Origin of the sequence: Streptomyces sp. NBC_00510, from assembly GCA_036013505.1 — a bacterium.
In the GTDB taxonomy this organism is placed as follows: domain Bacteria; phylum Actinomycetota; class Actinomycetes; order Streptomycetales; family Streptomycetaceae; genus Actinacidiphila.
Genome location: CP107851.1, coordinates 8,036,020 through 8,093,690, shown reverse-complemented (window position 1 = coordinate 8,093,690; position 57,671 = coordinate 8,036,020). Strand labels below are relative to the sequence as shown.

General features: G+C 73.8%; 49 protein-coding genes and 1 pseudogene (2 of these 50 only partly in view). 21 read left to right on the top strand and 29 right to left on the bottom strand.

The genetic code is table 11. The features are described from left to right. From OG937_36580 to OG937_36565, 4 genes are all read right to left on the bottom strand, one after another. Positions 1-446, bottom strand: the 5' portion of a protein-coding gene (locus OG937_36580) for an HAD family phosphatase (GenBank protein ID WUD76823.1). The gene continues 241 nt to the left of window position 1, outside the view; only the first 446 of its 687 coding nucleotides appear in the window; its start codon is at positions 444-446; the stop codon falls past the left edge of the window. A gap of 4 nt (positions 447-450) precedes the next feature. Then, positions 451-1,101 (bottom strand): 3,4-dihydroxy-2-butanone-4-phosphate synthase, encoded by a 651-nt coding sequence (gene ribB, locus OG937_36575; protein WUD76822.1) that lies wholly within the window; start codon positions 1,099-1,101, stop codon positions 451-453. Between the two features lie 98 nt (positions 1,102-1,199). Then, positions 1,200-2,543, bottom strand: a complete 1,344-nt coding sequence (locus OG937_36570; protein WUD76821.1) for a DUF1906 domain-containing protein — start codon at positions 2,541-2,543, stop codon at positions 1,200-1,202. 172 nt (positions 2,544-2,715) lie between these two features. Further along, entirely contained in the window at positions 2,716-3,162 is a 447-nt protein-coding gene (locus tag OG937_36565; GenBank protein ID WUD76820.1) for a hypothetical protein, read from the bottom strand. Positions 3,163-3,290: 128 nt separating this feature from the next. Here OG937_36565 and OG937_36560 point away from each other — a divergent pair, with 128 nt between their 5' ends. Continuing rightward, positions 3,291-4,448 (top strand): ROK family transcriptional regulator, encoded by a 1,158-nt coding sequence (locus OG937_36560; GenBank protein WUD76819.1) that lies wholly within the window; start codon positions 3,291-3,293, stop codon positions 4,446-4,448. A gap of 211 nt (positions 4,449-4,659) precedes the next feature. Next, complete coding sequence (locus tag OG937_36555) at positions 4,660-6,282, top strand: alpha/beta hydrolase (GenBank protein ID WUD76818.1); 1,623 nt, start codon at positions 4,660-4,662, stop codon at positions 6,280-6,282. A 37-nt stretch (positions 6,283-6,319) separates the two neighbouring features. On the opposite strand, the gene OG937_36550 is transcribed toward OG937_36555, so the two are convergent. Continuing rightward, a complete protein-coding gene (locus OG937_36550; protein ID WUD76817.1) occupies positions 6,320-7,084 on the bottom strand; it encodes a GntR family transcriptional regulator in 765 nt (254 codons plus the stop codon). Between the two features lie 260 nt (positions 7,085-7,344). On the opposite strand from OG937_36550, the gene OG937_36545 reads away from it, so the two are divergent. Further along, positions 7,345-8,091 (top strand): SDR family oxidoreductase, encoded by a 747-nt coding sequence (locus tag OG937_36545; GenBank protein ID WUD76816.1) that lies wholly within the window; start codon positions 7,345-7,347, stop codon positions 8,089-8,091. Between the two features lie 16 nt (positions 8,092-8,107). Here OG937_36545 and OG937_36540 read toward each other — a convergent pair whose 3' ends face one another. Next, positions 8,108-9,949, bottom strand: a complete 1,842-nt coding sequence (locus tag OG937_36540) for a hypothetical protein (protein ID WUD76815.1) — start codon at positions 9,947-9,949, stop codon at positions 8,108-8,110. 187 nt (positions 9,950-10,136) lie between these two features. Beyond that, positions 10,137-11,054 (bottom strand): RNA polymerase sigma factor SigJ, encoded by a 918-nt coding sequence (gene sigJ, locus OG937_36535; GenBank protein ID WUD76814.1) that lies wholly within the window; start codon positions 11,052-11,054, stop codon positions 10,137-10,139. A 212-nt stretch (positions 11,055-11,266) separates the two neighbouring features. On the opposite strand from sigJ, the gene OG937_36530 reads away from it, so the two are divergent. Beyond that, on the top strand, positions 11,267-12,718 hold the full coding sequence (locus OG937_36530) for an NCS2 family permease (GenBank protein ID WUD76813.1): 1,452 nt from the start codon (positions 11,267-11,269) through the stop codon (positions 12,716-12,718). A 186-nt stretch (positions 12,719-12,904) separates the two neighbouring features. On the opposite strand, the pseudogene OG937_36525 reads toward OG937_36530, so the two are convergent. Continuing rightward, positions 12,905-13,206, bottom strand: a pseudogene (locus OG937_36525) (EamA family transporter). 196 nt (positions 13,207-13,402) lie between these two features. Here OG937_36525 and OG937_36520 point away from each other — a divergent pair. Together OG937_36520 and OG937_36515 are read left to right on the top strand one after the other, a co-directional pair. Continuing rightward, positions 13,403-14,641: an MFS transporter gene (locus tag OG937_36520; protein WUD76812.1), complete on the top strand. Its 1,239-nt coding sequence runs from the start codon at positions 13,403-13,405 to the stop codon at positions 14,639-14,641. 50 nt (positions 14,642-14,691) lie between these two features. Then, a complete protein-coding gene (locus OG937_36515) occupies positions 14,692-15,453 on the top strand; it encodes an N-acetyltransferase (protein WUD76811.1) in 762 nt (253 codons plus the stop codon). On the opposite strand, the gene OG937_36510 is transcribed toward OG937_36515, so the two are convergent. From OG937_36510 to OG937_36500, 3 genes are all read right to left on the bottom strand, one after another. After that, positions 15,450-17,291: a glycoside hydrolase family 15 protein gene (locus OG937_36510; protein WUD76810.1), complete on the bottom strand. Its 1,842-nt coding sequence runs from the start codon at positions 17,289-17,291 to the stop codon at positions 15,450-15,452. The two genes, OG937_36515 and OG937_36510, sit on opposite strands and share 4 nt — an antisense overlap. A gap of 99 nt (positions 17,292-17,390) precedes the next feature. Further along, on the bottom strand, positions 17,391-20,378 hold the full coding sequence (locus OG937_36505; protein ID WUD76809.1) for a tetratricopeptide repeat protein: 2,988 nt from the start codon (positions 20,376-20,378) through the stop codon (positions 17,391-17,393). After that, the gene (locus tag OG937_36500) at positions 20,375-22,213 is read right to left on the bottom strand and encodes an HSP90 family protein (GenBank protein ID WUD79003.1); all 1,839 of its coding nucleotides are present in this window, start codon (positions 22,211-22,213) and stop codon (positions 20,375-20,377) included. The genes OG937_36505 and OG937_36500 overlap by 4 nt, the downstream gene beginning before the upstream one ends. A gap of 282 nt (positions 22,214-22,495) precedes the next feature. On the opposite strand from OG937_36500, the gene OG937_36495 reads away from it, so the two are divergent. Continuing rightward, positions 22,496-24,079, top strand: a complete 1,584-nt coding sequence (locus OG937_36495; GenBank protein ID WUD76808.1) for an alkaline phosphatase D family protein — start codon at positions 22,496-22,498, stop codon at positions 24,077-24,079. 71 nt (positions 24,080-24,150) lie between these two features. Here the strand turns inward: OG937_36495 and OG937_36490 are convergent, their stop codons facing one another. After that, the gene (locus OG937_36490) at positions 24,151-24,723 is read right to left on the bottom strand and encodes an alpha/beta hydrolase (protein ID WUD76807.1); all 573 of its coding nucleotides are present in this window, start codon (positions 24,721-24,723) and stop codon (positions 24,151-24,153) included. Between OG937_36490 and OG937_36485 the strand changes: the two genes are divergently transcribed. From OG937_36485 to OG937_36475, 3 genes are all read left to right on the top strand, one after another. Further along, entirely contained in the window at positions 24,616-25,209 is a 594-nt protein-coding gene (locus OG937_36485) for a dihydrofolate reductase family protein (GenBank protein ID WUD76806.1), read from the top strand. The genes OG937_36490 and OG937_36485 overlap by 108 nt on opposite strands. A gap of 207 nt (positions 25,210-25,416) precedes the next feature. Beyond that, positions 25,417-25,974, top strand: a complete 558-nt coding sequence (locus tag OG937_36480; GenBank protein ID WUD79002.1) for a DUF1990 domain-containing protein — start codon at positions 25,417-25,419, stop codon at positions 25,972-25,974. Positions 25,975-26,050: 76 nt separating this feature from the next. Next, positions 26,051-27,430, top strand: coding sequence for a GNAT family N-acetyltransferase (locus tag OG937_36475; protein WUD76805.1), 1,380 nt, complete (start codon positions 26,051-26,053; stop codon positions 27,428-27,430). Here OG937_36475 and OG937_36470 read toward each other — a convergent pair. Next, a complete protein-coding gene (locus OG937_36470; protein WUD76804.1) occupies positions 27,384-28,586 on the bottom strand; it encodes a PLP-dependent transferase in 1,203 nt (400 codons plus the stop codon). The genes OG937_36475 and OG937_36470 overlap by 47 nt on opposite strands. A gap of 59 nt (positions 28,587-28,645) precedes the next feature. Between OG937_36470 and OG937_36465 the strand changes: the two genes are divergently transcribed. Next, complete coding sequence (locus OG937_36465; protein ID WUD76803.1) at positions 28,646-29,128, top strand: Lrp/AsnC family transcriptional regulator; 483 nt, start codon at positions 28,646-28,648, stop codon at positions 29,126-29,128. Positions 29,129-29,176: 48 nt separating this feature from the next. Continuing rightward, positions 29,177-30,853: a DUF885 domain-containing protein gene (locus OG937_36460; GenBank protein ID WUD76802.1), complete on the top strand. Its 1,677-nt coding sequence runs from the start codon at positions 29,177-29,179 to the stop codon at positions 30,851-30,853. A gap of 58 nt (positions 30,854-30,911) precedes the next feature. Here the strand turns inward: OG937_36460 and OG937_36455 are convergent, their stop codons facing one another. Then, complete coding sequence (locus tag OG937_36455) at positions 30,912-31,508, bottom strand: hypothetical protein (GenBank protein WUD76801.1); 597 nt, start codon at positions 31,506-31,508, stop codon at positions 30,912-30,914. 177 nt (positions 31,509-31,685) lie between these two features. Between OG937_36455 and OG937_36450 the strand changes: the two genes are divergently transcribed. Both OG937_36450 and OG937_36445 read left to right on the top strand, forming a co-directional pair. Further along, complete coding sequence (locus OG937_36450) at positions 31,686-32,219, top strand: GNAT family N-acetyltransferase (protein WUD76800.1); 534 nt, start codon at positions 31,686-31,688, stop codon at positions 32,217-32,219. 51 nt (positions 32,220-32,270) lie between these two features. After that, positions 32,271-33,077 carry an ATP-grasp domain-containing protein gene (locus tag OG937_36445; GenBank protein ID WUD76799.1) on the top strand — a complete coding sequence of 269 codons (807 nt, stop codon included), beginning with the start codon at positions 32,271-32,273 and terminating at the stop codon, positions 33,075-33,077. Between the two features lie 18 nt (positions 33,078-33,095). On the opposite strand, the gene OG937_36440 is transcribed toward OG937_36445, so the two are convergent. After that, the gene (locus OG937_36440) at positions 33,096-33,608 is read right to left on the bottom strand and encodes a rhodanese-like domain-containing protein (protein ID WUD76798.1); all 513 of its coding nucleotides are present in this window, start codon (positions 33,606-33,608) and stop codon (positions 33,096-33,098) included. 94 nt (positions 33,609-33,702) lie between these two features. Between OG937_36440 and OG937_36435 the strand changes: the two genes are divergently transcribed. Then, positions 33,703-34,152, top strand: coding sequence for an Lrp/AsnC family transcriptional regulator (locus tag OG937_36435; GenBank protein WUD76797.1), 450 nt, complete (start codon positions 33,703-33,705; stop codon positions 34,150-34,152). Here the strand turns inward: OG937_36435 and OG937_36430 are convergent. Genes OG937_36430 through OG937_36420 form a run of 3 tightly spaced genes read right to left on the bottom strand, consistent with a single transcriptional unit; the run spans position 34,117 to position 38,533 of the window. Continuing rightward, on the bottom strand, positions 34,117-37,119 hold the full coding sequence (locus OG937_36430; GenBank protein WUD76796.1) for an SMC family ATPase: 3,003 nt from the start codon (positions 37,117-37,119) through the stop codon (positions 34,117-34,119). The genes OG937_36435 and OG937_36430 overlap by 36 nt on opposite strands. After that, positions 37,119-37,373 carry a hypothetical protein gene (locus OG937_36425; GenBank protein WUD76795.1) on the bottom strand — a complete coding sequence of 85 codons (255 nt, stop codon included), beginning with the start codon at positions 37,371-37,373 and terminating at the stop codon, positions 37,119-37,121. Before OG937_36425 ends, OG937_36430 begins: the two co-directional genes overlap by 1 nt. Beyond that, positions 37,373-38,533 (bottom strand): exonuclease SbcCD subunit D, encoded by a 1,161-nt coding sequence (locus OG937_36420; GenBank protein WUD76794.1) that lies wholly within the window; start codon positions 38,531-38,533, stop codon positions 37,373-37,375. Before OG937_36420 ends, OG937_36425 begins: the two co-directional genes overlap by 1 nt. 192 nt (positions 38,534-38,725) lie before the next feature. Between OG937_36420 and OG937_36415 the strand changes: the two genes are divergently transcribed. Further along, positions 38,726-40,336, top strand: a complete 1,611-nt coding sequence (locus tag OG937_36415; protein ID WUD76793.1) for a serine/threonine protein kinase — start codon at positions 38,726-38,728, stop codon at positions 40,334-40,336. 22 nt (positions 40,337-40,358) lie between these two features. Here OG937_36415 and OG937_36410 read toward each other — a convergent pair whose 3' ends face one another. Then, positions 40,359-40,988: a YigZ family protein gene (locus OG937_36410; protein WUD76792.1), complete on the bottom strand. Its 630-nt coding sequence runs from the start codon at positions 40,986-40,988 to the stop codon at positions 40,359-40,361. Between the two features lie 73 nt (positions 40,989-41,061). On the opposite strand from OG937_36410, the gene OG937_36405 reads away from it, so the two are divergent. After that, positions 41,062-41,469 carry a CoA-binding protein gene (locus OG937_36405; protein ID WUD76791.1) on the top strand — a complete coding sequence of 136 codons (408 nt, stop codon included), beginning with the start codon at positions 41,062-41,064 and terminating at the stop codon, positions 41,467-41,469. Positions 41,470-41,539: 70 nt separating this feature from the next. Continuing rightward, the gene (locus OG937_36400; GenBank protein WUD76790.1) at positions 41,540-42,070 is read left to right on the top strand and encodes a GNAT family N-acetyltransferase; all 531 of its coding nucleotides are present in this window, start codon (positions 41,540-41,542) and stop codon (positions 42,068-42,070) included. Here OG937_36400 and OG937_36395 read toward each other — a convergent pair. The 3 genes from OG937_36395 to OG937_36385 are packed head-to-tail and all read right to left on the bottom strand — an operon-like array spanning position 42,045 to position 44,031. After that, positions 42,045-42,863: a GNAT family N-acetyltransferase gene (locus OG937_36395; GenBank protein ID WUD76789.1), complete on the bottom strand. Its 819-nt coding sequence runs from the start codon at positions 42,861-42,863 to the stop codon at positions 42,045-42,047. The genes OG937_36400 and OG937_36395 overlap by 26 nt on opposite strands. After that, positions 42,860-43,417, bottom strand: coding sequence for a YbaK/EbsC family protein (locus OG937_36390; protein WUD76788.1), 558 nt, complete (start codon positions 43,415-43,417; stop codon positions 42,860-42,862). Before OG937_36390 ends, OG937_36395 begins: the two co-directional genes overlap by 4 nt. Positions 43,418-43,458: 41 nt before the next feature. Further along, positions 43,459-44,031, bottom strand: a complete 573-nt coding sequence (locus tag OG937_36385; GenBank protein WUD76787.1) for an XRE family transcriptional regulator — start codon at positions 44,029-44,031, stop codon at positions 43,459-43,461. Between the two features lie 95 nt (positions 44,032-44,126). On the opposite strand from OG937_36385, the gene OG937_36380 reads away from it, so the two are divergent. Together OG937_36380 and OG937_36375 are read left to right on the top strand one after the other, a co-directional pair. Next, complete coding sequence (locus OG937_36380) at positions 44,127-44,990, top strand: DMT family transporter (GenBank protein ID WUD76786.1); 864 nt, start codon at positions 44,127-44,129, stop codon at positions 44,988-44,990. 67 nt (positions 44,991-45,057) lie between these two features. Next, on the top strand, positions 45,058-45,630 hold the full coding sequence (locus OG937_36375) for an XRE family transcriptional regulator (protein WUD76785.1): 573 nt from the start codon (positions 45,058-45,060) through the stop codon (positions 45,628-45,630). A gap of 28 nt (positions 45,631-45,658) precedes the next feature. Here OG937_36375 and OG937_36370 read toward each other — a convergent pair whose 3' ends face one another. The 3 genes from OG937_36370 to OG937_36360 all read right to left on the bottom strand — a co-directional run bounded on the left by OG937_36370 (position 45,659) and on the right by OG937_36360 (position 48,552). Continuing rightward, positions 45,659-46,732 carry an NAD(P)/FAD-dependent oxidoreductase gene (locus tag OG937_36370; GenBank protein WUD76784.1) on the bottom strand — a complete coding sequence of 358 codons (1,074 nt, stop codon included), beginning with the start codon at positions 46,730-46,732 and terminating at the stop codon, positions 45,659-45,661. Between the two features lie 82 nt (positions 46,733-46,814). Continuing rightward, on the bottom strand, positions 46,815-47,591 hold the full coding sequence (locus OG937_36365) for an acyltransferase (protein WUD76783.1): 777 nt from the start codon (positions 47,589-47,591) through the stop codon (positions 46,815-46,817). 40 nt (positions 47,592-47,631) lie between these two features. Further along, positions 47,632-48,552, bottom strand: coding sequence for a pseudouridine-5'-phosphate glycosidase (locus tag OG937_36360; protein WUD76782.1), 921 nt, complete (start codon positions 48,550-48,552; stop codon positions 47,632-47,634). Positions 48,553-48,608: 56 nt separating this feature from the next. Here OG937_36360 and OG937_36355 point away from each other — a divergent pair, with 56 nt between their 5' ends. Next, the gene (locus OG937_36355; protein WUD76781.1) at positions 48,609-49,142 is read left to right on the top strand and encodes a gamma carbonic anhydrase family protein; all 534 of its coding nucleotides are present in this window, start codon (positions 48,609-48,611) and stop codon (positions 49,140-49,142) included. Between the two features lie 19 nt (positions 49,143-49,161). Here the strand turns inward: OG937_36355 and OG937_36350 are convergent, their stop codons facing one another. The 4 genes from OG937_36350 to OG937_36335 form a co-directional block, all read right to left on the bottom strand. Next, complete coding sequence (locus OG937_36350) at positions 49,162-49,815, bottom strand: DedA family protein (protein ID WUD76780.1); 654 nt, start codon at positions 49,813-49,815, stop codon at positions 49,162-49,164. A gap of 167 nt (positions 49,816-49,982) precedes the next feature. Further along, entirely contained in the window at positions 49,983-50,186 is a 204-nt protein-coding gene (locus OG937_36345) for a hypothetical protein (GenBank protein WUD76779.1), read from the bottom strand. Positions 50,187-50,396: 210 nt separating this feature from the next. Continuing rightward, positions 50,397-50,837, bottom strand: a complete 441-nt coding sequence (locus OG937_36340; GenBank protein ID WUD76778.1) for an SMI1/KNR4 family protein — start codon at positions 50,835-50,837, stop codon at positions 50,397-50,399. A 129-nt stretch (positions 50,838-50,966) separates the two neighbouring features. Further along, positions 50,967-57,671, bottom strand: partial view of a polymorphic toxin-type HINT domain-containing protein gene (locus OG937_36335; GenBank protein ID WUD76777.1) — the 3' portion only. It continues 1,653 nt past the right edge of the window; the window shows 6,705 of its 8,358 coding nt (coding positions 1,654-8,358); the start codon falls outside the window, past its right edge; the stop codon is at positions 50,967-50,969.

Below are 57,671 nucleotides of genomic sequence, written 5' to 3'. Positions count from 1 at the left end.
GCCGCGCGCAGGTAGGGGTCGGGCGCGGGTTTGCCCCGGGCCACGTCCTCCCCGCACACGACGGCGCTGAGCCGTCCCGTCAGGCCCAGCCCGTCGAGGACCGCCAGGACGAAGCGGCGCGGGCTGGCCGTGGCCAGGCCCACAGGGCCGTGCCGTCCGGCTTCGAGGACCAGGTCCACGGCGCCGGGCAGCGCCCGGACCCGGCCCGCGGCCACCTCGCCGGTCGCCGCGGTGGTGCAGGCCCGGACCACCTCGGCGGGGCTCGCCGTGCCACCGCACAGTCCGGCGACGTACGCCGCCCAGCCGCCGTTGCCGTGCAGGGCGGCGGTGTCCTGCGCCCGCCAGCGGTGACCGTGGCGGGCGGCGAAGGCGGCGCAGACACGGACCCATGCGTCCGCGCTGTCGACCAGCGTGTCGTCCAGGTCGAAGATCGTCGCACGGCTCATCCGGTCACACCGTCGCGGGGTCCGCGAGGCGCGGCCCGTTCGACAACTGCTCGATCGAGATGAGCGCCAGGCCGTGCCGGTCGGCGAAGGCCCGGAGCCGGTCGAAGCGGGCGACCGAACCGTCGTCCTCGCAGACCTCGCTGATCACTCCGACCGGCGGCAACCCGGCCAGGCGCAGCAGGTCGACGGTGGCCTCGGTGTGCCCGCGCCGCTCGGCGATCCCCCCGGGGCGGGCGCGCAGGGGGAAGACGTGCCCGGGGCGGTGCAGCTCGTCGGGCCGGGTCGTCCGGCCGGCCAGCGTCCGTACCGTCCGTGCCCGGTCCGCGGCGGAGATCCCGGAGCCGACGCCGACCGCGTCCACGGAGACGGTGTACGCCGCCGTGTCGAGGTCGGGGCCGGGCGGGACCATCAGCGGCAGTTCCAGGCGGTCGGCGATCTCCGGCGCCAAGGGCGCGCAGATCAGGCCGCTGGTCCAGCGGACGAAGAACCCCATGGTCTCCGCGGTGGCGAACTCGGCCGCCATGACCAGGTCGCCCTCGTTCTCGCGGTCCTCGTCGTCGACCACGATGACGGGCCGCCCGGCCCGCAGGTCGCCGACGGCGGTCGCCACCGCGTCCAGGCCCGCAGCCGAGCGCGGCGCCGATGCTGACGTCACAGATCCAACCTCTCCTCGCAGTAACGCTTCCTGCGGGATGCATCGGTGACCGAACGGGGGAGCTTGAGAAGCCCGTACGCCGAACGGGCTTTCCCCGCTCAACAGCGCGGGATCGGCTTGCTGTAGCCCGTCGTGCCGGGCGTGGCGACGTAGTGGTCGGAGACGTAGCGGCCGTTGTCGAGGCGGTTCCAGATCTTGGTGGCGCCCACCTTGGAGCCGGACTTCTGGCAGACGACCCAGGCCAGGGCGCCGTTCGGGGAGGTGCCCTTGGCGGCGTAGGAGGTGCCGGGGCCGCTGCGTTCGGTGAGGCCGCCGGGCGCGGTGACCTGGTAGGGCAGGACGCAGCGGGGCAGGGGGGCGCTGTAGCCCGTGGCCGAGGGGGTGCTGACGTAGTGGTCGCTGACGTAGGTGCCGTCGGTGAGCTTGTCCCACACGGAGGTGGTGCCCACCTTCAGGCCCGGGGCCTGGCAGACGACGCGCAGGGCGGAGCCGGGCGCACGGGTGGTGACGACGGGATAGGTCGTCGAGGGGCCGCTGCGGGCCTTGAGGGCGGTGGAACTCGTCACCGTGTAGCCGAGGGCGACGGTGGCGACGGGCGCGTCGAGCCGGTCGTTGTCGATGTTCACGGTGACGCCGCCGTAGGTCTCGTCGTGGCTGCCGCGGTACTGCTTCGCGCGCTGGTGGACGGGCCACTTGGCGTCGGCGACGCCGGTCCAGCCCTTGAGGGTGTCGGCGCCGTCGTAGCGGGCGATCCACAGGGCGTCGGGGCGGGCGTAGGAGGCCGAGGTGTAGACGTCGGCGAGCTGCTTGGCGCCGAGGTTGAGGTTCATGTAGACGCCGGAGACGTAGCCCAGCCGGTGCAGTTCCTTCGTCCAGGCCGACAGATAGGTGAGGACGCCGGTGCGGCAGGCGGCGTCGTTCTGGGCGTAGTTCTCGATGTCGTTGTAGAGGGCACTGCCGGGCTGCATGCCGAGGGCCTTGGCCGCGGCGACGGCCTCGCCGGCCGCCCTGGTGCCCTGGGTCCGCGCGGAGCCGGGGGTGGTGCTGATCTTGGCGTCGCCGGGCCGGGCGCCGCAGGGCGGCTGCAGGCCCTTGTGTATGGGCAGCAGGCGCCACTTGAGCCGGGCGACGGAGGTCACCCAGGAGGCGGTGAGCTGCGGCTGGGCGCAGGTGCGGTTGACGCCCGATATGTACACGCCGAGCGCGCGGTACGGGGAGGCGTTCCACGCCTGGATCGTGGTGAGCGGCGGCGCGGTGCACGTATCGAAGGCGAGCCCGGAGTGGCGGGTGGCGCTCGCCCCCGCGGGGTAGCCGGCCGGGGTGGCGGGCTCGGCGGAGGCCGCGGGGGCGAGGACGAGGGCGGTGGCGCCGCCCAGGAGCAGGGCGGAGGCGGCGGCGAGGAGTCTTCGCGCGGCGCGGTGGAGGAGGTGCGGGTTCGGCATGACGGGCCCCCCGGGTACGGCACGGCGCCATGGCGCCGGAATCACTGGGTCAGCCGTCCGCGCCGTGTGTGCCGGGCCCCGGGGCGGGAGTCGTCGCACATGACGACACATCAGGCCGTTGCGGACAAAGGGTAGTGGGCGTGCGGCTACCGCGTCGAGGAGTGCGACGCGGTCACGGTACGGCCGCGGCGTCGCCGACGGCGGCGACGAGCTGGAAGGGCAGCTCCGGGTCCCCCTGGCCGACGCACACCCCTATCCAGCGGTCCCCGACGCGCCAGGCCCATGCCTCGGAGGCGTAGCCGCACAGCGTGTCCAGCGGCGGCGGAACCGGCTCACCGTGGAAGGAGCGTTCGAGGTGGGCGGCGAGGTCGACCGTCTCCGGCGCGCCCCAGCGCTCCGTGAACACCTCCACCAGGGCCTGGCACTCGGCCTCCATGTCGTCCTCGACCTGCCCTCTGTACCCGGGGTCACCGTCCGCGTCCCAGAAGTCCGCACTGATCCGGAGGTCCGTTATGTGGTGGCCGGGGCCGCTGTCGACCGCGCCGCAGCGCTCGCGCCGCGCCGGGAAGGGGCGGGCGCGCAGCGCGTCGACGGTGGCCACGTGGCCGGGCAGGTCCATGGCTCCAGTAAACCCCGCGCCTGTGACACTTGACATCGAGTCAGTAACCCTGTGCCGGAGCTACTCGCCGCGGGCCGCCGGGACGGGTACGATCCGGCCAACACGCGCGCAAGCTGGGAGGACGTACGTTGGGGCGGCTCACCGGCGGGGACCCGTCCCTGCTCCGGCGGATCAATTCCGCGGTGGTGCTCCATGCGCTGCGCGGCGAGCCCGCCGTGAGCCTGACCGAACTGGTGCAGACGACGGGGCTGTCACGGCCGACCGTCGAGGGCGTGATCGAGGGCCTGACGGAGTCGGGCCTGGTGGTGGAGGCGCCGCAGGAGCCCGGTGACGCGCGCAAGCAGGGCCGTCCCGCGCGCAGGTTCCGCTTCCACGCGGAGGCGGGGCACCTGCTGGGCGTGGAGATCGGGGCCCGGGAGATCCGGACGCTGCTGTCGGACCTCAGCGGTCGCGTCCTGGGGTCGCTGGCGCACGACGTCGCCGACACGTTGCCGGCCGAGGAGCGCCTGGAGCGGGTCCGCGGCACCGTCGCCGAGCTGCTGCGCAAGGCCGGCGTGGCCCGCAGCACCCTGTGGGCGGTCGGCGTGGGCAGCCCGGGGATCGTGGAGACCGACGGCGCGGTCCGGCTGAGCACGGCGCTGCCCGGCTGGACGGGGCTGCCGCTGGGCGAGCGGCTGCGCCGGTCGTTCCGCTGCCCCGTCCTGGTGGAGAACGACGCGAACGCCGCCGCCGTCGCCGAGCACTGGAAGGGCGCGGCGGTCGGCACCGACGACGTGGTGTTCGTGCTGGCGGGGCTGAGCCCCGGAGCAGGGTCGCTGATCGGGGGCCGGCTGCACCGCGGCTTCGGCGGGGCGGCGGGCGAGATCGGGGCGCTGCACCTGCTGGGGCGGGAGGCCCGGCCGGAACGGCTGCTGTCCACGACGGGGACACCGCTGCACCCGCTGGACGAGTCCGCGGTGGCCGAGGTGTTCGCGCTCGCGAGGTCGGGCGACGTCCAGGCGCGGGAGGCCTTCGACCGGTTCCTGCAGCGCCTGGTGCACGACGTGGCGGCGCTGGTGCAGGCGATAGACCCGGAACTGGTGGTGATCGGCGGCTGGGCGGCCGGACTCGACGGCGTACTGGAGCCGCTTCGCACGGAGTTGGCGCGCTACTGCCTGCGGCCGCCGGAGGTGGCGCTGTCGGCGCTGGGGCACGAGGCGGTGGCCACGGGGGCACTGCGACTGGCGCTGGACCACGTCGAGGAGCAGTTGTTCGCGGTGGCCAGGACCTCGCTGCTCGGTCGCTGAGCGCGCGACGCGCGCCGGGCCGCATCACCCGACCGCACCACCACCGGCCGGCCCCACCGCCGGCCACTCGGACCACCGGCCAGGGCAATACGGGCGAAATTCCGCGGCTCACCGGCCTGTCTGCTTGGCCGGTTTGTCCGACCAGCCGACGATCCGTCGCATCGGCGAGCGTGCCGCGCCGGCGGGCGCGGCCGGCGAAAGGGCGTCCCTCGTGCGGCGAGCAGTGGTCCTGGCAGTGTCCTTGGTGCTGGCGGCCGGCGCGGCGACCGCCCCGGCCGCCGGGCACTCCCCGGATCCCCTGGTCGCCGAGCAGTTGCGGATGGCGGGGGCCACGGTCGCGGCCCGGGCGGCCGGGGCCACCGGGATCGTCTTCGGGGCGTGCCCGGCGGACAGCGGGCTCAAGGCGCCCGTGCAGTGCGGCACCGTCCGGGTGCCCGTGGACTACGCGGAGCCGGGCGGTGCGACGATCGGCCTGCTGGTGAGCCGCCTGCGCGCGGCGGGCCCGGCCTCGGTGCGCCAGGGTGCCCTGGTGTTCAACCCGGGCGGCCCCGGGTCGTCGGGGCTGTGGTTCCCCGCGGTGGGCCGGCCCGGCGTGGGCGCGGTCACCCGCAAGGTCTGGGAGACCGCGGCCAGGACGTACGACCTGGTGGGCTTCGACCCCCGCGGGGTCGGCCACTCCGCGCCGCTGTCCTGCCAGGACCCGGCCGGCCACCAGCGCTCCCCCGGCCCCGATCCGCGGGTGCCCACCGCCGCGGTGAAGGCCGCCAAGCGCGCGGAGGCCCGGCGCACGGCCGAGAACTGCGGTGCGCGGGGCGGCGCGCTGCTGCGGAACATGCGCACCGCGGACCTGGCACGGGACCTCGACGTCATCCGCGCCGCCCTGGGCGAGCCGCGCCTCAACTACTACGGCGTCTCCTACGGGACGTACCTGGGCGCGGTGTACGCCACCCTCTTCCCCTCGCACGTGCGCCGCATGGTCGTGGACAGCGTCGTCAACCCCGACCCGCGCGGTGTCTGGTACGGCGCCAACCTCGCGCAGGACGTGGCCTTCGAGCGCCGCTGGGCGGACTGGCGCGCCTGGGCCGCCGGGCACGACCGCGTGTACGGCCTCGGCGCGACACCCGGGCGCGTGCAGGCCAGCTTCGACCGGGCGATGCGGATGCTCGGCAAGCGCCCGGCCGGCAAGGTGGGCGCCGGCGAACTGCACTCGGCGGCGGTGCAGGCCGCCTACTACGACCAGCGCTGGGCCTCCTTCGCCCATCTGCTCTCGCGCTACCTGCGCGGCGACGACGAGCCGCTCGTCACCGCGGCCGCCCCGGACCCCGGGCAGGCCAAGGACGAGGAGAACAGCGAAGCGGTCTACCTGGCGGTGGAGTGCTCGGACGGGGCGTGGCCGCGCGACTGGAGCGTGTGGGACCGCGACAACTCACGGGTCGCGCGCCAGCGTCCCTTCGAGACCTGGGCGAACGCCTGGCTGAACCTGCCCTGCGCCTCGTGGCCGGTCCAGGGCGGGCGGGCGGTGGACGTCGGGGCGCGCCCCGGGTCGGGGCTGCCGCCGGTGCTGATCGTCCAGTCGGAGCGGGACGCGGCCACACCGTACGAGGGCGCGGTCGAACTGCACCGCAGGCTGCCGGGCTCCCGGATGATCACCGAGGAGGGGCGGGGCTCCCACGGCCTGATCAGCTTCTGGAACGAGTGCGTCACCGCGCGCGTCGACCGCTACCTGGTCTCCGGCGCCGCCGGGGACCGGGACGTCCGCTGCTCCGGGCACCCGCTGCCCGTGCCCTCCGGCCGTGATGGCGCCGAGGACGCCAACACGGGCCGCTTCTACTGACCGGACGGACCGGACGGGACGGACGGCGGAGCCGGGTTCACGACGCGGCGGCGTGCCGCTCCTGGCCGTGGTGGGTGATCTCCATCGCGCCGCTGTCGCCGAAGGTCAGCCGGCAGGTGTCGGCGCGGTAGGTGGCGACGGCCACGGCCGCGACGCGCCCCCCGCTGAAGTAACGGGTGGTGACGACCAGCACGGGTGCGCCGGGCAGCCGGTCGAGCTGCTTGGCGTCCTCGGCGCGGGCCGAGCCCAGCTCCACGGCCCGGTCGTCGCCGTCGAGCCCGAGGCCGTGCAACTCCCGCAGGACTGCGGGGGCGTGGCCGGTCGGCGTCAGGTCGCCGGCGAGGCCGGGGACGGAGGCCCGGGGGACGTAGAGCAGTTCGGTGGCGACGGACTGGCCGCCCATCGCGCGGACCCGTCGGACGGTGTGCACCGCCTCGTCGGCGTCGGTGCCGAGCACCTCGGCGACCGCTGCGGGGGCGACGGCCTCGACGCACCCCACGGTCCGCCACGCGTCACCCGCGGCGCCGGGCCAGCTGCCGCTCGACGGGCCCACCGAGACGCCCACACGCGGCGGGGCGACCGTGGTGCCGACACCGCGGCGGCGCTGCAGGCGGCCCTCCAGCTCCAACTGCTCCAGGGCCTGGCGCAGGGTCGCCCGGGCGACACCGAAACGGGCGGCGAGCTCACGCTCGTTGGGCAGGATCTCACCGACCGCGAACTCGGAGTCGAGGGCGTCGATGAGGACGGTCTTGAGGTGCCAGTACTTGGGCTCCGGCACGGTCTCGAGCTGCGTGGTCCCCACCCTGTCCTCCGCAATCGGCCTGACGCCGTCCGGGGTTTGTTCAGCCTTGTTTCCGAACGGCTCTTTATTAAAGGTTCTTGCACTACTAGGCGACGATAGAGCTGCCCTCCGACTTGGTCAAGACCAATACTCAGGGGCCCGGCCGCGTCCGGCGGGCACGGCCGCGCGCTGTTCACGAGGTGTTCGCGCCCGTCACGGGCCCGTCATGGGGCGTTCGCGCGCTGGTAGCGTTCGTGATCACGTCGAATGAGGGAGCTGGCATGGGTCCGGTCACGGTGGTCACCGGAGGCGGCCGCGGCATCGGCGCGGCGGTCGCCCTGCGGCTGGCCCGCGAGGGGCACGCCGTCGGCATCGGTTACGAGAAGGACGCCGGCGCCGCCGAGGACGTCGCCCGCAAGGTCCGGGACGCGGGCGCCCGCTGCGTCGTGGTGCGCGTCGACACCAGCGACGCCGGACAGGTGGACACGCTCTTCGACACCGTGGGCGAACAGCTCGGCGCGGTGACCGGGCTGGTCAACAACGCGGGCGTCACCGGGCCGCTGGGCCGGTTCACCGAGACCCCGGTCGAGGTCATGCGCCGGGTGATCGACGTCAACGTGATGGGCGCGATCATGTGCGCCCGCCGCGCGGCGCTGGGGATGTCCACCCGGTACGGCGGCCAGGGCGGCGCGATCGTCAACATCTCCTCCGGTGCCGCGACGCTCGGCGGCCCCGGGGAGTACGTGCACTACGCCGCCAGCAAGGCGGCGGTCGACGCGCTGACCGTGGGCCTCGCCAAGGAGCTCGCCCCGGATGGCGTGCGCGTCAACTCCGTCCAGCCCGGCATGATCGTGACCGACATCCACGCCGCGATGGGCGACCCCGAGCGGCCCTGGCGCAATCCGGACCGCGTGCCCATGCGGCGGCCCGGTGAGCCGGACGAGGTCGCCGGCGCGGTGGCGTGGCTGATGTCGCCGGACGCCTCATACACCACGGGCGCGGTGCTGCGCGTCGCCGGCGGCCTGTAGCGGGCGTCGCCGCCCGCTACTCCCGGCCGGCCGCCTCCCCGGTCTCCGCGGCCCCGCCGACGTCCTCCGCGTCGATCGTGCGCAGCACGTCGGTGGCGAGAGCGGCGACCTGCGGGATCAGCTCCGGGGTGGCGAGGGCGAGGTGGCACAGCGACCAGGTCAGGGTGACGACGCGGGTCCGCCTCGCCTCCAGTGCGTCCAGCAGGCGGCGGCCGACGAGTTCGGCCGCGTCCTTGCGCACGGCGGGGTCGGTCCAGGCGGTCGCGACGATCGCGAGCGCGGCCGCCTCGCACACCCAGTCCTCGGCGTTGTCCAGCACGTCCACGAGGAGCGCACGGCGCCGCGAGACGGCCCAGGGCTCGTCGCTGCGGTGGTGCGCCAGACCCAGGCACGCCCACACCTGCACGCACCGTATCCACAGGTCGGGGGCCTGGGCGGCGAGCGCGCGGCCCAGCTCGTCCTCGCGCGGGGCCGGCGGATGGACGAGCACGCCGAGCAGGTCCTCGGCGTCGAGCCCGGAGAGCGCCACCGCGTCGTCGTAGGCGGCGACCAGGTGCGGCCAGCCGTGCCAGGCCAGGCGGCGCACCGCTTCGGCCGCCTCCGGGGAGGGCGGACGGACGGCGGGCCGCGCGGTCGTGCCCTCGTAGGCCCAGAGCGCGACCTCTACGGGGCGCGGGGCGGTCCGCAGGTCCGGCTCGGGCACGGACTGGATCTCGGTGACCGCGTTCGGATAGGCGGCGCGCAGCGCGAGCAGCGCGCTCGGTGGTTCCAGGGCGGAGACGGTGAGCGTCAGTCCGGCGTCCGCGGGCACGGACTGCCCGAGCGCCTGGTGCAGCAGGCTGACCACGGCCTCGTTGCCGCCGGGTATCCAGTTCAGCCACGGCGTCCCCTGGCTCAGCCGACCGAGCAGGTCCGCGGCGTAGCCGTGTCCGGGTTCGGCCCGCAGATGGTCGGCGAGGGCCACCAGGTGCCGCAGGTCCGGCTGGACCGCGTGGCGCAGCGCGTGCGCCGCGGGTCCCGCCTTGGGGTGCGAGGGGTCGGCGGCCAGCGCCCGCTCGGCCCACGCCACGCCCTCGGCGGGACGGCCGAGCGACCCCAGCAACTCGGCGACGTCGACGTACAGGTCGAGGTCGCAGGGGTCGCGGGCGACCTCGACCTGCCAGACCTCCAGCGCCTCCTCGGGGCGGCCGGCGCTGCGCAGCGCGTAGCCGAGCATCACCGCGGCGGGGTGGGAGGGTTCGAGCTCGTACGAGCGCCGTGCCCAGCCCACGGCCTCCTCGGAGCCGCCCATGCGGCGGGCGAGCGTGGAACCGCACCAGAGCAGCATCGTGTGGTCGGGGTGGCGCGCGGCACTCGCGCGGACCAGGTCGAGCAGCGGCAGCAGCGGGCCGCGCCGCTCCTCCTCCACCGGGTCGGGCAGTTGCGGCGCGACGCGCGCGGCCGCCCGGGCCACCGTGTCCGGCGCGACGAGCTCCGCGATGTCGGGGCGGCGCAGCCACGCGACCTCCAGCCAGGGCCGCTGCGGCTCGTGCCCGGCGCACTGGGCGAGCAGGCCGACGGCCTCGTCCCAGTGGCCCGCGACCGCGCAGAGGTGGCCGCGCGCGGCCACGGTGCCGATGAACGCCCGTTCCTCGGGGGCGAAGTACGTCAGCGCCGCCTCCGCGCCCCCGACGCGCGCGGCGAACTCGGCCATGGCCTCGTGGGTCTCGGGGAGTGCGGGGTCACGCGCCAGCGCGTCCTCCAAGTGCCGGGCGGCGTGCTCGAGGTCGCCCCCGGCCAGCGCGATGCGCGCCGTGGCCACTTCGCCCTCCGCCTCCAGGCGCGCCCCGCCCTCGTGGCCCTCCGGATGATCGTGCACAGCCGCTCCCCGCCTCGCGTCGCTCGTGGTGCCCCCGCCCCCGGGGCACCCTAACCGACGGCGTCGAACCGCCTGTCGGAGTGCCTCGGCAGGAAGTCCGTGGGGAGGTGGGCTTGGTGTTCTCGACCCCCGCATTACTTTCTGCTGCCCCAGGGCCGGAGGGCGGCCGTCCCGTGCGCCACGGCGGTCAGGCCGTGCCCGTGTCGCGGAGGGCGGGGGCCGGGGTGGCGACACCGGTGAGCTTGCCGGGGTTGGTGAGCAGGTAGACCGTGGAGACGAGGCCGTCGGTGACCTCCAGGCTGAACACGGTGTGGGGGCGGCCGCGCGAGGTGACGACGATCGACGGGACGCCGTTCACCTCGCGGAAGGCGAAGGCGGGTTCGGCGATCGGGGTGGGCGCGATGGCGTGCAGGAAGCGGCCGACCTTGCCGGCGGTCTCGATGACCCGGAGCGGGGCGCGTTGCACGCCGCCGCCGTCGCCGAGGAGGCGCACGTCGGGGGCGAGCAGGGCGAGCAGTCCCTGGAGGTCACCGCCCACCGCGGCGGCGAGGAAGCGCTCGGTGACCCGGGCGGTCTCGGCGGGGTCGGCGTCGTAGCGGGGGCGCTTGTCCTCGACGTGGCGGCGGGCGCGGCCGGCGAGCTGGCGTACCGCGGGCTCGGTCCGGTCGAGGACCGCGGCGATCTGCGCGTACGGGAACGCGAAGGCCTCGCGCAGCACGAACACGGCGCGCTCCAACGGGGAGAGCGACTCCAGCAGGACGAGGACCGCGAGCGAGACGGACTCGGCGAGGACGACGCGTTCGGCGGCGTCGGGCACGGTGTGCTCGAAGTCGGTGGCGACGGGCTCGGGGAGCCAGGGACCGGGGTAGGACTCGCGGCGCGACCGCAGGTGCCGCAGGCGGTCGATGGCGAGCCGGGTCGTGGCGGTCACCAGGAAGGCCCGCGGGTCGCGTACGGTCGCACGGTCGGCGGCGGCCCAGCGCGGCCAGGCCTCCTGCACGACGTCCTCGGCGTCGGCGAAGCGGCCGAGCATGCGGTACGCGACCCCCGTGAGCAGGGGCCGGTGCCGCTCGAAGACCTCCGCCGCGCTGTCCTGGTCGCCCACGGTCCCCATCCCACCGGACGGCGGGCGGGCATGTCCAGGCGGGACGCCGCTGCGCGCCGGTTTCGACGCCGGAGTCCGGGTGGGGCGCCGAGCGGTGCCGATTCGTTAACACAAGGAAACGGATTCAAAACCCGAGCGGACGTTCCGGCGTACACAATCCCCCCAGCCTCCAGCAGGTTTACCCGGTTGCCGTACCGACCCCGAGGAGCACCATGTCCGCTCAGGCCACCGACGTGGCGAAGGGCTCTCCGCCACCACCACCGCACAACGCACTGGACCGCTACTTCCGCATCGGGGAGCGCGGGTCGACCTTCGGCCGCGAAGTCCGCGGCGGTTTCGCCACGTTCTTCACGATGGCCTACATCCTCGTGCTGAACCCGATCATCCTGGGGAGCGCGAAGGACAAGTTCGGCCACGTCCTGTCGACAGGTCAACTGGTCACCGCCACCGCGCTGGTGGCGGCGGTCATGACGATCGTCATGGGCGTCGGCGGCAACCTGCCGCTGGCCATCGCGGCGGGCCTCGGCCTCAACGCGGTGGTCGCCTTCCAGATCGCGCCCATGATGAGCTGGGACGACGCGATGGGCCTGATCGTCATCGAGGGCCTGGTCATCTGCGTCCTGGTGGTGACCGGGCTCCGCGAGGCGGTGATGCACGCGATACCCCAGGCGTTGAAGCAGGCGATCAGCGTGGGCATCGGCCTGTTCATCGCCTTCATCGGCTTCGTGGACGCCGGCTTCGTCAGCCGCATCCCGGACGCCGCGAACACCACGGTCCCCGTGCAGCTGGGCGGCGGCGGGGCGTTGTCGGGCTGGCCGGTGCTCGTCTTCTGCCTGGGGGTGCTGCTGACGATCGCCCTGCTGGCCCGGAAGGTGAAGGGCGCGATCCTGATCAGCATCGTCGCCATGACGGTGCTGGCGATCGTGGTCGACGCCGTCGCGGACGTGAAGAGCTGGGGGCTGACCACGCCCAAGGTGCCCGACGACGTGTTCGCCGCACCGGACTTCGGGCTGCTGGGCCACTTCAGCCTCTTCGGCGCCTTCGCCGAGGTCAGCTTCATCACGGTGGTGCTGCTGGTCTTCACCCTCATCCTGTCGGACTTCTTCGACACCATGGGCACGGTCGTCGGCATCACGGCCGAGGCGGGCCTGCTGGACGAGGAGGGCAAGGTCCCGAACCTGGGCCGGGTCCTGCTCATCGACGGTGCCGCGGCGGTCGCGGGCGGCGCGGCCTCCGCGTCCTCGAACACCGCCTACATCGAGTCGGCGGCGGGGGTCGGCGAGGGGGCGCGTACGGGCTTCGCCAACCTGGTCACCGGCGGCCTGTTCGCGGTGGCGCTCTTCCTGAGCCCGCTGCTGACGATCGTGCCGCTCCAGGCGGCGGCACCGGCGCTGGTCGCGGTCGGCTTCCTGATGATGACCCAGGTCAAGAACATCGGCTGGGACGACTTCGAGATCGCCATCCCGGCCTTCCTGACGATCGCCGTGATGCCCTTCACGTATTCGATCACCAACGGCATCGGTGCCGGATTCATCGCCTTCGTGCTGCTCAAGGCCGTGCTGGGCAAGGCCCGTCAGGTGCACTGGCTGCTGTGGGCGGTGTCGGCGCTCTTCGTCGTCTACTTCGCGATCGACCCGCTCGAACAGTTGCTCGGGGTCAAGTAGGGCCCGGTGGGCCGCGGGGGGCGAGGAGGCCTCCCGCGGCCCCACGATGAAGACCCCGACCGGGACGGGGGCCCCCGGTCGGGGCCGCTGGCCGGACCGGCGCTCCGCGCACGGCCCGTACTTGTCGAACTACCGGCGCAGGGCGGGAGTTCCCGCCCGTTCCGGATCCCCGGGTGTGACGTGGCGCACGCCCGCGCCGAGCGCGACCCCGCCCGCGACCAGCAGGCTGCCGGCCGGCTGCCCGGTGCCGTACGCGCCGACGCCGGCGAGCGGCGCGGTCGGCGCGGCGGAGACCGGGTCAGCCCGGAGCAGAGCGTGGCCCGCTCGGCGCCGATCCGCTGGACGCCCGCGTACCAGCAGACGAAGCCGATCACGGTGGTGACCGCCGCCTGCCGGCCCAGCGCCGGCGCCTCGGCGCCGGTGGGCGCCCGGAGGTCTTCCGCGCCGTCGAGGGCCACACCGAGCAGTGCCGCCTGTCGGCGGGCGACATCGGGAGCTGTGTACGTGTGCTCCGCGCGAGCGTTTGATCTCGATTCGGCAACAGCGGGTTTGAGTGGGGAATACCCCCTTATCGTCGGGCCTCGTTGCTTGATACACATGGTTCCGCGCGTTCCTGTCCGTCGATAGGCGCACTTCCCCCACCTGCTCGCCGTGCCTTCGGCCGTCCCTCACCCAGGAACGCCCATGTCTTCGCGGACCGCGCCCTCGCGCGCCCTGCTGCCGCTCGTCGCGCTCTTCTGCGCCGGCTACCTCGCGCCGTACCTCATGCCGACCGTCGTCGGCCGTCTCACCACCGGTCTTGCCCTGAGCGGTTCCCAGGCCGGGGCGGTCGGCAGCACGCTGCTGCTCGGCTCGGCCTGCGCCGGGTTCACGCTGGCCTCGCGGGTCGACCGGATCGGCCGGGCGCGGCTGGCCCGGTACGGCCTGCTGCTGATCGCGGGCGGCTTCACGACGGCCGCGGCCACCGGCCACCTGCCCCTGGTGGTCCTCGGCTGCGTCGCCGGCGGCTTCGGGTCCGGTACGTCGACCGCGGTGGCCGCCGTCGGCATCGCCGGTGAACGGGAGCCCCACCGGGTCACGGTGCTCGCGCTGCTGACCACCTCGGCGGCGGCCGGGGCGCTCTACCTCGTCCTGCCGCGGCTCGGCGGGGGCCACGCCCTGCCGTTCGCGGCCATCGCCGCGACCGCCCTGCTCGTCCTCCCGCTGACCCGGCGGCTGCCCGCGCGGCCGTGCCCGCGGACCACGGCCGCGGCGCGGCCGACCGGGCTGCCGCTGCCGCACCCGGTCGCCGGGATCGTGCTCGCGGCGTCGATGCTGTGCTGGTCACTGGCGCAGAACGCGCTGTGGGGGGTGAGCGAACGCATCGGGCTGGACCGCGTGGGCCTGTCGGAGGCCGCGGTGGGCATGGTGTTCGCGGTCGCCCTCGGGGGCGGGCTGCTCGGCGTCGTGGCCGCGGGGGCCCTCGGCACCCGCCTCGGGCGCGCGGTGCCCGTCGGCCTGGGCACGGTCGTGATCGCCGTGTGCGTGGCGGCCAGCGCCTCGGCCCGCGGCGCGGTCGCCTTCGCGGTCGGCGAGGTGCTGTGGAACACCGTCTACCCGGTGGTGCTCTCGTACCTGATCGGCCTGGCCGCCACGCTCGACCCGCGCGGCCGCTGGGCGGTGTACGCCGGTTCCGCGTCCTCGCTCGGGGTGGCCTGCGGACCGCTGGCCGGCGCACTGCTCGGCGCCCGGCTGGGCTTCCCGGTGATGGGCGCCGTCCTGGGCTGCCTGCTGCTGCTCGCCGCCGTACCGCTCACCGCGGTGGCCCGGGGCGCCGGTTCCGGGACCTGGGGCCGGGGCGCCGTGGCGGTCGGCCGCCGCGCCGCCGCCGCGGTCGTGGCCCGCTCGGACGTGGGCCGCTCGGACGTGGGCCGGGCGGCCTGAGGGGAAATCGGGATGCCGCGGCGGTGACGCGTCTGGCAGGGTGCGGCCTCGTGAACGACACCGGCACCCTCCGCATCACCCCGCTCGCCGAGCGCCCCGCCCTGGCCCCCCGGCTCTGGGAGATCACCGAGAACTGGCCGGCCTTCGTCCCCCAGGACCCGGTCGCCGGGGCCCTGTTGCACCGGGTGGCCGAGGACTTCCCGCGGTACTGCGTCGTCGCCACCGACGGCGACCGCGTCGTGGCGCGCGGGTTCGCCGTCCCCTTCGACGCCTCCCGCGAGGGCCGCGAGGAAACGCCCGACCAGGGCTGGGACCGCGTCCTGGTGTGGGCGTACACCGACCTGCGCGACGGGAGCCCGGCGACGGCCGTCAGCGCGCTGGAGATCACCATCGACACCGGGTACCTGGGACGCGGCCTGTCGCACCGCATGGTGGCCGCGCTGCGCGACACCGCGCGCGACCTGGACCACGACGCGCTGCTCGCCCCGGTCCGACCCACGGCCAAGCACCTGCGTCCGCGGCTCCCCATGACCGACTACGTCGGCCTGCTGCGCGAGGACGGGCTCCCCGAGGACCCCTGGCTGCGGGTGCACGTCAGGGCGGGCGGCGTCGTCGTGAAGGTCGCGCCGGCCTCCATGACGGTCAGCGGGACGCTGGCCCAGTGGCGGCGCTGGACGGGGCTCCCCTTCGACCGCGACGGCGCCGTCGAGGTGCCCGGCGCCCTGGTGCCCGTGCACTGCGACACCGCGCACGACCACGCCGTGTACGTGGAGCCCAACGTGTGGGTCCGGCACGGAACGGAACGGGCCTAGCCCAGCGCCCGGTCCAGGTTGAAGGCGGCACTGATCAGGGCCAGGTGAGTGAAGGCCTGCGGGAAGTTGCCGCGCAGTTCGCCGGCGCGGTCGATCTCCTCGGCGTACAGGCCGAGGTGGTTGCCATACGTGAGCATCTTCTCGAAGGCCAGGCGCGCCTCGTCCTCGCGCCCGGCGCGGGTGAGGGCCTCGACGTACCAGAAGGAGCAGATGGAGAAGGTGCCCTCGTCGCCGGGGAGGCCGTCCGGGCTCGACAGGGGGTCGTAGCGGTAGACCAGGGAGTCGGAGACCAGGTCCTTGCCGAGGGCGTCGAGCGTCGAGAGCCACTTGGGGTCGGTCGGCGAGATGAACTTGGACAGCGGCATCATCAGCACCGACGCGTCCAGCACGTCCTCGCCCTCGCTCTGGGTGAACGCGCCGCGCGCCTGCGACCAGCCGTTCCTCATGATCCGCCGGTAGATGGCGTCGCGGGCGCCGTACCAGCGCTCCCGGTTGGCGGGCAGGCCGCGGTGGTTCGCCATGCGGATGCCGCGCTCGATCGCCACCCAGCACATCACACGGGAGTACAGGAAGTTCTTGCGGCCGCCGCGGGTCTCCCAGATGCCCTCGTCGGGCTGGTCCCAGTTGTCGCAGACCCAGTCCACGAGTTCGCAGACGGTGTCCCAGTGGCTGCTGGAGATCGGCTTGCCCCACTTGTCGTACAGGTAGAGGGAGTCGATGAGCTCGCCGTAGATGTCCAGCTGGAGTTGATGGACGGCGTTGTTGCCCACCCGGACCGGCGCGGAACCCGCGTACCCCTCCAGGTGGTCCAGCTCCCGTTCGGGCAGCTCGGAGCGGCCGTCGATGCCGTACATGATCTGCAGCGGGCCGGCGGTGCAGCGGGGTCCCCCCATGCAGATGCGGTCCGACAGGAAGTTCATGAAGGCCTCGGCCTCGTCGGTGAAGCCCAGCCGGAGCAGCGCGTAGACGCAGAAGGCCGCGTCGCGGATCCAGACGTAGCGGTAGTCCCAGTTGCGCTCCCCGCCGATGCGCTCGGGGAGGCTGGTGGTGGGCGCGGCGATGATGGCGCCGGTCGGCGCGTAGGTGAGCAGCTTCAGGGTCAGCGCGGACCGGTGCACCATCTCGCGCCAGCGTCCGCGGTACTTCGACTGGGAGAGCCAGTGGCGCCAGTAGCGCACGGTCTTCTCGAACTGGTCCTCCGCCTCGGTCAGCGGGCAGCCGCGGGGGCCGACACCGTCGCCGACCTGGTCCAGGGCGAAGACGGCGGTCTCGCCCTCGGAGAGCTTGAACTGGGCCCACACGTCCCGGCCGTCGTTCTCCAGCGGCACCGAGCAGGTGAGGGCGAGGGTCTGGGCCGGGGTGGCGAAGAGCGCCTGCATCCCGTTCATGTGGACGGTGTGCGGCACGCTGCCGTACTCGAACCGCGGGGCCACCCGCATCCGGAACGGCAGCACGCCCCGCACGCAGACCACGCGGCGGATCAGGCGGTGCCGGTCGGCCTCGTGGGAGTCGTCGACCACCGGCATGAAGTCCTGCACCTCGCCCATGCCGTCCTCGGCGAAGAACCGGGTGATCAGCACGTTGGTGTCGGGGAAGTAGAACTGCTTGGTGCGCGCGGGCACGTCCGCGGCCAGCTCGAAGCTGCCGCCCCGGTCGGCGTCGAGGATCGAGGCGAAGACGCTGGGGGCGTCGAAGCGCCCGGAGCAGTACCAGTCGATGGTGCCGTTCGTGCCGACGAGCGCGGCGCTGCGCAGGTCGCCGATGAGCCCGTGGGCGGCGATCGGCAGGTAGCGGCCGTCGGCCGGTGCGAAATCGGACTGGAGGGCTTCGGCTGTCACGGTGGCCTCCTCGCGTGCCGGGAAACGGCAAAAGCCACCATTCAGACTAACCCTCCGCGGCCTGCTCCTTCTCGGTCGGGACCGTGCCGGCGGCCGGGCCTACGCCTGCCCGGCCGGTGCCTGCCCGCCCTGCGCTTGCCCGCCCTGCGCCTCCTCGGGTCCGGCGGACCGCTCGCCGACGTATTCGAGGACGGAGCGCGCCTCGGCCCGCCGCTGCTCGGCGACCTCGTCCTCCTGACCGCCGTCCTCGCCCCCGTACAGGGCGATCACGGCCCGGGCCCGCTCCGCGGCCGCGGTGTGCCGTCCCAGATCGGCCTCGAGCCAGGCGGCCATCAGCTGGGCCGCGCTGCGCGCGGGACCCGGTTCGAAGACCGCGATCGCGCGTTCCGCGCAGGCCAGGCCCTCCTCGTACGCGGCGCGCGCCGAGCCGTCCGTGTCGTCCTCGCCGGGCTCGCCGGGGCAGGAGCGGACGACCAGTTCGCCGGTCTGCCGGTGGGTCCCCGCCAGTTCGGCGCGCAGGTGCGCCGCGGCGTCCCCGTCACCGGCCGCCGTCGCCGCGGCCAGCGCCTCCTCGGCCACCGCGACGGCCTCGGCCATCACCGAGCGGCCCACGCCGAGACCGCCCTGGCCGTCGTGGAGGGCGAGCCAGGCCCGGGCACGCAGCGAGCGGACGAGGGGGACGGGACGCTCCAGGGCACGCCAGAGCTCACCGGCGCGGGTGTACGCCTCGCCGGCCTCGCCGGCCAGGCCGGCCCGTTCCAGGGAGTCCGCGGCGAGGTTCGCGAGGACGGCGTGGTCCTGCTGCTCCTCCCAGCCCTGCGCGATCCCCGCGGCGAGCAGGAACTGCTCGGCGGCGGCGCGCGGCTCGTCCAGGTCGCGCAGCGCGTCCCCCAGCCACCAGCGGGCCTGGACGACGCGCCCGTCGTGGTGGGCGCGCACCAGGTCGGGCAGGGCGGTCTCCAGGACGGTGGCGGCCTCGGCGGACCTGTCCTGGCGCAGCAGCGCCCCGCCGAGCACGAGCCGTGCCCAGGCGCCGAGCTCCTCGGACATGTCGCCCTCGTCGGCCCAGTGGGCGCCCTCCAGGGCGTGGTCGGCGGCCTCGGCGTCGGCTCCGCGGGCGGCGAGCGCGGCGGCGAGCACGGTGTGCAGGTGGGCCCGGTGCACGGGGCCCAGGGCCGCGGCGCCGTCCTCCAGCGCGGCGCGGGCGGACCGCTCCGCGGTGGTGTGGTCGTCCCGCTGGAGGGAGAGGTCGGCGAGGAGCGCCTCGGGTTCGGCGGCGTGCCACGGGGTTCCGGCCTCGTGGTGGAGGCGGGCGGCCCGCGCGAAGAGCTCGGCGGAGGTCGCGACGTCGCCGCGCGCGGCGGTGTGGCGGGCGTGCAGCGCGATCGCGTCGGCGAGCCGTCCGGCCATCCGGTCCTCGTCGCGGTGCTCCTGCGCGAAGGCGATGATCCGCAGCAGTTCCGCCTCGCCCTCGGCGCCGGGCGGCCGGAGGTGGAACCGGGCCAGCCAGGCCCCGGTGAGCTGGCGGGCGGTGGCCCGGCCGGTGCCGTGCAGCTCGCGCAGTGCGTCGACGGCCGCGTCGAGCGCGGTCAGGGCCCGGGCACTTTGTTCCGCGACGGCCACCGCGTAGGCGGCGCGGGCACGGCAGGCCGCGGCTTCGCCGGGCTTGCCGGCCGCCTCGAACAGGCCGGCGGCGGTGTCGAAGAGCGGTACGGCGCTGCCGGGGTCGGCGAAGGCGTCGATGCCGGCGTGGTCGGCGATCTCGGCGCGGGCCAGGTCGTCCAGGGCGGTGCCGGTGCTGTCCGCGGCACAGCCCGCGGCGGCCCATGCGGCGCCCGCGTCGGGGTGCTGGGCGGCGCTGAGCCTGCGGGCATCGGCGAGCAGTGCGGGGACGTCCGCCGCGCCCGCGGGCACGGCGGCCGCTCCGGCGGCCGGTGCGGGCTGCGGACGGGCGGGCGCGGTCAGGCGCTGCCGGGCCCGGACGCCCAGCGGGAGCCGCTCCACGAGGGGCTCGGCGCCGAGGCGCTCGCGCATGCGGCGGCTGACGGCGTCGTTGCCGTTGCGGGCGTCGAAGCGCGCGGCGACGGCGGCGGCCTCGCGCTCGGCGTGGGCGAGCAGCGTGCGGGCGGTCCACTCGGTGCCGGCCGGGCCGGGGACGCCGCCGTCGGCGTGGCCGAGGGCGAGCAGGCGGCGCATCAGGACCGCGGTGACGACCAGGTGGTCCATGAGCGTGTCGGGGTCGCCGGTGTCGGTGAAGTACGCGGGGTGCTCGGCGAGGATCTCCAGGGCCCGTGCCTCGTTGCCGGTCAGGGCGCAGAACTCGACGTGGGAGGAGACCGCGCCGCGCATGCTCTCCATGGAGCGCACCAGGCGGTGGCCGCGCAGGTGGTGGGCGCGTGCCTCGTCGAGCCGGCCGAGCCGGACCAGCGGCAGCAGCGAGGACGCCAGCACGTTGTGCGGTTCGTGGGCGCAGGTGTACTGCCCCGTCAGGACCGGCTCCCAGGCGCTCAGCGCCTCGTCGTCACGGCCGCGTTCCACCTGCCAGCTGCCCTGGCCGTGGAGTTCGCAGGCGTGGCAGTCGGCCATGCCGTCGCGGTCGGCGGCGAGCCAGGCGGCATGGGCGGCCTCGGCGCGGGCGGTGTCACCGAGGTGCCGGGCGATGCGGAACTCGCCCTGGCGGACGGCACGTTCGGAGTGACCGGCGAGGCGGTAGCGGTGCTCCATCTCGCGGTGCCACTTCTCGATGGAGGCGAGCGGGACGTCGGGCTGGTCGAGCATGCCGTTGGCCACCCACTTGAAGATCCAGTGCAGGTGGTGGGTGTTCGCGCCGTCGAAGTCGCCGGGCCGCTCGTCCCACATGCGCAGCAGACGGGCGAAGGGCACGAAGAACTTGTCCTTCTCGCTGCTGTACGCATAGGCGTTGGCGAGGTTGAACAGGGCCTCGAGGAGCAGCTGGGTGTCCCCGGTGGCCTCGGCCTCGGCGACGAGCCGCTCCGCGCCGGCGTTGCGGGCGCGGCCCTCGGGCTCCTCCCGGTTGTGGTGCAGGGCGCGGCGTACGGTCTCGACCGCCGGGTCCTGGGTGCTCATCGGCCGTCCTCCTGTTCGGCGTCGGCGGGCTTGCCCGCGGGGCTGTCCGCGGTCTGCGCCGCCCACTGCAGCAGGCCGAGGAAGGCGCGGTTGAGGAGCGCGGAGTCGGCGGGGCGCAGCGGGCGCTGGGCCATCAGCAGGGCCTGGCCGTACAGCGCCTCGGCGGCGGTGCCGACGAGTTCGTGGTCGGTGAACCCGCTGATCCGCCGGACCAGCGGGTTGAGGTGGTTCAGGACGAGCCGGGCGCGCGGGGCGCCGCCGCGCAGGGAGCCGAGGATGCCCGCCCACAGCTCGTCGGCCTGCTCCTCCTCCTCGGCGCGGGCGCGTTCGTGGCGGGCGGCCCGGTCGTCCAGGTGCAGGGCGGGGACGGTGACGGGGTGGAAGGTGCGCAGCGACACGTCGCAGCCGAGCGGGTCGAGCCGGGCGCGGGCCGCGGCGAGGAAGCCGGACAGCGCGAGTTCCTCGGCCGGGTCGACGGGGTCGAGGTGCGCGGTCACGGTGTCCGCGTCGAGTTCGGCGACGGCGGTGCCCGGACGCACGGTCGGCAGCAGCTCGACCAGGTCGGCGTCGTAGGTGTAGCCGCCGTTGACGACGCCGATGCCCTGCGCGGAGGCGATCGCGGCGACCTGCCGGTACTCCTCGACGGTGCGGGTGAAGTGGACGACGGGGTGGCGGCGGGCGAACTCCTCGAGCGACAGCTGCCCGTCGGTGGTCTCGAACGGCAGCCACGGCAGCATCGTGCGGAGCATCCCGGCGTCGTGCCGGGCGAGCGACTTGACGCCGAGGTGGTGGACGGCGAGGAACTGGGCGAGCCGTTCCCGGTCGCCCGCGGCAAGTTCGGTCAGCCAGCCGCGGATGCGTTCGCCGAGGGCCTCGCGGACGGCGGCGAGCGTCTCGTCGGCGTACAGGCTCTCCCGGGACGCGGTGGGGCGCAGGCTGTCGGTGTCGATCACGCAGCGGACGAAGAAGGCCCACTCCGGCAGGAGTTCGTCGGCCCGGTCGGTGAGCAGCATGCCCTTGAGGTGGACGCGGTGCCCGGCGCGCTGGGCGGGGCTGACCGCGGCGGGCAGGACGTAGCCGACGCCGCGCACGCCCGCGAGGGGGACGTCGAGGTCGATGACGTCGAGCGGGGTGAAGCCGAACTGCTCGTGGCAGTGCCGGGCGAGCGCGACCCGGCGGGCCGCCTGCCCGGGGTGCGGGCGCTCCCAGACCGGCGGACGCTCGGTGACGGGCGTGTCGCCGACCCGCACGTCGTACGGCAGCAGGGACCCGAAGTCCTTGGCGAGGGCGAGCACGCGCTCCTCGGCCAGCCACTCCGCGGCGCCCGGCCGGGCGGTCAGGTGGACGGTCGTACCGGGCTCGGGGTGGTCCTGCCGCGGCAGCGTGCGGACGGTGTACGAGCCGTCGTCACGGGCGGTCCACTCGACGGGCGGGGCGTCCGGGGTACGGGCGGACCGGCTGACGACGCGGATCTCCGCTGCGACGACGAAGCAGGCGAGCAGCCCGATGCCGAACTGGCCGAGGAACTCCGAGCGGGCGCTCTCCAGCCCGTCGCGCTTGGAGCTGCGGCCGATGGTGGCGAGCAGGTCGTGCACGTCGGACTCGGTGAGGCCGACGCCGGTGTCCGTCACGCGCAGCCGGCCGCCCTCGGCGTGCAGGTGCACCCTGGCGGGGGCGTCGGGCTGTTCGGCCCGGCGGGCGGTGATCGCGTCGACGCCGTTCTGCAGCAGTTCGCGCAGGTAGACCTTGGGGCTGGAGTAGAGGTGGTGGGAGAGGAGGTCCACCAGGCCGCGCAGGTCGACCTGGAAGGCGTGCGGTGTCTGATCTGCAGTCATCATGGAAGCGCCGGTGCATTCCCGGGGAGGGATGACGGGGCGCGGGTAGGGCGATCGGGTGATCGCGGCCGCCGGATTCGGGACATCGTATGGCGGCGGAGCCCGTGGTTACCAGGGGGTTTCGTCGCACGGGGCTCACGTGGGGGCGCGCGGAGGGGGTGGGCGCCGCCGTACGGCGCGGGGTGGTTGTTCACTGGGCGTTCGGATCGACGGCACGCGGCGCGCGTAGGAACGTGGGGCGGACGCATTCCGGCGTACGCGGCTGCGACGTGGGAGGTCAGGATGGCGGACGGATCCGGGAGCACGGTCGGGCGGCGGTCGGTGCTGAGGGGCGGGCTGGCGGCCTCCGGGGCGCTGCTGGTGCCCGCGGGGGCCGCGCCCGCACTGGCCCTGCCGGGGAGGCCGGCGGCGACGTCGGGGGTGCAGACCGGCGACGTGACCGCGTCGGGCGGCCTGGTGTGGGTGCGCGCGGACCGGCCGGCGCGGATGGTGGTGGAGACCTCGGCGACCGAGTCGTTCCGGCACACCCGGCGCTTCCACGGCCCGGTGGTCGGCCCCGGCACCGACTTCACCGGGGTGACCCGGCTGCACGGCCTGCCGTCCGGCGAGCAGGTCCACTACCGGGTGCTGCTGGCCGACCCCGACGACCCCCGCCGCACCGGCGCGCCGGTCACGGGCACCTTCCGCACGGCGCCGGACGGACGGCACGGCGGGGTGCGCTTCGTGTGGTCGGGCGACCTGGCCGGGCAGGGCTGGGGCATCAACCCCGACATCGGCGGCTACCGCATCTTCGACGCGATGGGCGCGGTGGACCCGGACTTCTTCCTGTGCAGCGGTGACAACATCTACGCCGACGGCCCCATCGCGGCGACCCAGGCCCTCCCCGACGGCAGCGCATACCGCAACGTCACCACGGCGGAGAAGTCCAAGGTCGCCGAGACGCTGGCCGAGTTCCGCGGCAACTTCCGCTACAACCTGCTCGACGAGAACCTGCGGCGCTTCAACGCCCGAGTGCCGTCGGTCATCCAGTGGGACGACCACGAGGTCCGCAACAACTGGTACCCCGGCGAGGTGATCGCCGCCTCGGACCCGCGCTACACCGAGAAGAGCGTGGACGTCCTCGCGGCCCGGGCGCGGCGGGCGTTCGCCGAGTACTTCCCCCTCTCCTCGCTGCGGCCGGACGGCGCCGGCCGGGTGTACCGGGTGCTGCGGCAGGGTCCCCTGCTGGACGTCTTCGTCCTCGACATGCGCACGTACCGCAACGCCAACTCCCCCGACGACCAGGCCCACGACCCGCAAGGCATCCTCGGCCGTGAGCAGTTGGAGTGGCTGAAGCGGGAGCTGTCGCGGTCGCGGGCGGTGTGGAAGGTGATCGCCGCCGACATGCCGCTCGGGCTGGTGGTGCCCGACACCACGGAGGGCCGGCCGAACATCGAGGCCGTCGCGCAGGGCGACCCCGGCGCGCCGCTCGGCCGCGAGCTGCAGATCGCCGAACTGCTGCGGTTCGTCAAGCACCGCAGGATCACGGGCACGGTGTGGCTGACCGCCGACGTCCACCACACCTCGGCGCAGCACTACCAGCCCTCGCGCGCGGCGTTCACGGACTTCGAGCCGTTCTGGGAGTTCGTCTCCGGTCCGCTGAACGCGGGTGCCTTCCCGGCGAGCGCGCTGGACGGCACCTTCGGCCCGGAGCGGGTCTTCGTGAAGGCCCCGACGGCTTCGAACGTCTCGCCCGCCGAGGGCTACCAGTTCTTCGGGCAGGTCGACATCGACGGCCACTCCGGGGACATGACGGTGCGGCTGCGCGAGCAGGACGGCTCGGTGCTGTTCACGAAGGTGCTCCGGGCGGGTCTGGTCGGCCAGTAGCCTCGGACGGCAGCGGGGGCCGCGACGGGCCGGCGCCCGGCGGTGCGAGCGCGCCGCCGGGCGTCCGGTGCTCAGCGGGCGGCCGCCAGGATCACGTCCGCCACGGCCCGCGGCTGGGAGACCATGACCAGATGGCCGGCGCCGGGCACCGATACCGTCGCGGCCCCCATGCGCTCGGCCACGAAGCGTTCCAGGTCCGGCGGGATGATCTGGTCGTCCTCCGCGACGACGTAGTGGCACGGGTGCTCGCGCCAGGCCGGCGGTCCCGACACGAAGCCGAAGCGGGCCACGTCGCTGGGTCCCTGGACGGCGGCCAGTACCCGTGCCTCCTCCGTTGCGACGTCCGGGCAGAAATACTGCGGGAACAGGTCCTGGCGATCACAGTCGGTCGGCGGCGGTCGGATTCCGTCTCGATCCGCAGGGATGTGGTCCAGGTCACCTCGCCTCGCCTCCTGGGCGCGATGATTTCGGGGCAGTGCGACGGTCTCCCTTGCCGTGACCGCAGCGAGCGACGACGAAGACGAGGAGCGAGTCCCATGCGCATCGTGATCACCGAGTTCATCAGCCTCGACGGCGTGGTGCAGGCGCCGGGCGGACCGGACGAGGACACCGACGGCGGCTTCGCCAACGGCGGTTGGACGCACCCCTTCTTCGACCCGGAGGTCGTGGGCGGCGCCTTCGACGAGGCGGTGGGCAAGGCCGACGCGCTGCTGTACGGGCGCCGCACCTGGGCGGCGATGGCCGGCGCGTGGCCCGAGCGGGCCGGTGACCCCTTCGCGGACCGGATGAACGCGCTCCCGAAGTACGTCGTGTCCGGCACGCTCGGCGACTCCGAGCTGACCTGGCACAACACCACCCGCATCCCCGGCGGGGAAGCCGTCGCCCGGATCAAGGAACTGCGGGAGGCCCCCGGCGGCGACGTCGTCGTCATGGGCAGCCCGACGCTGGCACGCACCCTGCTGAGCGAGGACCTGGTCGACGAACTCCGCCTCATGGTCATGCCCGTGCTCCTCGGCGGCGGCAAGTCGGTCTTCCCCGAGGACGGCGGACTGCGCACCTTCGCACTGGTCTCCACGGTCACCAGCGACAAGGGCGTCAACGTCTGCACCTACCGGCGGGCCGCCGGGTAGCCGGGAGCGGCACCGCGTGAGTCACGTCCCGGACCGGTGCCGCCCGGAGGAGGCCGCGGGGGACGCGCCGTGGAGGCGGGGGCACGGCGGCGGTCCGGTTCGCCTACGGGCTGCCGGGATCTGCGGATGCGGGCGGCGTCCCGGGGGCTTAGCATGTGCAAATCGTCAATACGGCGATTTCGAGACCTCGTGGAGCGACCGGGGAGGGTGCTCCGCGGGCTGACGGACGGGGAGGACGGCGCCGTGACGGGTGGTTTCACCTATGAGCAGGTCGGGATGACGCGGACCGGCGGGCCCACGCCGCCGGGGTTCCACCACCTGCACGAGCGGATCCGGCTCGGCGAGGGCCCCCAGGTGCTGGCCGCGGCCGGGCGGGCGCTGATGGGGTGGCGGATGCACCGGGCGACCGGACTGCGGGTGCCCGCCGGCACCCCGGACGCGGCACCGGGGGTGCGCGTGCCCCTGCGGATCGGCCCCCTGCGCGCGCCGTGCGAGGTGGTGTGGGCGGAACGCGGCCCGGAGCGCGTGGGGTTCGCCTACGGGACGCTCCCCGGCCACCCGGAACGCGGGGAGGAGGCGTTCGTGGTGAGCCTCGCGCCGGACGGGTCCGTGTGGCTGGATGTCACGGCCTTCAGTGGACCGGGGGCGTGGTACGTGCGTCTACTGGGCCCCCTGGGACGCGTCACTCAGCGTGGCATCGCGCGGCGCTACGGCCGATGCCTACGCCGATTGTCGCAGGACGGAACTGTTGAAAGGGGGAGTTAACCGACATGGGACACCCTTTACCCGTCGGTCACAACGCGTTCGTGATCACGCAACACGAGTTCGGCATGGTGTTTGCATGCGAGAACTGACTTCCGCCACGACCGCCCCCGCCGCCTTCGCGGGCCGGCGGCACCACTGGCGCCGCGACGTCATCGAACTCGCCGCGCTCTTCGTGGCCGTGGCCACCGCCGACCTCATCGCCAATCTCGTCGGGCACGCCCCCGACGGCCCGGCCCTGTTGTGCCTGTCGGCCGCCGCGCTCGTCGCCACGGCCGGGTTCCACACATGGTGGGCACGCCATCACGGTCATTCACCGCCGACAGCCGGGAGCCACAGCGGGAGCCGTACGACGGAGCCGGGGGAAAGCTCCGCCGCCACCGGACCCGACCCGCAGACCACGTTGTGGCGGGTGCGCACCACCGTGCGCGACACGCCGGGCAGCCTGGCCGCCCTCTGCACGGCGCTGGCCGGGCGGGGCGTGGACATCCTCACGCTCCAGACGCACCCGCTGGCCGAGGGCACCGTGGACGAGTTCCTGGTCCGCGCCCCGGCCGCACTCGCCCCGGGCGACCTGACGCGGGCCGTGGGCGGCGGGGGCGGGCGCGACACCTGGATCGAGCGGGCCGACGCCCACGACCTGGTCGACACCCCGACCCGGGTGCTGAACCTCGCCACCCGCACCGCCATGGACGCCGCCGAACTACCCCTGGCACTACGCCAGTTGTTCGGCCGCTGCACGATAAGGTCCACCCCGCCCGGTACGGCCGGCCCCGATCCCGCCGAGGACACCGAGGACACCCTGGAGGGCACCATCATGCGGCTGCGCGATCCGGCCGGAGGCACCATCACCGTGGAACGCGCCTACCTCCCGTTCACCCCGACCGAGTTCGCCCGCGCCCGCGCGCTCGTCGAGCTCGACGCGCACCTGGGCACCAGGGTCCCGGAGGACCGGGCGGTGCTCACCCTGCCCGAGGGCAACGAGATCACCGTCCGCCGGGCGGGCCCCGAGGACCTCGAGGCCGCCCGCGAGCTCCACGAGCGCTGCTCCGCCAGGACCCTGACGCGCCGTTACCACGGCCCCGTCGCGGACGTGGACCGCTATCTGACCCACCTGCTCAGCCCCCGCTTCGGGCAGACGCTCGCCGTGCAGACCGTCTCCGGCCGGCTCGTCGCCCTCGGCCACCTGCTGTGGGACGGCGACGAGACCGAGGTCGCCCTGCTGGTCGAGGACGCCTGGCAGCGCCGCGGCATCGGCCTCGAGCTGCTGCGCCGCCTGGTCGCCCAGGCCGTCGACGCGGGGTGCGGGAGCGTGTACGCGGTGACCCGGGCGACCAACACCGGGATGGTCGCGACGATGCGCCGCCTGGGTCTGCCGCTGGACTACCAGGTCGAGGACGGCACGCTGGTCATCACCGCGACGCTGTCACCGGCCGGCGCGAGCGTGTCGCTGCGCTGAGCGCGATGTCGAGGTCCTCCCACAGGTCCTCGACGTCCTCCAGGCCGACGGACAGCCGCAGCAGCCGGTCGCTGACCCCCGAGCTGTGGCGGTCGCCCTCGTCGACGATGCGGTGGCTGATCGAGGCCGGGTGCTGGATGAGGGTGTCGACGCTCCCGAGGCTGACCGCCGGGGTGATCAGCCGGACCCCGGCGATCACCTCGTGCGGGTCGCCCTGGACCTCGAACGCGACCATGGCGCCGCCGATCCGCGGGTAGTGCACCTTCGCCACCCGCGGGTCGGCGGCCAGCCGCTCGGCCAGCGCGGCCGCCGTCGCCGAGGCGGCCTTCACCCGGACCGGCAGCGTGGACAGCCCGCGCAGCAGCAGGTAGCCCGCCAGGGGGTGCAGCACCCCGCCGGTGGCGAAGCGCACCTTGCGCAGCACGCGGGCGAACTCCTCGTCACAGGCGATGACCCCGCCCAGGACGTCGCCGTGGCCGCCCAGGTACTTGGTGGCGCTGTGCAGCACGATCCTGGCGCCGCTCTCCAGCGGGCGCTGCAGGACGGGCGTGGCGAAGGTGTTGTCGACCAGCAGCGGCACCTCGCCGCAGGAGTGGGCGACGGCCCGCAGGTCGACCTCGGCCAGCGTCGGGTTGGCGGGGGTCTCCACGATCACCAGGCCGGTGTCGGGGCGGATGGCGTCGGCGATCCTCCCCCTGACTGCGTCGGGGGTACCCCCAGCCGGGTCGGTCCAGGTCACCTCGGTGCCGATCAGGCCCCCGGTCAGGAGGTGGTCGCTGCAGCCGTACAGCGGGCGGACGGCCACCACGTGGCGCAGCCCCATGGAGGCACGGGCCAGCAGGGTGGCGGTGAGGGCGGCCATGCCGCTGGCGAAGGCCACCGCGGCCTCGGCGCCCTCCAGCCGGGCCAGCGCCGCCTCGAAGCGGGCGACGGTGGGGTTGTCGAGCCGGGAGTAGACCGGCGGGCCGGTCAGCGCGGCACCGGTCACGGCGAAGTCGTCCAGCCGGGCGGCCTCGGCGCGGCTGTCCCGCGAGGGGTAGGTGGTGGACAGGTCCAGGGGAACGGCGTGCAGGCCGAGGTCCGCGAGGTCTTCGCGGCCGGCGTGCACGGCCTCGGTGGCGAGGGCGCGGGTGGGCGCCGATGCTGTCGTGTCCATGGCCCGATGCTGAACAGCTACCGGTCCGTAGCGGGGAGAGCCCGTGTTAACTTCGGCCGATGTCCGATTCTGTGCTTCTGGATCCGGTCGACCTCGAGATTCTGCGGCTCCTGCAGAACGACGCACGGACGACGTACAAGGACCTCGCCGCGGCCGTGGGCGTGGCCCCGTCCACCTGCCTGGACCGGGTCGGCCGGCTGCGCCGCACCGGGGTGATCCTCGGCCATGAGCTGCGGGTCGACCCGGCCCGGCTCGGGCGGCCGCTGGAGGCACTGCTGGCGGTGCAGGTGCGGCCGCACCGCCGGGAGCTGATCGGCCCGTTCGTGGAACGGGTGCGGGCACTGCCCGAGTCCCGGGCGCTGTTCCACCTCACCGGGCCCGACGACTACCTCGTCCACGTGGCCGTGGCGAGCACCGGCGACCTCCAGCGGCTGGTCGTCGACGAGTTCACCTCGCGGCCCGAAGTCGCGCGCGTGGAGACCCGGTTGATCTTCCAGCACTGGGACTGCGGCCCGCTGCTCCCGCCCACGTCAGGAATATGATCGTCAATGGTGATGACGGAGCAGGCCGCTCCGTACCAGGATGTGACCATGCCCGACACCACCGGCAGCGCGCTGCCCCGCCAGATCGCCGACGCGTACGTCGACGCGGTCACCGAACTCGACCCCATCACCGCCACGTACCTGGGGGTGCGGACCGGTCAGGACCGGCTCCCCGACTTCAGCCCCGCCGGCCTGGAGGCCCAGGCCGGGCTCGCCCGCCGCACCCTGGCCGACGTCGACGTGGCCGAGGCGACGGACGACGACGAGCGCCGCTGCGCCCGGCTGCTGCGCGAGCGGCTCACCGCCGAGCTGGCCGTGCACGAGGCGGGTGAGGGCCTGCGGGCCGTGAGCAACCTGCACTCCCCCGTCCACGCGGTGCGCGGCGTCTTCATGCTGATGCCGACCGGGACGGACGAGGACTGGGCCGCCGTCGCCGCCCGGCTGCGCGCGGTCCCGGAGGCCCTGGCGGGCTACCGGGCCTCCCTGGAGGAGGGCGTCGCCCGCAAGCTGCCGGCCGGGCCGCGCCAGGTCACCACGGTCATCGAGCAGCTCGGTGAGTGGCTGGGCGAGGACGCAGGAGCGAGCTGGTTCGCGCAGTTCGTGAAGGAGGGCCCGCAGGCCCTGCGGTCCGAGCTCGACGGCGGTGCCGCCGACGCCGCCGCCGCCGTCGCAGGCCTGCGCGACTGGCTGCGCGACACCTACGCCCCCGCCGTCGAGGGCACCCCGGACGCCGTCGGCCGCGAGCGGTACGCCCGCTGGGCCCGCTACTGGACCGGCTCCGACCTCGACCTGGACGAGGCGTACGCCTGGGGCTGGGAGGAATTCCGGCGCCTCGACGCCGAGATGCGCGTCGAGGCGGAGAAGGTGCTGCCCGGCTCCACCCCGCTGGAGGCGCTGGCCCACCTGGACGAGGCCGGCGAGGCCGTCGACGGCGTCGACGCGGTCCGCGACTGGCTGCAGGGCCTGATGGACGAGGCCATGGCCGCGCTCGACGGCACCCACTTCGACCTGGCCGAGCCCGTCAAGCACGTCGAGTCCCGCATCGCCCCGCCCGGCAGCGCCGCCGCGCCGTACTACACGGCCCCCTCCCTGGACTTCTCCCGCCCGGGCCGCACCTGGCTGCCCACCCTGGGCCGCGAGCGGTTCCCCGTCTGGGACCTGGTCAGCACCTGGTACCACGAGGGCGTCCCCGGCCACCACCTGCAGCTCGCGCAGTGGGTGTACGTCGCGGACCGGCTCAGCCGCTACCAGGCCACCCTCGGCCAGGTCAGCGCCAACGCGGAGGGCTGGGCCCTGTACGCCGAGCGCCTCATGGACGAACTCGGCTTCCTGACGGACGCGGGGCGCCGGCTGGGCTACCTCAACGCGCAGATGCTGCGGGCCACCCGCGTCATCCTGGACATCGGCATGCACCTGGAGCTGGAGATCCCGCGGGACAGCCCGTACCGCCCGGGCGAGACCTGGACGCCGGAGCTGGGGCGTGAGTTCTTCGGGCGCTTCAACGGGCTCAGCGACGCCATGCTCGACAGCGAGATCATCCGCTACCTCGGCATGCCGGGGCAGGCCATCGGCTACAAGCTGGGCGAGCGCGCCTGGCTCGCCGGGCGCGAGGCCGCCCGCAAGGCCCACGGCGACTCCTTCGACCCCAAGGCCTGGCACATGGCCGCGCTGTCGCAGGGCTCCCTGGGCCTGGACGACCTCGTCGACGAGCTCTCGAAGCTCTAGGCCGTGTCGTCCCTCGTCCCTCCGGGACCCGCCCGGGGGGACGACGGACACCGCCGCTTCACCGCTCCGGGTCGGGCCAGGCCGCCACGAGCGCCGGGTAGTCGGCGAAGCGGGGGCCGGGGACGGTCTCCCGGACCGGCCGGCCGTTCAGCCAGTCCATGCGGTGGACGCCGGTCTCGGTGTCGAGCAGGCAGCACACTCCGCCGGCTGCGGCCGTGAGGCCGGTGAACACCGATCTGACGCTCGCGGACCGCTCGAACATCAGGCTCATCCCGGTGGTCGCCGCCGTGAACTCCAGCGTCGCGTAGTGGGGGTGGAGCGCGGGCGCGAACCGGACCGTCAGATAGACGTAGCCGATCGGGACCCTCCCGAGCGCGTCGGGCTCGGGGTCGCGGGTCTCCAGGAACGCGCGTACGGCGTCGTCCACCCCGAACATGATCGAGGTGTCGAGCTTCAGCGTGTCGCTCCTGGAGCAGTCCACCGGCTCACTCCGGAAGTGGGAGGTGAACGGGACGACGATGCCTTCCCCGCCGGGCAGGGTGACCGTCAGCGGCGGCACATGCGAGGCCGGCGGCGCCAGCGTCACCAGCTCCGCCAGCGCGGCGGCGACGTTCCTGGCCGGCAGGACGATCTCGTAGGTGTAGTCGAGCCCCATGCGCATCCCTCCCCTGAGCGGCACCGATCGTGCCACGCCGGACCGCCGGAAGCCCGCGGATTTCCCGCGGGGCACGTCGCCGCCCGGTGCCTTCCTCCGATGCCCGCCCCGGCGCGGGGACCCGCCCGCGGGGAGCGGCGGGGTGGATAGGGTGAGGTGCATGGGGGTGTCACGCGGATGATTCCGAATGCTGCGCGGGAAGACGGCCGCCTGGTGCTGACGCACGGGCGGGTGGTGCTGAGGGAGCAACTGCCGGAGGAAGCGGCGCAGCTGGCCGACGGCAAGCCGGCCGGGCTGGAGTGGATCGACGGCGGGCCGGGCGAGGGCACGATCATCGCGGCCGGGATGTTGACGATCGCGGCGGCCGCCGCGGTGTACGCCCCGGGGTGGGGGCTGTTCGTGATCCAGCGGACCGACGACGGCCTCGCGCTCGGCGGCATCGGCTTCCACGGTCCGCCCTCCGCCGTCGACGGCCTGGTGGAGATCGGCTACGACCTGTCGGAGTCCGCGCGCGGCGTGGGCTGGGCGACGGACGCCGTGCTGGTGCTGTCCCGGTGGGCGCTGAGCCGTGCCGAGGTGCGCACCGTGCTGGCGACCACGGATCCGGGCAACCGCGCCTCGCAACGGGTGCTGGAGCGGGCCGGTTTCGGGCGGGTCGCGGACCGGGACGCCCAGTGGGCGTACGAGCTGCGGCCGGCCGGGGTGGTGTGACGGCGTAATGCGCGCTCGCGTCACCCGCCGGGTGCGCCACCATCGGTGACCGTGAACACCGTGCACCCGTCCCGGACCCTCTTCCTCTCGCCGCGCGTGACCGCCACCGGCCACGCGCTCGCCGCGGCCGCCCACCGGCGCGGCATGGCGACGCGTACCCTCCCCACGTGGCGGGTGCCGCAGGACGCGCTCGACGCCGTGGGCCCGTCGCTGTACGCGGGGCCGCTCTTCGCGGACGCGGTGGCGGCGGACCTGGGCCTGGGGCTGCTGGAGGCCGACGAGGACTGGCTGGCCCGGCTGCCGTGCGAACTCGTGGGGCGGCGGGTCGAGTTCACCACCCTGGCGGAGGCCCGCGGGCTGCGCCGGCCCGCCTTCGTGAAGCCGCCGAACGACAAGAGCTTCCCGGCCCGTGTGTACCCCGACGGCAGCGGCCTGCCCGGTCCGGACGCGGTGGACGACGACGCTCCCGTGCTGGTGAGCGACATCGTGGCGTTCGCCGTCGAGTACCGGCTGTTCCTGCTGGACGGCGAGGTCGTCACGGGCAGCCGCTACGCGGCCCGCGGTGACCTGGACGTGGCGCCCCTGGACGGCGACCCGGCGGCCGGCGAGGTCCGGGACTTCGCCCGACGGCTGTTCGCACCCGGCGTGCCGGAACTGCCCGGCGCGGTCGTGGTCGACGTCGGCAGGACCGCTGACGGCTGGGCGGTGGTCGAGGCCAACGCGGCCTGGGCGAGCGGGCACTACGCCTGCGACGCCGACGCCGCGCTGGACGTCGTCCTGCGGGCCGCGGCGCCGCTCGCCGGGTGGGGGCCGCGGGACCGCCGGTTCCTGCGCCCGGCCGTCTCCGTCGTCCGCTGAGGCCGCCGCGCGGCGGCCTCAGCAGCCGCAGTCGTCGCCGCCCACGGGCGCGGTCAGCGGATCGGCCGGGCGCCGCGAGGTGCCGTCGGCCGTCTCGTGGGCGAAGCCCTCACGGATCCAGTACTCCATGCCGCCGAGCATCTCCTTGACCCGGTAGCCGAGGCTCGCCAGGGCGTGCGCGGCGCGGGTGGCGCCGTTGCAGCCGGGCCCCCAGCAGTACACGACGACGGGCACGTCGCGGTCGAGGAAGGCCGCGGCGAGCCGGGGGACGTCCGCGGTGGGCAGGTGGACGGCGCCCGGGACGTGGCCCTGCTCCCAGGCCTGGGTGGAACGGGAGTCGACGACGACGAAGCCGGGTCCGGTGCCGCTCTCCGCCGCCGTGGCGAGGGCGGCCGCGACGTCGGACACGTCGGCGTGAAGGGCGAGGCTCGCGGCGAAGTACGCGGCGGCGTCGGCCGGAGCGGCGGGCGGGACGCGCAGCACGGGGTTGTCTGCCGGGGCGGAGGCGGGGGCAGCGGTCTGTGTCGTCATGGCGGCAAATCTACGAGCCGCCGACGCCGGCCTGAAGGGTCGTTCCCCGGCGTCCGTCTTGCCCGGCCGGGGAAATCACTGGTACCCAGGGGGCATGACCGTGGATTCCCTCGACGCCACCGACTGGCGCATCCTGGACGCCCTGCAGCACGACGGCCGGGCCAGCTACGCCGAACTGGCGCGTGCCGTGTCGATGTCACCGAGCGCGGTGACCGAGCGGGTCCGGCGGCTGGAGGAGGCGGGGGTGATCACGGCGTACACGGCCGTCGTGGACCTGGAGCGGATCGGCCGCCCGATCATGGCGTTCGTCCGGCTGCGCTACCCGCACGGCAACTACAAGCCGTTCCACGATCTGCTGGAGTCGACCCCGGAGATCCTGGAGGCCCACCATGTGACGGGCGACGACTGCTTCATCATGAAGGTCACCGCCCGCTCGATGCGTCACCTGGAGGAGATCACCGGCCGCGTCTCGGGCCTGGGCTCGGTGACGACGAGCGTCGTCTACTCGTCACCGCTCGCCCGCCGTGCGGTGGCGCAGGGCTGACCCCCGCTGCCCCTTGACCACCTGCAACTGGGCGGGGACGCGCTGCCGGAGCTCGGCCACGTGACTGACGATGCCGACGGCGCGGTCCCGTTCGCGCAGGCCGTCGAGGACGTCCAGCACCTCGTCCAGGGTCTGCTCGTCGAGGCTGCCGAAGCCCTCGTCGACGAAGAGCGTGTCGAGGCGGGCGCCGCCCGACTCGTCCGTGACGACGTCCGCGAGACCGAGGGCGAGGGCGAGGGAGGCGAAGAAGGTCTCGCCGCCGGAGAGCGTGGCGGTGTCGCGCTCGGTGCCCGTCCAGGCGTCCACGACCATCAGTCCCAGGCCCGACTTGACGTTGCGTGAGGCACGGGCGTCGGTGTGAACGAGGGTGTAGCGCCCGGCGGACATCCGGTGCAGCCGGACGCTGGCCGCGGCCGCGACCTGTTCCAGCCGGGCGGCGAGCACATAGGTCTCCAGCTCCATGCGCAGCGTGTTCTCCCCGGCGCCGGTGGCCAGGTCCGCCAGGCGTCGCAGCCGCGCGTACTCCTCGCGGGCCGGGGCGAGCGCCCTGGTACGGCGCAGCGCCTCGGCCCGCAGCCGGTCGAGGGCGTCGCGGGTGGTGTGCGCGGCGGACTGGCGGGCGGCGGCCCCGCGCAGCCGTACGGTGGCGGTCTCGACGGCCCGCCGGGCCGCGTCGGGGTCGGCCGGCGGCAGCGCGGCGGCCTCGGCCAGGTCCAGGGCGGTGAGTTCGGCGGTGACCGCGGCCTCCTCGCGGCGCCACTCCTCCGCCCGTTGCCGCAGCCGCCGCAGTTCCGTCTCCGGCTGTACGGCGTCGGCCGCCGCCTCGGGCGTGGGGAAACCGGCCTTGTAGGCGGCGTCGGCCAGGTCGGAGTCCGCCTCCTTCAGCGCGCGGGCGGAGTCCTGCCCGGCGCGGGCGGCCCCGGCCGCGGTGGCGGCGCGCTCGGCGTCCGCCGCGAGCCGGGCGCGGCGCTCGGCGACGGTGGCGTACGGCCCGCGGGCCCGCGCCAGCCGGGCGGTGAGCTCGGCGTCCTCCTGGTCGAGGAGCTCCCGGCGGGTGGTGAGGGAGGCGAGCCGGTTCTCGGCCTCGTTGCGGTCCGCGGAGCGGCGGGCGTGCTCCGCCAGGGCCCGGTCGAGCGCCTGGCGCGCCTCGGGGGCTCGCGCGGCGGCCCGCACGGCGGACCGGTGCTCCTCCTCCAACGCGGCGTGCGCGGCGGCGAGTTCGGGCTGCGGCTCCGGTCCCGCGGCGGCGAGGGCCGCATCGTGGGCCGCGGTGAGGCGTACGACCTGATCCTGCGCGGTGTCCCGGGTGGCGGCGGCCCGCTGCTGGGCCTCCTGCGCGGCCTCCTCGTCGGCGCGGCCCACCTGGCGGCCGGTGGGGCGGGCGGGGTGCGGGTGCTCGGTGGCGCCGCAGACAAGGCAGCCCTCACCGGGGCTGAGCTGCGCGGCCAGTTCGGCGGCGATGCCGTTGATGCGGGCCTCGCGCACGTCCTGCCAGTGGTCGCGGGCGTCGGCGGCGGCGTCGCGTGCGGCGCGCAGCCGGTCCTGCGCGGCGAGCAGCGCGGTGGCGTGGGTGTCGCGTTCGCGGGCGGCGTCGAGGCGGCGGCGGGCCCGGTCGAGGACGCCGGAGAGCTCGGCGGCGCGGGTGGCGGCGGACTGGGCGGTGTCGACGGCGCGTTCGTGGCCGAGGCGCGCGGCCTCCCAGCCGTCCAGCCAGGCGGCCGTGTCGGCGATCAGCCGCTCGTCCTCGGCGGCCTCGCGCTCCACGCGCCCGCGGTCGTGGGCCAGTTCGGCGGCGCGCTGCTCGGCCCGGCCGGCGTCGGCGAGGCCGCCCAGCTCCTCGCGGAGCCGGTTCTCGTGCTCCGCGAGCTGTTCGGCGCCCGCCTCGTACTGCTCGGCGGGCAGGCCCGCGCGGGCGGTGCGCTCCTCGACGGCCGCACGGGCCTGCCGGGCGGCGGCCCGCTCGCGCAGTTCCAGGGCGGGCACCACGGTCGCGGCCCGCTCCGCCGTCTCCAGCAGCCGCTGTTCGCGGGCGCGGGTCTCGCGCTCGCCGGCCATGTCGCGGGCGCGGCGCTCGGCCGCGGCGTGCCGGCGCTGCCGGACGGCGAGTTCGCGTACCGCTTCGGCCTCGCGCTGAGCCTGCTCGTGCGCGCCCTCGGCGGCGGTCACGGCGAGGTCGGCGACGTCGACGCGTTCGTGTGCGGTGACGGCCAGCACGGCCGCCCAGCGCAGGATGTGCGGGGCCAGTTCCGGGTCACCGGCCGCGACACCCTCCGGCAGCGGCCCGACCAGGGCCTCCGGGTCGTCACCGGCCGCTTGGCCCATGCGCTCGGCGAGCCGCTGCAGTTCGTCGTCCCCGGCGGCGACCCGCTGCTCGGCGGCCCGCCGCCGGGCCCGCAGCCACTCCTCGACGGCCTTGAAGCGGCCGGTGTCGAAGAGCTTGCCGAGCAGGGCGGCCCGGTCGGTGGCGGTGGCCCGCAGGAAGGTCGCGAACTCGCCCTGGGGCAGCAGCACGACCTGGCAGAACTGCTCCCGGCTCATGCCGATGAGCTGCTTCAGCTCCTCGCCGGCCTCCTGGTGGGACTTGCTGAGCGCCCGCCACTCCCCCGCCGTGTGCTCGCGCAGCAGGGTGACGGCCTTCTCCATCGTGAAGCCGGTGCCACGCTTCTTGGGGCGCGGCTGCTCGGGGCGCCGGGTGATCTCCAGCCGCCGTCCGCCCACGGTCAGGTCGAGCACGACCTCGGTGAGCGTGTCCTCCTCGGCGTGGTCGCTGCGCAGCCGGTTGCCCTGCCGGCTGCCGGGGACCCCGCCGTACAGGGCGAAGCACACCCCGTCGAGCACGGAGGTCTTGCCGGCGCCGGTCGCACCGTGCAGCAGGAACAGCCCGGCCGAGGACAGCTCGTCGAAGTCCACGGTGTGGCTGCCGGCGAACGGCCCGAAGGCGGTCAGGGTCAGACGGTGCAGGCGCATCAGTCGGTCTCCGCCCGTACGGCATCGCTACGGACCGCGTCGAACGCGTCCCGCAGGACGCCCCGCTCCGCGGTGTCGGGCCCGGTGCCCGGCCGCACGCGGCGCCGGGCACCCGCCGCCCGCCCACCGCCCACGGTGGGGCCGGGCACGACGGCGGCATGATCGCCGCACGGCCGATCGCCCCACCGCGCGCCGGCCGCGCGGCTGACGGCGAACGACCCGAGGGCCGTGAAGGCCGGACGGTGCAGGCGCATCAGTCGGTCTCCGCCCGTACGGCATCGCTACGGACCGCGTCGAACGCGTCCCGCAGGACGCCCCGCTCCGCGGTGTCGGGCCCGGTGCCGCGGACGTGGGCCACGAAATCCTCGGCGATCTGCCGGTCGGAGCGGCCGCGCAGGCGCTGCGCGTACGAGGCGTGGGGGTCGGCGTCCGTACGCTCGGGCTCGAAGGCCAGCGCGAGGGCGTGCGGGAAGCGTTTGCGCAGGCGGGCCATGGGCTCGTGCGGGCGGTGCGGGTCGGTGAGGGTGGCCTCGACCCAGGAGTCCTCGTGCCGTTCGTGCGCCGGGTCCTCCAGAAGTTCCTCGATGCGGCCGCGGATCCGGGCGAGCGGCCGGGGCACGGGGCAGTCGACCCGCTCGGCGGCCACGGAGCCGTCGGCGCCGAGGTCGACCAGCCACATGCTCTTGCGGTGGTCGGCCTCGGAGAAGGAGTACGCCAGCGGGGAGCCGGAGTAGCGGACGCGGTCGGTGATCGTCTGGCAGCCGTGGAGGTGGCCGAGGGCCACGTAGTCGACACCGTCGAAGACGCCCGCGGGCACGGCCGCCACGCCGCCGACGGTGATGTCCCGCTCGCTGTCGCTGGGCGCGCCGCCCGCGACGAAGGCGTGCGCCAGCACGACCGAGCGGGTGCCCGCGGGGCGTGCGGCCAGGTCGGCGCGGACCCGCGCCATGGCGGCGCTCAGCACTTCGGTGTGCCCGGCCCGGTCGAGGGTGAACTCCTCCCGCACCAGGGCGGGTTCGAGGTAGGGCAGCCCGTACAGGGCGACCGGCCCGTGCGCGTCGGCGAGCACGACCGGCGTCGCGCACCCGGCCGGGTCGGTCCGCAGGTGGATCCCGGCGCGGTCGATGAGCCCGGAGGCCACGCCGAGCCGGCGGGCCGAGTCGTGGTTGCCGGAGATCATCACCGTGGGCACGCCGAGGTCGGCGAGCCGGTGCAGCACGTCGTCGAAGAGCTCGACGGCGGGCAGCGACGGCAGCGCCCGGTCGTAGACGTCGCCGGCGACGAGGACGGCGTCGACGCGCTCCGCCCGCACCGTCGCCACCAGGTGGTCGATGAACGCCGCCTGGGCGTCGAGCAGCCCGACCCGGTGGAAGGACCGCCCCAGATGCCAGTCGGAGGTGTGCAGCAACCTCACCGTGGCTCTCCCGCCCGCATGTTCCGTTCCTCCGGCTCACGTTCCGCATGCTCCGCACGGGCCCCGGTGTCCCCACCGGTCCCGTAGGCTCCGAGAGCAGGCTATCGGCCACCACTGTCAGCGCGCCGCGGGAGTCCGAATTCGGGCAAGGTCGGTCAAGCCGTGTCCCCGCCCGCCCGTACGATAACCGCCATGACGGCGAGCGACTCCGGCAGACGACTGATCGACGGCCGCTTCGAACTGCTGGAACGACTGGGCGGCGGCGGCATGGGCCTGGTCTGGCGGGCCCTCGACACCGCCCTGCACCGCGAGGTCGCCCTGAAGGAAGTACGGCCGCCCGACCCGGACTTGGCCGAGACCGACCCCGAGGCGGCGGCGAAACTGCGGGAGCGCGTACTGCGCGAGGCCCGCGCGCTGGCCCGGGTGCACCACCCCAATGTCGCCACGATCCACCACATCGTGGACAGGACGGACCTCCCGCACCCGTGGCTCGTGATGGAGCTGGTGACCGGCGGCTCCCTGCAGGACCGGCTGGCCCGTGGCCCGCTGACCCCGCCGGAGGCGGCCACGGTCGGCCGCGGCGTGCTGGCCGGGCTGCGCGCCGCGCACGCGGTCGGGGTCCACCACCGCGACGTGAAGCCCGCGAACGTGCTGCTGCGGCCGGACATGACGCCGGTCCTCACCGACTTCGGCATCGCCACGCTCCGCGACTCGACCCGGCTGACGACCACCGGCGGCCTCATCGGCTCGCCCGAGTACATCGCCCCCGAGCGCATCCGCGGTGAGGAGGGCAACCCCGCCTCCGACCTGTGGTCGCTCGGCATGCTGCTGTACGTCGCGGTGGAGGGCGTCCACCCGCTGCGCCGCGAGACCAGCATCGCCACGCTCGTCGCCGTCCTCGACGAGCCCCTGCCGCCCCCGGTGCGGTCGGGGCCGCTGGCCCCCGTGCTCACCGCCCTGCTCGTACGGGACGCCGCCGCCCGGCCCGACGCAGACCGGCTGGACCGGATGCTGGCCGACGTCGAGCGCGGCACGCCGCCCGCTCCCGCGCCCGTGGACGCGGCGCCCCCCGGTTTCGGGCCCGCCCCGGCCTCGTACCCGCCGATGGCGCCCCACCCGTACCACCCCCCGCAGCCGCCGACCCGCCCCACCCCGCTCCCCTCGGCCCGGCGCGGCGGCCGTGCCGGGCGGGTCGTGGCCGCCGCCACCGCCGTCGTGGCCGTGGGGGTCGCGGGCGTCCTGCTGTACACCCTCGTCCCGGGGCTCCACGGCGGAGACGCCGACGCGAAGGAGAAGGGCGGCCGCACGGGGACCCCGAAGGGCACGCACTCCTCCGGCCCCGGCACCCCCGGCACGGCGGCGCCCGAGAAGCTGCTCTCGGTGGCCGGGGGCCGCTCGATGGCGGACGTCGTGAAGTCGGTCTCGGGCGGGACCAAGGTGGTCGACCTGACCCTCTACGAGGACTACGCGATCTTCAAGGCACCGAAGAAGTCGGACACCGCGGTGTACGACGGCTACATGTACCGCGACGGCGAGGTGTCGGAGTGGGGCAGCAAGGGCACCATCGATCCCGACGACACGGTCATCGACCTCAAGACCGTCAGCTGGGACACGCTCCCGGTCCTGATGGGCCGCGCGGACAAGGACTGCAAGGTCGAACACCCGAAGATGAGTTACGTGATCGTCAAGCCCGACATCATCAGCGACAAGCCGTCCCTGTACTACTACCGGGTCGACGACTACCGCACCTGCTTCATCGAGGCCACCGTCAAGGGCAAGGTCACCTACGTGAACCCCGAGTGACCTCCCGGACGGGCCCAGGCCGCTACACGTCCACGAAAGCGCTGCCCGACACCTCGACGCCCGCGGTCCCGGCGGAGGCGTCGGCGAGCCAGCTCCGGAAGGCCGCCAGTTCCTCCTCCGGCACGCCCAGCTCGATGCGCACCTCCGCCGCGCCGTAGGCGACGCCTCGTACGGTGCGGCCGGCGGCGCGCAGGTCGTTCTCGATGCGCCCGGCCCGCTGGTGGTCGGCGACGACGGTGACCAGCGCGAGCTTCTGCCGCTCGACCGTGCCGAGCTCGTCGAGCGCCGCCGACACGGCACCCCCGTAGGCGCGGACCAGACCGCCCGCGCCCAGCTGGATGCCGCCGTAGTAGCGGGTGACGACGGCGACGACGTCGCGGACCTCTCGGCGCAGCAGCACCTGCAGCATCGGGGTGCCGGCGGTGCCGCCCGGCTCGCCGTCGTCGCTCGCCTTGTGGATCCGGCCCTCGGCGCCGATCACGTACGCGTAGCAGTTGTGCGTCGCCCCGGCGTGCTCCTTGCGGACACGGGCGATGAACTCCTGCGCCGCCTCCTCACCGGGCACCGGCGCCAGTGCGCACAGGAACCGCGAGCGCTTGATCTCGCTCTCGTGGACGTGCTCTCGCCCGATCGTCAGATACCGCTCCACCACCCCGCCACCCTACGGGAACAGTCAGGTGCGTCCTCTGGTTGACTGCTGCGGATCGGAATCGAGGGAGGACGACGTGTACGGAGACGACGCGACGGTTCGGAAGATCCTGACCGGCCTCGGCGACACCTGGGCCGTGGTGGGGCTGTCCAACAACGCCTCACGGGCGGCGTACGGCGTCGCCGCGGTGCTGCAGCGGTACGGCAAGCGCGTGGTGCCGGTGCACCCGAAGGCCGAGACCGTGCACGGCGAGCAGGGTTACGCCTCGCTGGCCGACATCCCGTTCCCGGTCGACGTGGTGGACGTCTTCGTCAACTCCGACCTGGCCGGTGCCGTCGCGGACGAGGCCGTCGCGATCGGCGCGAAGGCGGTCTGGTACCAGCTCGGCGTGATCGACGAGGACGCGTACGAGCGCACCCGGGGCGCGGGCCCGCTCATGGTCATGGACCGCTGCCCCGCGATCGAGATCCCCCGGCTCGGCTAGCCGCCGGGGCTCCCCAGAGGTGTCGGAAATCCGCTGCGTACGGCCTGATGCCCTGTTGTAGCGTGCGCACATGCCCGGTCCCGTACGCCCTGCCCGACCCGATGACGCCGCCGAGCTGGTACGGCTGCGGCGGCTGATGTTCCTGGCCATGAGCGGGCGGGACGAGCCCGGTCCGTGGGAGGCGGCCGCCGAGGAGCGGGCGCGCGAGCAGCTCGGCGGGGGCGGCGCGAGATGGCTGGGGGCGTTCGTGGTGGACGGCGACCCCGCGGTCGCGGACGGGCCGCACCTGGCGGCGTGCGCGGTGGGCCGGGTCGAGGAGCGGCTGCCCGCGCCGGGGCACCCGGCGGGCCGGTTCGGCTTCGTCTTCAACGTCTGCACCGACACCCGTTACCGCGGCCTGGGGTACGCGCGGGCGACGACGCAGGCCCTGCTCGCGTGGTTCGCGGAGCAGGGCGTGACCCGCGTCGACCTGCACGCGACCCCGGAGGCGGAGCCGCTGTACCGCAGCCTGGGGTTCGCCGAGCACTCGATCCCGCTGTCGCTGGACCTTTCGCCCGCCCCGTCCGGGCGGCCCGTCAGGGGACGGACGGCTCCGCGATGAGCGCCGTCGCGACCCGGCGGAAGCCGAGCCGGGCGTAGATCCGGGCGACGTCCTCGTCCCCCGCGGAGAGGAACACCGTGGTCAGCCCGCGTTCGCGGGCGTCGGCGACGAGCGCGCCGGTGACCGCGAGGGCCAGGCCGCGGCGGCGGGCGCTGGGCAGGGTGCCGACGCCGACGATCTCGCAGACCTCGCCCACGGGGTTGTACTGGCCCGCGCACAGCGCGGTGCCGTCCTCGACGGCCGCGGCGTGGACGGTGAGCCCGGCCCGCAGGCGGGCCTCCGCGGTCGCGACGAGTCCCGGGGCGGCGTGCAGCGGGAGCGCGGCGGCGAGTTCCGCCCGCCCGGCGGTGCCGATGGCGGTGCCGGGCTGCGCGAAGGCCAGGTGCGGGACGGTGAGCGCGCTGGGCAGCGCGGGGTCGCCGGGCCGGAGCAGCCGTACGCCGACGTCCGCGGGGAGTTCCGGCGGCGGTGACGGGACGAGCGGATCCAGCACCATCAGCGGGTGCTCGTGCACGGCCAGGCCGGACGCCTGCGCCGCCTCCCGGAGGCCGGGGGTGGTCTCCGCGACCCACTCGAAGCACTCGGGCACGCCCAGCTCGCGCTGGCGGGCCCGGACCCGGTCGACGTCGGCCCGGCCGACGGTGCCGTCGGCGCCGGGCGTCGGGCGGGCGTAGAAGGGCCAGCCGACGCCCTCGCGCACGAAGAGGGTGAGCGGGCCGTGCTCCTCGGCGCGGGCGCCCGCGCGGGGCACGGCGTCGTAGTAGCGCTCCAGGCGGTCCAGCAGCTCCGTCACGCGGGGAGTCCCAGCCCTTCCAGCAGTTCCACGCCGGGCAGCGAGGCCAGCGCCTTGCCGGGCACGAGCAGTTTGCCGCGCCGGCGGCCGCTGCCGATGATCACGTACGGCGTGTCCGCGACCGCTGCGTCGACCAGCAGCGGCCAGTCGGCGGGCAGCCCGATCGGGGTGATGCCGCCGTACTCCATGCCGCTCTCGCCCACGGCGGTGTCCATCGGCGCGAACGAGGCCTTGCGGACGCCGAGATGACGCCGCACGAGGCCGTTCACGTCGGCGCGCGTGGTGGCGAGGACGACGCAGGCGGCGAGCGTCACCTCCCCGCCGCGCTTGCCCGCGACCACCACGCAGTTCGCGGACTGCTCCAGGGCGACCCCGTACGTCTCGGTGAAGACCGCGGTGTCGGCCTTCTCGGGGTCGGTGTCGACCAGCAGCAGCTCCTCGACGGGCACCTGCCCGCTCCAGGCGGTCAGTGCGGCCGCGACGGGGGCCGGCAGCAGGTCGAGCTGCTCCACTGCGGGGTGGACGTCGGTGAAGGTGCCGATGGGTGCGCGCATGTCCGGAACGCTAACAAATCCCGGGAGTTGGCGGTGCCGTCTCACTGGGGGGCGGGGACGGAGATGGCCAGCGTCATCTCCGTCACCTCGGTGCCCCGGTTGCGGTAGCCGTGCGGCGCCGCGGCCTCGAAGCTCGCGGTCGTCCCGGCGGGCACGAGGTGCTCCTGCCCGTCGACGACGAGGGTGAGCTCGCCCTGGTCCACGCGGATCAGTTCGACGGTGCCGGGTGGGTGCGCGTCCGAGTCGTGGCCCTCGCCCGGCATGATCCGCCAGGACCACATCTCCAGCGGTCCCGGCGCCTGCCCGCCGGCCAGCAGCAGACCGCGGCTGCCGGCGGGGGTGCTCCACAACTCGACGGCCTGGTCGGCGGGGACCAGCCGCACCTTGGGCCCGTCCGCGTAGTCCAGCAGGTTCACCAGGCTCGCGCCGAGCGCGTCCCCGATGCGGACGATGGTGCCCAGGCTCGGGTTGGTGCGCGCCTGCTCGATCTGGATCAGCATGCCGCGGCTGACGCCGGCGCGGGCGGCGAGCGCGTCGAGGCTGTAGCCCCGCTCCAGGCGCAGGCGCTTGACGTTGCGCGCGAGCGACTGGGCGATCAGGTCGAGGTCCGGCACCGTACCGTCCAATATGATGAATGCAGGAGTTCACTTCACTGCACTACTGTGGGGTGTACTGCACTGTTCACCGTACTGTACTGCGAGGGAGCCCCATGACCGCGGTCTTCGCCCTGGCCACCAGCCTGCTGTGGGGTCTCGCCGACTTCGGCGGCGGGCTCCTCACCCGCCGTTTCCCGGCGCTCACCGTGGTCGTCGTCTCCCAGGGCGTGGCCGCCGTCGTGCTGGGCGCGGTCGTCGTCGCGACGGGCGGCTGGAGCGAGGCCTCCCCGCGCCTGTGGTTCGCGGTGGCCGCGGGCCTGATCGGCCCGGTCGCCATGCTCTGCTTCTACCGCGCGCTCGCCCTCGGCCCCATGGGCGTCGTCTCGCCGCTGGCCACGGTGGGGGTGGCGGTCCCGGTGAGCGTGGGGCTGCTGCTCGGAGAACGCCCCGGGACCGTGCAGTACGCGGGCATCGCGGTGGCCGTCGTGGGCATCGTCCTGGCCGGCGGGCCCGAGTTGCGCGGGGCGCCCGTACAGCGGCAGGCGGTGGTCATGACCCTGGTCGCGGCCTTCGGTTTCGGCGCGGTCATGTCGCTCGTGGCGGAGGCGTCCCACACCGTGACCGGGCTCTTCCTGGCGCTGTTCGTCCAGCGCGTCTGCAACGTCGCCGTGGGCGGGGCTGCCCTCGCGGTCTCCGTGCGGCGGGGCGCGCCGTCGCTCCCCGAGGGCGGCCTGCCGACGGTGTGGCGCAGCCTGCCCGCGCTGTCCTTCGTGGGCCTCGCGGACGTGGCGGCCAACGGCTCCTACGCCTTGGCGGCGCACCACGGCCCCGTCGCGGTGGCGGCCGTGCTGGCCTCCCTCTACCCCGTCGTCACCGCCCTCGCCGCCCGGGGCGTCCTCGGCGAGCGGCTCCGCCCCGTCCAGGCCGCCGGCGCCGGCCTCGCCCTGGCGGGATCGGTCCTGCTGGCGGCGGGCTGACGACGTACGGCCGGCCCGCCGGTTGCCGCGCTTGCAATCCCCCATGCCGTCTCGGCAACCTGAGGGAATGGACGTCACGAGGAAAGAGGTGCTGGACGCCGTCGGGCCCCGGCTGCGGGAGCTGCGGCGCCGCCGCGGCATGACCCTGGCCGAGCTGGCCGAGCGGACGGGGATCAACGAGAGCACCCTGTCCCGCCTCGAGGGCGGGAGCCGCAAGCCGACCCTGGAGCTGCTGCTGACCCTGGCGGAGGTCCACGCGGTGCCGCTCGACGAGCTCGTCGGCGCGCCCGGTACCGGCGATCCCCGCATCCACCTCCGGCCGGTCACCCGCGACGGCCTGACGTACGTGCCGCTGAGCCGACCCGGCGGGATCCAGGCGCACAAGCTGCTGATCCCGCCGCATCCGGGTACGGAGCCCGAGTTGAAGACCCATGAGGGCTTCGAATGGGTCTACGTCCTGGCCGGACGCCTGCTGCTGCTCCTCGGCGACCGGCGCGTGGTGCTGAAGCCGGGCGAGGCCGCCGAATTCGACACCCACGTCCCGCACCGGCTCGGCCCCGACGGCGAGGACCCCGTCGAACTGCTCGTCCTGTTCGGGCGGCAGGGCGAGCGAGCCCATCTGCGGGCCCGCACCGCCTGAGGCCGGGGCGACCGGGGCGACGGGGGAGTCACGCTCCCGGCAGCGGGTCCAGGCCGTGCCGGCGCGCGCCGAGCACGCGCCGCGTGACCTCCGCCTCCATCCGCCCGCCGAACACCTCGGCGCCGGCGGGCCGGCGGGCCCGGGCCGCCGCACGGGCGTCGTCCGTCAACAGGTCCATGACGATCGCGGCGGCCGCGGTCGTCCCGGCCGCCGCGGCAGCAGGGACGCCCGCCATCAGGTCGCTGACGTTCCCCGCGGCCCACACGCCGTCGACGCCAGTGAAGCCGGAGGCGTCCACCGCGAGTTGCTCCCCGAAGCCCGCCGGATGCTCCCGCACGGTCAGGCCGAGACCGCCGAGGAAGGACGCCCGTGCCGTGAAGCGCGGGGCGACCGCGAGCACGCGGACCGGCACCACGTGCCCGGAGCCGAGGCGCACCCCCGCCAGCCGGTCCGCGTCGTCGGTCTCCAGACCGGTCACCACGCCCTCGACGACGCCGACGCCCAGACCGGCGAGCTGTTCCCACTGATCGGGCGTCAGATCGGCGCCGGGTGCGAGGAGCAGCGTCACGTCCTGCGACAACTGCCGGAACAGCAGGGCCTGGTGGAAGCTCCCGAGGACCCCGACCGCGGTGTCCCGCGCCTCCCAGCCGTGGCAGAACACGCAGTGCAGCACGTCCCTGCCCCACCGCTGCGCCAGCCCGGGCACGTCCGGCAGCTCGTCGACCAGGCCGGAGGTCACCAGCACCCGCCGCGCCGCCACCCGCCGCCCGTCCCCGCACACGACCACGAACCGGCAGCCGTCGCGCTGGATGTCCGTGACGCGGCCGCTGACGACGCGGCCCCCGTAGGAGGCGACCTCCTCCCGCCCCTTGCGCAGCAGTTCCAGCGGGGCGACGCCGTCGCGGCCCAGCAGGCCGTGTGCCGCGGCGGCCGGGGCGTTGCGGGGCTCGCCCGCGTCGATCACCAGCACCGACCGCCGTACGCGTGCCAGGGTCAGCGCGCCGGACAGACCGGCGGCGCCTCCCCCGACGACCACCACGTCCCACACGCCGCCCGGTACCTCGGTGTTGTCGTCGCGGTTCTCGCTGTTGTTGTCGTCCATGACCGCACGATCACGCCGGCCGCGGGCGGGAGGCAACGTTCCATGCCGGTTCGGCAAGAAACGCCGCGGACGCCCGGACCGGTCAGGCCTCGGAGGTGAGCTTCTCCTCCAGCCCTGAGAGGAGTTCCGGGTCGAGCCCCGCGAGCGCGGCCAGCTGCTGGTGGGTCGCGCCGGCGGGCACCGGCACCGGGGCGGGCGTCCGCAGCGGCGGCTCCCACCCCCGCTCGGGTGTCCAGCGCCGGACGACCCGCGCCGGCGCGCCCGCCACCACCGAGTGGTCGGGGACCTCGCCCCGCACGATCGCCCCCGCCGCGACGACGACGTTCCGCCCGATCCGCGCCCCCGGCAGGACCACCGCGCCCGCGCCGAGCCAGCTCCCCGAGCCGATCTCCACGGGCGCCGAGCGCGGCCACTGGCGGCCGATGGGCTCGTGCGGGTCGTCGTAGGAGTGGTTGTCGCTCGTCACGTAGACGTACGGCCCGCAGTAGACGTCGTCGCCGAACACGACCGGCCGGGAGGCGATCACGTGGCTGCCGCGGCCGAGGACGACGCCGTTGCCGAGCCGGACGACGGGGTCGGGGCCGAGGTCGAGGCCGGGCATCATCCCGGCCGTCAGGGTGACCTGTTCGCCGATGATGCAGCACTCGCCGAGGTGGATCCAGCGCTCGCCGAAGATCGTCCCCTGCGGGAACGCCAGCCGGGTGCCCGCGCCGATCCGGCCGAAGCGCAGCGGGCCGGGGAGCTCGGCGGAGACGGCACCCGCGTCCTGGACCCACCGCCAGCCGCGGTGCACCAGACGCGAGGCGGCCCGGCGGCGCCAGGCCGCCGCGGAGGAGAACAGGTTCTCGTTTTTCGGCACCCGCTCACCGTACCGAGGGCGCCGGGGCCCGGCCGGGCGATCAGATGTGATGTGCGCCGCGTTCCGTCCACGCGACGGCCACCTGTGCGGCGAGTCGGACGTTGCCGCGCACGGCGGCGAGGTTCGCCTCCAGGCTGGCCCCGCCGGTGTGCTCGACGAGATGACCGAGGAGGAACGGCGTGACGGCCTGCCCCGTGACGCCCTCGCGTTCGGCGGCCGCCAGCGCCTGCGCCAGCACGCGGTCGTGCAGGGCCGGGTCGAGTTGCTCGTGCTCCGGCACGGGGTTGGCGAGGATCACGGCGGACGGCGGCCCGTCGAGGTCGTCCTGGGCGGCCATGACGCAGGCGGCCTCGCCGGGCGTGCCGACCGTCCAGTCCACGGGCTGCCCGGAGCCGCTGAGGTAGAAGCCGGGGAACTCGCTCGTCCCGTAACCCACGATGGTGACGCCGAGGGTCTCCAGGCGCTGCAGGGTGGCGGGCACGTCGAGGATCGATTTCACCCCGGCGCACACGACGGTGATCCGGGTGCCCGCGAGCAGCCTCAGGTCGGCGGATTCGTCCTGCTCCTCGGTCCAGCCCCGGTGCACGCCGCCCAGTCCGCCGGTCGCGAAGACGCGCAGCCCGGCGCGGGCGGCGAGGAAGGCGGTGGCCGAGACGGTGGTGGCGCCGCTGGCGCCGGTGGCGACCGCGACGGGCAGGTCGCGGTGGCCGAGCTTGCGCATCCCCTCGTCGCCGGCGATGCGCTCCAGGCCCTTCCCGTCGAGCCCGATGCACGGCACGCCGTCCAGCACCGCGATCGTCGCGGGGACGGCGCCGGCCTCGCGCACGGCGGCCTCCAGCTCCAGCGCCACCTCGTGGTTGCGGGGACGGGGCAGGCCGTGGGAGATGATCGTCGACTCGAGGGCGACGACCGGGGCACCGGTTTCCAGCGCGATGATCACTTCGTCGGAGAACTTCAGCACGCAGTACGCGCTACCCGCCACGCGAGGGGCGCAATCACCGGACTACGGTGATCCCCATGACGGAGAGAGCCTTGATCGCGGACGTCGCCGGGCGTACGCCCCACCTGGACCCCGCCGCCTTCACCGCGCCGACCTCGGTGGTGCTGGGCGACGTGACGCTGGCCGCCGGCGCGAGCGTCTGGTACCACACGGTGCTGCGCGGCGACTGCGAGTCGATCAGCGTCGGCGAGGGCAGCAACGTCCAGGACAACTCCACGGTGCACGCCGACCCCGGGTTCCCGGCGGTGATCGGCGCGGGCGTCACGGTGGGCCACAACGCGGTGCTGCACGGCTGCGTCGTGGAGGACGACGTGCTGGTCGGCATGGGCGCCACGGTCCTCAACGGCGCGCACATCGGCACCGGCTCGCTCGTCGCGGCGGGCGCGCTCGTCCCCCAGGGCATGCGGGTGCCCCCGGGGTCGCTGGTGGCGGGCGTACCGGCGAAGGTGCGCCGTGAGCTGACCACCGAGGAGCGCGAGATGGTCCGGATCAACGCCGAGCACTACGTCCGGCTCGCCGACGCCCACCGGGCCGCCTTCGCCCGGGACTGACCGCCCCGGGACCGACCGCTCAGTCGGCGGCCGCCGCCACGGCGTCCGCCTCCGGCGCGGCCTCGTGGGCCTTCGCCGCGGCCTTGGCCCGGCGCCGCACGACGAGGAACGAGCCGAGGCCGATCAGCACGGCGGCCGCCAGGCCGATCCAGGAGAAGCGCTTGAGCCACGGCTCGGCGACGATGCCCACGTAGTAGATGACGGCCGTGGTGCCGCCCGCCCACACGATGCCGCCGAGGACGTTGGCGACCAGGAACTTCCAGTACGGCATCTTCAGCACGCCCGACAGCGGGCCGGCGAAGATCCGCAGCAGCGCCACGAAGCGCCCGAAGAACACCGCCCACATGCCCCAGCGCGTGAACGACGCCTCGGCGGTCGCGATGTGCGCCGGCGAGAAGTGCTTGGGGAAGCGCCGCCCCAGCCGGTCCAGCATCGGCCTGCCGCCCCGCCGGCCGATGGCGTAGCCGATCGAGTCGCCCACGATCGCCCCCGCCGAGGCGCAGACGCCGACCACCCACGGGTCCACGTGCCCCTGGGAGGCGAGCAGGGCCGAGCTGACGAGGATGATCTCGCCCGGCAGCGGGATGCCCAGGCTCTCCAGGCCGATCACCAAGCCCACCAGCAGGTAGACGCTGACCGGCGGGATCGTGCCGAGCCACTCCTGGACGTGCAAGGCCGCTTCCTCCCCCTAGGGCGGTCGGATGTCGGTCGGCGCGCCGGTGCGCGCACGTCGTTGCAGGGTATCCGACGTGCAGCCCGGCGCGTCGCCTCCAGCATGCCGGGCCCCTCGGGGAGTGCGCGGTGGCCGTGTGTTCCCGCGAGGGACGCCGCGGCCGACGCTCAGCCCTGCACCAGCACGAGGATCCCACCGGCCAGCAGAAACAGCCCGCCCCCGAGGGCGATCCAGCCGAGCACCCCAAGAACCGCCGGCCGCAGGATTACCAGCGCGGATGGCACGGCCTCCGCGCCCATCTGCCGCCGCCGCAGACCAAGCGCCCGCGCCCCGGCGAGCAAGCCGAGAAATCCCGTAAGAAGATACGCCATCACAACCCCCTTCGATCACCCGTAAATGCTTTGCACGTCACAGCGCAACTCGATGGCATACGCCCTGGCCCCAGCACCCGAACGGGATAAAAAGATGCTTTTCGCAGTTTTCTCGACACGTGCCGCTAGTTCCGCCGACTGTCGACGTGAATATATTTGCGGCTTATCGAGATCGACGCACCCAACCTCGCCCACCGAACCTCTCCTTGGCTAGTAGTTTTCGTACCAATCATCTCCGCCTTCGCGGAGGCGGCGAGCAAGGTAATCTCCCAGGCCGTTCGCGACCCACTTACGACTATCACTCTCGTGCTGCCATACGAAAATATCCGCCCTGGCGGGGTGGAGCACGAAGGCAAACTGGTCCCCGCCGCCGTTATCGCCGAAGAAGAGAAAGGAATCAAAGGGCATATAGAGCTCGGCGAAGGAACTACTCTGCCGAAATTTCAGGTTCCCCTGGACGATCCTCTCCAGCGACCAGACGGCATCTGAACTCGTTTGCCCCACAATCCCATCCGTCTCGGCAAGGAGGCCCTTGAGCTCCACCGGAATGGACTCCCCCAGCAAACGTTCGGCTTCGTCAAGGCCAGCAGGGAGTACCGGGTCCTTGAACCTCGCTCCGGCATAAGCCTCTGTGGCCAACTCTCTCCACATAAGAATTCCCCTTCACTCGATTTCCCGTCCTGCGACGTCAGGATACAACATCCGACCTCGCCCCGCCTCTAAGCCACACCGAGGCGGGACGAGGTCGGATGAAAGAGCCGGTCGGCGACATCCGAATGGTCAGCGAACTCTCGGTTCGAATTCCCCACCAAGGAAGTCGTCAATGAACGTCGCATAGTCCAAGACCTGCTGCCTCGTGGCCGTTGGATTCGCCGAATAGAATCCATTCCACAGAATCCGTATGCGACTCAGATGGAGATCGCTGTTGACGCTGCTTGGAATTCCACGCAGATTTTCAGGAGCGTTCAGCTCATCAATCGTGAAGAGTCCGGGATATTTCTTGAGCGCCTGGCGCTCCACGGCATGATGAACCCAGTACCCATCACTCTCCTTCACGCTCGGATTTGCGTTGAAGAAGTTATCTCGATAGTTCGTGCTGACAGGAGCGCCGCTACCGACGGCGGCGGGCGCCCTGGTCGGGACATCCGGACTGATGGGATCACCGCACGCGTTGTGCACGAGCACGGGAATCGAGCCCACCAGCACGTAGTACGTGTGCAGTTCGCGGACCGTGAGGTTGTACCGGTCGGCCGTACCCGGGGTCACCCTGACCTTGGCGACCAGGACGTGGTGGCCGTCCACCGTGGTGAGGGCGTGGCCGGCCCTGAGTTTGGCCGCGGGAACCCACGTGTGGGTGGTGGCGTCCCAGAAGGGGTGCTCGGAGGTCGTGTGGAGCGTCGCCGTGTGGCGGCGGCCGGTGCGGACCGTGACGTCGACCAGGTCCTTGTCGTGGTGGACGAGGGTCGCGACGACCTCGCGGGGGCCGGCGTGCTTGCCGGTCCGGGCGTTGGCGGCCTCGACCTTGTCACCGGTCCTGATCTTGCCGATCGCCTTGGACTTGCCGCCTGCCATGAGGACGGGCGTGTCCGGCGCGAAGCTGCACTGCGTGGGCGTCTCGGTACCCGAGTTGCCGGTGCTCGGCTTGTCGGATGTGGCGGCGGCCTTCTGTGCGCCCGCAGCCTCGTCCTGGGAGCTGGACTTCTTGGGCTTGGCCGCGTTGGTGCCGGCCGAATCGCTCGCGGATTCCTTGCCGGCGCTCGAGGCGGCCGCGGCGTCGCCGGATCCGCCGGAACTGCCGGTGGCGTCGTGAGGGGCCGGTTCCGCCGCGGCCTTGGGGGCGGCGTCGGTGCCGCCTCCGGCGGGTGGTGACTCGCCTTCCTCCGCGTGGAAGCCTCCCCCTCCGGCGCAGCCCATGGCGGCGCAGTCGCCGCCGAACATTCCGCCGATCATCCCGGCGCCCTCGCCCATCCCGATGATGCAGGCGGGGGCGGCCACCACGGTTCCGGCGCAGGCAGACGCAACCACCGCCACGGCGACGACCACGACCACCACGGTGACGACGACCTCGACCACGGGCAGGGACTTCTTGAAGTAGTGCCCGGCGCATCCCCAGAAGCCGTGGCAGCCCCCGTGGTGCTGCTTCTTCTTGCCGCTCGAGGTGCTGCTGTCCGACTTGCTGATGTTGGCCATGCACTTGGAGTCACAGCCGCCGCCACCGCCGTCGGCCGCTGCCAGCATCAGGCCGCTCGGGTCCGCGCCGCTCGCCGGGTTGTCGCCGGCGTAGGTGTAACCGCCCATCTGGTTGGGGTCGCCCGGTTCGAAGACGGGGTCGGGGGTCAGGAAGCGGCCGAGGAGGGGGTCGTAGTTGCGGGCGCCCAGGAGGTTGAGCCCGGTCGTGGCGTCGGCGGGTTGGCCGAGGAAACCGTGGTTCTCGTCCGGTGCCACCCAGGAGCCGGGCTTGGTACCGCGCGGGTTGCCCCAGGGGTCGTAGGAGCGTCGGCTGACCGCCAGCGTGGAGGCGTCGATCGCGGTGACGGCCGTACCCTGGCCGTTGGCCACCTCGTAGCTGACCGTGCCGCTGCTGGAGCGGGTGACGGTGGTGCCGTCCGGGCCCGTGACGTTCCGCAGTCCGGTCCAGGTCTTGGCGGTGACGTTGAGCGTGATCTGCTCGGCACCGCCGAAGAGGTAGAGGACGCGGGTCTTGTCGGCGCCGTCGACCGCGGAGGTCTGCTCCAGCAGGTCACCTTGGGCGTCGTACAGGTACTTGCTCGTGTTGGAGTGGGTGCCGGACGTCGTGGTGACGGTGGCCGTGCGGCCTTCCGCGTCGTAGGTGAAGGTCTGGCTCTGGCCGGCCGGGATCGCGCCGCCCGCCGCGCCGGCCCAGGTCTGGCCGCTGCCGCCGCAGGCGGCGATGGTCAGCTGGGTGCCGTTGGTGGCGGAGGCCCCCGGGTCGGTCAGGCAGACCGCGCTGTTGGCGTTGCTGACCAGGGTTCCGGTGGTGGTGACCTTCCACTTCTGGGTGGCGTCGGTCTTGCAGGTGTCGATCACCACGAGGGTGCCCGCTGTGGTCGCGTTGCCGACGGTGTCCAGGCACATGCCGAGGACCTTCACCGTTCCGTCCGTGCCGATCGTCCACTTCTGGCTCGTGGATCCGCTGCAGGTGGAGATCTGCACCTTGGTGCCGGCCGTGGTCGACCCGCCCGCGTCGTCGATGCACCGCTTGCCGCCGCCGGAGATGGTGAAGCCGGTGGACAGCGGGCCGGTGGACGTGACCTTCCGGCTGATGGTGTCGCCGGCGTTCACGTTGCCGTAGGCCGGGTCGGCGTACGTGGAGGTGGTGGTCGCGGTGCCGGTGCCCGGGTTGGTGGTGGTCGCGGCGCCCGCCTGGTCGGGCAGGGTGGCGGCGACGGTGCCGTCGGTGCCCGGGTAGGTGATGGCCTGGGTGGTGTCGTTGAGGGCGTTGCCGGTGGTGTCGTGGTTGACCATCCCGACGCGGTCGCCGAGTTGGTCGTAGGTGTAGGTCTGCCAGTAGGGCGCCGGGCCGCCGACGGTCGTGGTCCGGATCGGCGACGCGGTCGTGGTCTGCACCGCGGCGGAGGTGCAGCCGCCGACGGCGCCGACAGGGGCGGTGGCGGGCGTGGTGATGCCCGCGGTGTCCGTCCACGCGGCGGTCAGCCGCTGGAAGGAGTCGTAGGTGAAGCACTGGGTGTCGTGGGAGGTGTCGTTCTGCAGGTCGTCGATCGCCGTGAGTTCGCCGGCCTGGTTGTATCGCAGGTTGACGACGTCCAGGGCGGTAGTGGACGTCTGCAGCATGCTGCTGGTCTGGGTGACCCGCCCGGTGGTGGCGTCGTACTGGGCGAAGGTCGCCAGTTCCTTGCCGACCGGGCCGTAGTTGGCCTGCAGCGGCCGCCCGAAGGCGTCGTGGACCGTGGCGTCGAGATAGGCGGGCGTGTTGGCGCTGTTGATGAACCCGCCGATGCCGTCGAGGTTGCCCTGCTGGGTGTAGCCGTAGTCGATGTCCTCGGCGGGCAGATGGCCGTCCGCCTGGTAGTGGATCGTCGAGAGCAGGCCCACGTTGGGCGTGTAGGCGGAGGTGGAGGTGTAGGTGACCGTGCCGCTGGTCGGAGCGGTGCTCTGGCCGGCGGCCGCGAACCCGTCGGAGGCCGGGACCGTCAGCGTGGTGCCCTGGGGCTGGTAAGCGGTGTTGTAACCCGTGACCGCCTGGGTGTAGGCGCTGCCGGAGGCGCCGCCCACATAGCGCGTGGCGGAGGTCTCGTAACCCTTCTCCAAGGTGTCGTAGATCCGGGAGGCGAGCAGTTTCGACTGGTCCGGAGTGGCGGACCAGGCGGCGGCGTACTCGGCGGTGGGGCGGTTGTCCCAGTCGTAGGTGTAGGAGAGCACCTGGCCGCGCGGGTCGGTGGTCTGCAGCAGGTTGCCCGCCACGTCGTACTTGTCGAACGTGGTGGTGCCGGTGTTCGGATCGGTCTGTGACTTCTTCTGGCCGAGCAGGTTGTAGGTGTACGACCAGGAGTTGCCGGCGTTGTCCTTGATCGAGTCGATCTGGCCCGCAGGGGTGTAGGTGTAGCGCGTGGTGGCGTCGGCGGACGCGACGGCGTTCGCGGTGCCCTGCTTCCACAGCACGGTGGAGCCGTTGGAGGCGACGACCGCGGCGGTGGAGTCGTTGCGCACCTGGAACGTGGCGCCGGTCACGGCCGTCAGGCCCGTGGTCCACAGCTGGGCGGCCGCGGTGCTGTAGACGACCAGGTTGCCGTCCGTGCCGAACCTGGCCCAGGCACCGGTGTTACCGCCGGTGCCGGACGACCAGATCGTCTTGCCCGTCGCGAGGGCGGAGAGCACCAGGTTGCCGTCGGCCTGCATCGCCAGGCGCACGCTGTCCGAGGTCAGTGAGGTCCCCGAGGGGATCACCGAGCCTCCCGTCAGGGTGACGGTGCTGCCGGAGTTCTTCACCACGGTCCTGACCGTCTGGCCGACGGCGTTGGTGAAGGACGCGGTGGAACGCCCGCCGGCCGGCGCCGTGGTGTCGACCTCGTCCGCGCCGGGATAGGCGGTGGAACCGTGCCACTGCTCGACGGCCTGGTGCCACAGGGTCTCCCTGAGCGGGCGGCCCTGACCGTCGTAGGTCGTGGTGGTCTCGGCGGGGATCTGGTTCTCGTTGGCCGCGTACAGCGTGGTGGAGGGGAAGTTGTCCGGCTCGGAGTACGCCGAGTACGACGCGGTCTGCCAGCCGTGCGAGTCGTAGAAGGTGTCCGAGATGACCCGGCCGGAGTTGGAGTCGCCCATGGCGGTGGACTGGGTCTGCCGCGGCTGCAGCATGCCGTCGTAGATCGTGATCGAGGTGGCGTAGGTGCCGTCCTCGCGCAGCGTCCTGGAGGTGACCGTGGACGGCGCACCCGGCTGGGTGATCGTGCCGCCGGGTGCCGGCACGGCGCCCGGGTTGATCGCGTACGCGAAGGTCCGGTCCGCGCTCTGCCCGGCCGCCTTGTCCCGGCCGGGCAGCCACACCGCGGTGCGCCGGCCGAGCGCGTCGTAGGTCATGTCCGTCTTGCGGCCGTTGGCGTCGGTGTTCTGCAGGGGCAGGCCGCGGAGCGCGTCGAGGGTGGACTTGACCTCCCAGCCCTGGCTGTTGACGGAGACCTTGGCCGTGGCGTCGGTGTTGCCGCCGGAACCGCTCCACGCCGGGGTGAAGTCGGTGTGGGTCTTCTGCCCCGTGGCGTCGTAGGCGTCGGTGATCCGGCCGCCTCCGTCGTACTTCATCGCGGAGGTCGTCTGCCAGTTCTCCGTGGTGCCGGTGAAGCCCGTGGCGGTCTGGGTGCCGGTGACCTGGCCGGCCGCGGTGACCTGGCCGAAGGTGCCGAGTGCGGCGGGCGTCCCGTCGCCCGCGTAGTAGATCTTCTTGTCCGTCAGCAGCGTGGTCGCGCCGGGTGCGGTGGCGCATCCTCCGAGCACCGAGGTGACCCGGTCCGCGTAGGACAGCATCATCGTGTTCGACGCGGGCGGGCTCGCGTAGGTGGTGGTGGCGCACTTCTCCTGAGCCGGATCCGTCCCGTCACCGTGGCCGTTGACGGTCGAGACGCGGCCCTGGCCGTCGTACCCGGTGTCGGTCGTGGTGTGACGCCAGGTGCCGTTGGCGAGGAGTTCGTACTCGCGGGAGCTGCTGGTCTTGATCCGGTGCGCGGTGAGCGGGGGGAGGGTGGAGGCCGTCGGCTTGGTCCCGCCAGGGTCGTCCTCCTGGGTCCAGGCCGTCCACGGCGTCCGGTCGGCCGATGCGGTGGTGGTGAAGGTGAACGGGCCATTGATGCTGACGGAGCCGACCGTGCCACCTGCCTCCGTGTACGAGTCGTCCTGCAGCGTGGTGCCGGCCAGTTGGTCGTCGTCGGGCACGCTCAGCACCGTGCTGCCGCCGACCTTGGCGTCCACCGTGACGGAGCGGCGGGTGCCGTCGGCCTTGTAGTCGCCGTTCATGCCCTGCAGATACGTCGTGGTCTGCTGGGTGACGGGCTCGGGAGCCTGGCCGGTCTGCACGGTGACGGTGCGGAAGCCGCGGAACTGGTCCCAGGTGCGGTACTGGTCGTCCGTCAGGTCGGAGTCGTCGCGATGCCAGGCGGGCCCTGCGTAGCTGTAGCGGGAGACCTGGGTCTCCGAACCGGCCGGGTTGTTCCGCGCGTCCGGCTTGTACTGGCCGGCGATCGTCAGGTCGGAGACGGCCACGCTGTTGACCGTGACCTTGTTGAACCAGTCCGGGATCGGCTTGGAGGCCCCGGGGACCGTCCAGTAGACGGGGTAACAGGAATTGGTGTTGCTGTCCGCCTGGGACATCGACAGCGTCCTGCCGGCGCACGGCTCGGCGTTGTACTCGACGGCGATGGACTCGCCGGTCTCCGTCTGGATGGAGGAGATGCGGGGCCGGTACAGCGGCGGAGCGGACGGGGAGTCGTCGTCGACCCGGTTGTCGATCTCGGTTCCGGTGAACGACACCTGATTCAGCGCGATGTCGCTGTTGCCGTTGCCGTACGTGTCCTTGCCGGTGTGGCGGACCGACTGCAGCCACATGACGGCCTGCAGCATTCCGGCGTCCTTGGGATCCACCGTGGTGCCGGTGACCGGGTCGACGGTACCGCCCGCGTCGGAGTAGACCTGGCCGAGCTGGTACGTGTCGACCGCGGTGAGCTGGTCGGTCGCCTTCACGTGGACCTTGGTGGTGATGGAGTCCAGTCGCGTGGTGGTCCAGAAGCTGGGCCCCGCGGTGATGCACACGTCGTCGGGGACGTCGGTCGCCCCGTCGGGGAGTTTCGTGGAGTCCGTCGAGTCGCAGTGCAGGTCCCACGGCACGTCCGGCCAGTGGGTCGCCGTGTTGTCCTTGAGGTTCGAGGCCGAGCAGTCGGTGAAGGTGGAAGTGGTCTGGCACCGCTGCGCCAGGCCGAAGTCGACCTGGGCCGCAGCGGTCCGGCCCGCCTGCTCGTCGGA

Coding starts and splice junctions, on each gene's coding strand:
- OG937_36570 (WUD76821.1), bottom strand. CDS start 2,543: ATGCCGAACCCGCACCTCCTCCACCGCGCCGCGCGAAGACTCCTCGCC.
- OG937_36565 (WUD76820.1), bottom strand. CDS start 3,162: ATGGACCTGCCCGGCCACGTGGCCACCGTCGACGCGCTGCGCGCCCGC.
- OG937_36545 (WUD76816.1), top strand. CDS start 7,345: ATGGGTCCGGTCACGGTGGTCACCGGAGGCGGCCGCGGCATCGGCGCG.
- OG937_36530 (WUD76813.1), top strand. CDS start 11,267: ATGTCCGCTCAGGCCACCGACGTGGCGAAGGGCTCTCCGCCACCACCA.
- OG937_36520 (WUD76812.1), top strand. CDS start 13,403: ATGTCTTCGCGGACCGCGCCCTCGCGCGCCCTGCTGCCGCTCGTCGCG.
- OG937_36505 (WUD76809.1), bottom strand. CDS start 20,378: ATGAGCACCCAGGACCCGGCGGTCGAGACCGTACGCCGCGCCCTGCAC.
- OG937_36500 (WUD79003.1), bottom strand. CDS start 22,213: ATGACTGCAGATCAGACACCGCACGCCTTCCAGGTCGACCTGCGCGGC.
- OG937_36495 (WUD76808.1), top strand. CDS start 22,496: ATGGCGGACGGATCCGGGAGCACGGTCGGGCGGCGGTCGGTGCTGAGG.
- OG937_36485 (WUD76806.1), top strand. CDS start 24,616: ATGCGCATCGTGATCACCGAGTTCATCAGCCTCGACGGCGTGGTGCAG.
- OG937_36475 (WUD76805.1), top strand. CDS start 26,051: ATGCGAGAACTGACTTCCGCCACGACCGCCCCCGCCGCCTTCGCGGGC.
- OG937_36470 (WUD76804.1), bottom strand. CDS start 28,586: ATGGACACGACAGCATCGGCGCCCACCCGCGCCCTCGCCACCGAGGCC.
- OG937_36465 (WUD76803.1), top strand. CDS start 28,646: ATGTCCGATTCTGTGCTTCTGGATCCGGTCGACCTCGAGATTCTGCGG.
- OG937_36460 (WUD76802.1), top strand. CDS start 29,177: ATGCCCGACACCACCGGCAGCGCGCTGCCCCGCCAGATCGCCGACGCG.
- OG937_36455 (WUD76801.1), bottom strand. CDS start 31,508: ATGGGGCTCGACTACACCTACGAGATCGTCCTGCCGGCCAGGAACGTC.
- OG937_36450 (WUD76800.1), top strand. CDS start 31,686: ATGATTCCGAATGCTGCGCGGGAAGACGGCCGCCTGGTGCTGACGCAC.
- OG937_36440 (WUD76798.1), bottom strand. CDS start 33,608: ATGACGACACAGACCGCTGCCCCCGCCTCCGCCCCGGCAGACAACCCC.
- OG937_36435 (WUD76797.1), top strand. CDS start 33,703: ATGACCGTGGATTCCCTCGACGCCACCGACTGGCGCATCCTGGACGCC.
- OG937_36430 (WUD76796.1), bottom strand. CDS start 37,119: ATGCGCCTGCACCGTCTGACCCTGACCGCCTTCGGGCCGTTCGCCGGC.
- OG937_36425 (WUD76795.1), bottom strand. CDS start 37,373: ATGCGCCTGCACCGTCCGGCCTTCACGGCCCTCGGGTCGTTCGCCGTC.
- OG937_36415 (WUD76793.1), top strand. CDS start 38,726: ATGACGGCGAGCGACTCCGGCAGACGACTGATCGACGGCCGCTTCGAA.
- OG937_36400 (WUD76790.1), top strand. CDS start 41,540: ATGCCCGGTCCCGTACGCCCTGCCCGACCCGATGACGCCGCCGAGCTG.
- OG937_36390 (WUD76788.1), bottom strand. CDS start 43,417: ATGCGCGCACCCATCGGCACCTTCACCGACGTCCACCCCGCAGTGGAG.
- OG937_36380 (WUD76786.1), top strand. CDS start 44,127: ATGACCGCGGTCTTCGCCCTGGCCACCAGCCTGCTGTGGGGTCTCGCC.
- OG937_36375 (WUD76785.1), top strand. CDS start 45,058: ATGGACGTCACGAGGAAAGAGGTGCTGGACGCCGTCGGGCCCCGGCTG.
- OG937_36370 (WUD76784.1), bottom strand. CDS start 46,732: ATGGACGACAACAACAGCGAGAACCGCGACGACAACACCGAGGTACCG.
- OG937_36355 (WUD76781.1), top strand. CDS start 48,609: ATGACGGAGAGAGCCTTGATCGCGGACGTCGCCGGGCGTACGCCCCAC.
- OG937_36345 (WUD76779.1), bottom strand. CDS start 50,186: ATGGCGTATCTTCTTACGGGATTTCTCGGCTTGCTCGCCGGGGCGCGG.
- OG937_36340 (WUD76778.1), bottom strand. CDS start 50,837: ATGTGGAGAGAGTTGGCCACAGAGGCTTATGCCGGAGCGAGGTTCAAG.